This is a genomic window from Vibrio sp. RE86 (genome assembly GCF_013114545.1).
Lineage (GTDB): Bacteria > Pseudomonadota > Gammaproteobacteria > Enterobacterales > Vibrionaceae > Vibrio.
In genome coordinates this window covers 1-56,136 of record NZ_VTXI01000027.1, presented here as the reverse complement: position 1 = coordinate 56,136, position 56,136 = coordinate 1, and the positions used below count along the sequence as shown (strand labels likewise).

57 protein-coding genes and 1 riboswitch are annotated in these 56,136 nt (G+C 44.9%); of the genes, 18 read left to right on the top strand and 39 right to left on the bottom strand.

The window, feature by feature from the left end; all coding sequences use genetic code 11:
• The first annotated feature begins 473 nt into the window (after nucleotides 1-473).
• Nucleotides 474-917 carry an RNA-binding protein gene (locus F0231_RS19210; RefSeq protein ID WP_171761306.1) on the top strand — a complete coding sequence of 148 codons (444 nt, stop codon included), beginning with the start codon at nucleotides 474-476 and terminating at the stop codon, nucleotides 915-917.
• On the opposite strand, the gene murI is transcribed toward F0231_RS19210, so the two are convergent.
• From murI to F0231_RS19195, 3 genes are read right to left on the bottom strand one after another with little or no spacing between them, the layout of a single operon-like run.
• Complete coding sequence (gene murI, locus F0231_RS19205; RefSeq protein WP_171761305.1) at nucleotides 889-1,683, bottom strand: glutamate racemase; 795 nt, start codon at nucleotides 1,681-1,683, stop codon at nucleotides 889-891. The genes F0231_RS19210 and murI overlap by 29 nt on opposite strands.
• Before the next feature lie 47 nt (nucleotides 1,684-1,730).
• Nucleotides 1,731-2,402 carry an ATPase gene (locus F0231_RS19200; RefSeq protein WP_171761304.1) on the bottom strand — a complete coding sequence of 224 codons (672 nt, stop codon included), beginning with the start codon at nucleotides 2,400-2,402 and terminating at the stop codon, nucleotides 1,731-1,733.
• Nucleotides 2,403-2,452: 50 nt separating this feature from the next.
• Entirely contained in the window at nucleotides 2,453-4,315 is a 1,863-nt protein-coding gene (locus tag F0231_RS19195; protein ID WP_171761303.1) for a TonB-dependent receptor, read from the bottom strand.
• A gap of 54 nt (nucleotides 4,316-4,369) precedes the next feature.
• A riboswitch (cobalamin riboswitch) is annotated at nucleotides 4,370-4,573 on the bottom strand.
• A 199-nt stretch (nucleotides 4,574-4,772) separates the two neighbouring features.
• On the opposite strand from F0231_RS19195, the gene trmA reads away from it, so the two are divergent.
• Nucleotides 4,773-5,882: a tRNA (uridine(54)-C5)-methyltransferase TrmA gene (trmA, locus tag F0231_RS19190; RefSeq protein ID WP_171761302.1), complete on the top strand. Its 1,110-nt coding sequence runs from the start codon at nucleotides 4,773-4,775 to the stop codon at nucleotides 5,880-5,882.
• Between the two features lie 65 nt (nucleotides 5,883-5,947).
• Here trmA and F0231_RS19185 read toward each other — a convergent pair whose 3' ends face one another.
• Together F0231_RS19185 and fabR are read right to left on the bottom strand one after the other, a co-directional pair.
• A complete protein-coding gene (locus F0231_RS19185) occupies nucleotides 5,948-6,337 on the bottom strand; it encodes a YijD family membrane protein (RefSeq protein WP_171761301.1) in 390 nt (129 codons plus the stop codon).
• Nucleotides 6,337-6,978, bottom strand: a complete 642-nt coding sequence (gene fabR, locus F0231_RS19180) for an HTH-type transcriptional repressor FabR (protein ID WP_171761300.1) — start codon at nucleotides 6,976-6,978, stop codon at nucleotides 6,337-6,339. The genes F0231_RS19185 and fabR overlap by 1 nt, the downstream gene beginning before the upstream one ends.
• Before the next feature lie 257 nt (nucleotides 6,979-7,235).
• Here fabR and sthA point away from each other — a divergent pair, with 257 nt between their 5' ends.
• Nucleotides 7,236-8,666: a Si-specific NAD(P)(+) transhydrogenase gene (sthA, locus tag F0231_RS19175; protein WP_367613488.1), complete on the top strand. Its 1,431-nt coding sequence runs from the start codon at nucleotides 7,236-7,238 to the stop codon at nucleotides 8,664-8,666.
• 69 nt (nucleotides 8,667-8,735) lie between these two features.
• Here sthA and fghA read toward each other — a convergent pair whose 3' ends face one another.
• The 6 genes from fghA to F0231_RS19145 form a co-directional block, all read right to left on the bottom strand.
• Nucleotides 8,736-9,575 (bottom strand): S-formylglutathione hydrolase, encoded by an 840-nt coding sequence (gene fghA / locus F0231_RS19170; RefSeq protein ID WP_171761298.1) that lies wholly within the window; start codon nucleotides 9,573-9,575, stop codon nucleotides 8,736-8,738.
• 175 nt (nucleotides 9,576-9,750) lie between these two features.
• The gene (locus F0231_RS19165; RefSeq protein ID WP_171761297.1) at nucleotides 9,751-10,899 is read right to left on the bottom strand and encodes an S-(hydroxymethyl)glutathione dehydrogenase/class III alcohol dehydrogenase; all 1,149 of its coding nucleotides are present in this window, start codon (nucleotides 10,897-10,899) and stop codon (nucleotides 9,751-9,753) included.
• A gap of 218 nt (nucleotides 10,900-11,117) precedes the next feature.
• Complete coding sequence (gene dinF, locus F0231_RS19160) at nucleotides 11,118-12,422, bottom strand: MATE family efflux transporter DinF (protein ID WP_171761308.1); 1,305 nt, start codon at nucleotides 12,420-12,422, stop codon at nucleotides 11,118-11,120.
• 74 nt (nucleotides 12,423-12,496) lie between these two features.
• Nucleotides 12,497-13,309 (bottom strand): class I SAM-dependent methyltransferase, encoded by an 813-nt coding sequence (locus tag F0231_RS19155; protein WP_171761296.1) that lies wholly within the window; start codon nucleotides 13,307-13,309, stop codon nucleotides 12,497-12,499.
• An 88-nt stretch (nucleotides 13,310-13,397) separates the two neighbouring features.
• Nucleotides 13,398-14,018, bottom strand: coding sequence for a transcriptional repressor LexA (gene lexA / locus F0231_RS19150; protein ID WP_171761295.1), 621 nt, complete (start codon nucleotides 14,016-14,018; stop codon nucleotides 13,398-13,400).
• A gap of 86 nt (nucleotides 14,019-14,104) precedes the next feature.
• Complete coding sequence (locus F0231_RS19145; protein ID WP_171761294.1) at nucleotides 14,105-14,467, bottom strand: diacylglycerol kinase; 363 nt, start codon at nucleotides 14,465-14,467, stop codon at nucleotides 14,105-14,107.
• Nucleotides 14,468-14,670: 203 nt separating this feature from the next.
• Here F0231_RS19145 and plsB point away from each other — a divergent pair, with 203 nt between their 5' ends.
• Nucleotides 14,671-17,112 (top strand): glycerol-3-phosphate 1-O-acyltransferase PlsB, encoded by a 2,442-nt coding sequence (gene plsB, locus F0231_RS19140; RefSeq protein ID WP_171761293.1) that lies wholly within the window; start codon nucleotides 14,671-14,673, stop codon nucleotides 17,110-17,112.
• 43 nt (nucleotides 17,113-17,155) lie between these two features.
• Here the strand turns inward: plsB and ubiA are convergent, their stop codons facing one another.
• Both ubiA and F0231_RS19130 read right to left on the bottom strand, forming a co-directional pair.
• Nucleotides 17,156-18,010 (bottom strand): 4-hydroxybenzoate octaprenyltransferase, encoded by an 855-nt coding sequence (gene ubiA / locus F0231_RS19135; RefSeq protein WP_171761292.1) that lies wholly within the window; start codon nucleotides 18,008-18,010, stop codon nucleotides 17,156-17,158.
• Nucleotides 18,010-18,549, bottom strand: coding sequence for a chorismate lyase (locus F0231_RS19130; protein ID WP_171761291.1), 540 nt, complete (start codon nucleotides 18,547-18,549; stop codon nucleotides 18,010-18,012). The genes ubiA and F0231_RS19130 overlap by 1 nt, the downstream gene beginning before the upstream one ends.
• 165 nt (nucleotides 18,550-18,714) lie before the next feature.
• Here F0231_RS19130 and F0231_RS19125 point away from each other — a divergent pair, with 165 nt between their 5' ends.
• Nucleotides 18,715-19,122, top strand: a complete 408-nt coding sequence (locus F0231_RS19125; protein ID WP_171761290.1) for a flagellar basal body-associated protein FliL — start codon at nucleotides 18,715-18,717, stop codon at nucleotides 19,120-19,122.
• A gap of 52 nt (nucleotides 19,123-19,174) precedes the next feature.
• Here F0231_RS19125 and glpG read toward each other — a convergent pair whose 3' ends face one another.
• From glpG to ftsY, 6 genes are all read right to left on the bottom strand, one after another.
• Nucleotides 19,175-20,008, bottom strand: coding sequence for a rhomboid family intramembrane serine protease GlpG (gene glpG, locus F0231_RS19120; RefSeq protein WP_171761289.1), 834 nt, complete (start codon nucleotides 20,006-20,008; stop codon nucleotides 19,175-19,177).
• Between the two features lie 4 nt (nucleotides 20,009-20,012).
• Nucleotides 20,013-20,339, bottom strand: coding sequence for a thiosulfate sulfurtransferase GlpE (gene glpE / locus F0231_RS19115; RefSeq protein WP_171761288.1), 327 nt, complete (start codon nucleotides 20,337-20,339; stop codon nucleotides 20,013-20,015).
• A 411-nt stretch (nucleotides 20,340-20,750) separates the two neighbouring features.
• Nucleotides 20,751-21,608 (bottom strand): RNA polymerase sigma factor RpoH, encoded by an 858-nt coding sequence (gene rpoH, locus F0231_RS19110; protein WP_171761287.1) that lies wholly within the window; start codon nucleotides 21,606-21,608, stop codon nucleotides 20,751-20,753.
• A 184-nt stretch (nucleotides 21,609-21,792) separates the two neighbouring features.
• Nucleotides 21,793-22,761 carry a permease-like cell division protein FtsX gene (gene ftsX, locus F0231_RS19105; RefSeq protein ID WP_171761286.1) on the bottom strand — a complete coding sequence of 323 codons (969 nt, stop codon included), beginning with the start codon at nucleotides 22,759-22,761 and terminating at the stop codon, nucleotides 21,793-21,795.
• Nucleotides 22,751-23,425, bottom strand: coding sequence for a cell division ATP-binding protein FtsE (gene ftsE / locus F0231_RS19100; protein WP_171761285.1), 675 nt, complete (start codon nucleotides 23,423-23,425; stop codon nucleotides 22,751-22,753). The genes ftsX and ftsE overlap by 11 nt, the downstream gene beginning before the upstream one ends.
• Nucleotides 23,426-23,515: 90 nt before the next feature.
• Nucleotides 23,516-24,706, bottom strand: a complete 1,191-nt coding sequence (gene ftsY / locus F0231_RS19095; RefSeq protein WP_171761284.1) for a signal recognition particle-docking protein FtsY — start codon at nucleotides 24,704-24,706, stop codon at nucleotides 23,516-23,518.
• 208 nt (nucleotides 24,707-24,914) lie between these two features.
• On the opposite strand from ftsY, the gene rsmD reads away from it, so the two are divergent.
• A complete protein-coding gene (rsmD, locus tag F0231_RS19090; protein ID WP_171761283.1) occupies nucleotides 24,915-25,514 on the top strand; it encodes a 16S rRNA (guanine(966)-N(2))-methyltransferase RsmD in 600 nt (199 codons plus the stop codon).
• Between the two features lie 13 nt (nucleotides 25,515-25,527).
• Nucleotides 25,528-25,797 carry a DUF1145 domain-containing protein gene (locus F0231_RS19085; protein ID WP_171761282.1) on the top strand — a complete coding sequence of 90 codons (270 nt, stop codon included), beginning with the start codon at nucleotides 25,528-25,530 and terminating at the stop codon, nucleotides 25,795-25,797.
• Nucleotides 25,798-25,844: 47 nt separating this feature from the next.
• On the opposite strand, the gene F0231_RS19080 is transcribed toward F0231_RS19085, so the two are convergent.
• The 4 genes from F0231_RS19080 to F0231_RS19065 all read right to left on the bottom strand — a co-directional run bounded on the left by F0231_RS19080 (nucleotide 25,845) and on the right by F0231_RS19065 (nucleotide 28,777).
• On the bottom strand, nucleotides 25,845-26,429 hold the full coding sequence (locus F0231_RS19080; RefSeq protein WP_171761281.1) for a YhgN family NAAT transporter: 585 nt from the start codon (nucleotides 26,427-26,429) through the stop codon (nucleotides 25,845-25,847).
• 132 nt (nucleotides 26,430-26,561) lie between these two features.
• A complete protein-coding gene (locus F0231_RS19075) occupies nucleotides 26,562-26,798 on the bottom strand; it encodes a YecH family metal-binding protein (RefSeq protein WP_171761280.1) in 237 nt (78 codons plus the stop codon).
• A 62-nt stretch (nucleotides 26,799-26,860) separates the two neighbouring features.
• Nucleotides 26,861-27,484 (bottom strand): lysoplasmalogenase, encoded by a 624-nt coding sequence (locus F0231_RS19070; RefSeq protein WP_171761279.1) that lies wholly within the window; start codon nucleotides 27,482-27,484, stop codon nucleotides 26,861-26,863.
• Nucleotides 27,485-28,411: 927 nt separating this feature from the next.
• Nucleotides 28,412-28,777, bottom strand: a complete 366-nt coding sequence (locus F0231_RS19065) for a DUF4145 domain-containing protein (RefSeq protein ID WP_171761278.1) — start codon at nucleotides 28,775-28,777, stop codon at nucleotides 28,412-28,414.
• 267 nt (nucleotides 28,778-29,044) lie between these two features.
• Here F0231_RS19065 and F0231_RS19060 point away from each other — a divergent pair, with 267 nt between their 5' ends.
• Entirely contained in the window at nucleotides 29,045-29,374 is a 330-nt protein-coding gene (locus F0231_RS19060) for a DUF2500 domain-containing protein (protein ID WP_171761277.1), read from the top strand.
• Here the strand turns inward: F0231_RS19060 and F0231_RS19055 are convergent.
• The 7 genes from F0231_RS19055 to rhtB form a co-directional block, all read right to left on the bottom strand.
• On the bottom strand, nucleotides 29,371-30,384 hold the full coding sequence (locus tag F0231_RS19055; protein ID WP_171761276.1) for an acyltransferase: 1,014 nt from the start codon (nucleotides 30,382-30,384) through the stop codon (nucleotides 29,371-29,373). The genes F0231_RS19060 and F0231_RS19055 overlap by 4 nt on opposite strands.
• Before the next feature lie 98 nt (nucleotides 30,385-30,482).
• Nucleotides 30,483-31,703, bottom strand: coding sequence for an organoarsenical effux MFS transporter ArsJ (gene arsJ / locus F0231_RS19050; RefSeq protein WP_171761275.1), 1,221 nt, complete (start codon nucleotides 31,701-31,703; stop codon nucleotides 30,483-30,485).
• Between the two features lie 253 nt (nucleotides 31,704-31,956).
• Complete coding sequence (locus tag F0231_RS19045) at nucleotides 31,957-32,448, bottom strand: cyclin-dependent kinase inhibitor 3 family protein (protein WP_171761274.1); 492 nt, start codon at nucleotides 32,446-32,448, stop codon at nucleotides 31,957-31,959.
• Nucleotides 32,449-32,461: 13 nt separating this feature from the next.
• Complete coding sequence (locus F0231_RS19040) at nucleotides 32,462-33,463, bottom strand: ArsJ-associated glyceraldehyde-3-phosphate dehydrogenase (protein WP_171761273.1); 1,002 nt, start codon at nucleotides 33,461-33,463, stop codon at nucleotides 32,462-32,464.
• A gap of 41 nt (nucleotides 33,464-33,504) precedes the next feature.
• Nucleotides 33,505-33,846, bottom strand: a complete 342-nt coding sequence (locus tag F0231_RS19035; protein WP_171761272.1) for a helix-turn-helix transcriptional regulator — start codon at nucleotides 33,844-33,846, stop codon at nucleotides 33,505-33,507.
• A 105-nt stretch (nucleotides 33,847-33,951) separates the two neighbouring features.
• Nucleotides 33,952-35,190, bottom strand: a complete 1,239-nt coding sequence (locus F0231_RS19030) for an EAL and HDOD domain-containing protein (protein ID WP_216612342.1) — start codon at nucleotides 35,188-35,190, stop codon at nucleotides 33,952-33,954.
• Between the two features lie 18 nt (nucleotides 35,191-35,208).
• Nucleotides 35,209-35,826, bottom strand: coding sequence for a homoserine/homoserine lactone efflux protein (rhtB, locus tag F0231_RS19025; protein WP_171761271.1), 618 nt, complete (start codon nucleotides 35,824-35,826; stop codon nucleotides 35,209-35,211).
• Nucleotides 35,827-35,912: 86 nt separating this feature from the next.
• Between rhtB and F0231_RS19020 the strand changes: the two genes are divergently transcribed.
• The gene (locus F0231_RS19020) at nucleotides 35,913-36,899 is read left to right on the top strand and encodes an alpha/beta fold hydrolase (protein WP_171761270.1); all 987 of its coding nucleotides are present in this window, start codon (nucleotides 35,913-35,915) and stop codon (nucleotides 36,897-36,899) included.
• A gap of 126 nt (nucleotides 36,900-37,025) precedes the next feature.
• Nucleotides 37,026-37,847: a Cof-type HAD-IIB family hydrolase gene (locus F0231_RS19015; protein ID WP_171761269.1), complete on the top strand. Its 822-nt coding sequence runs from the start codon at nucleotides 37,026-37,028 to the stop codon at nucleotides 37,845-37,847.
• Between the two features lie 49 nt (nucleotides 37,848-37,896).
• Here the strand turns inward: F0231_RS19015 and F0231_RS19010 are convergent, their stop codons facing one another.
• Entirely contained in the window at nucleotides 37,897-38,367 is a 471-nt protein-coding gene (locus tag F0231_RS19010; RefSeq protein ID WP_171761268.1) for an EVE domain-containing protein, read from the bottom strand.
• Between the two features lie 38 nt (nucleotides 38,368-38,405).
• On the opposite strand from F0231_RS19010, the gene F0231_RS19005 reads away from it, so the two are divergent.
• Both F0231_RS19005 and F0231_RS19000 read left to right on the top strand, forming a co-directional pair.
• A complete protein-coding gene (locus F0231_RS19005; RefSeq protein ID WP_171761267.1) occupies nucleotides 38,406-39,938 on the top strand; it encodes a COG3650 family protein in 1,533 nt (510 codons plus the stop codon).
• A complete protein-coding gene (locus F0231_RS19000; RefSeq protein WP_171761266.1) occupies nucleotides 39,935-40,540 on the top strand; it encodes a DTW domain-containing protein in 606 nt (201 codons plus the stop codon). Before F0231_RS19005 ends, F0231_RS19000 begins: the two co-directional genes overlap by 4 nt.
• Here the strand turns inward: F0231_RS19000 and F0231_RS18995 are convergent.
• The 7 genes from F0231_RS18995 to F0231_RS18965 all read right to left on the bottom strand — a co-directional run bounded on the left by F0231_RS18995 (nucleotide 40,537) and on the right by F0231_RS18965 (nucleotide 47,929).
• The gene (locus F0231_RS18995; RefSeq protein ID WP_171761265.1) at nucleotides 40,537-43,002 is read right to left on the bottom strand and encodes an EAL domain-containing protein; all 2,466 of its coding nucleotides are present in this window, start codon (nucleotides 43,000-43,002) and stop codon (nucleotides 40,537-40,539) included. The genes F0231_RS19000 and F0231_RS18995 overlap by 4 nt on opposite strands.
• 97 nt (nucleotides 43,003-43,099) lie before the next feature.
• On the bottom strand, nucleotides 43,100-43,822 hold the full coding sequence (yigB, locus tag F0231_RS18990) for a 5-amino-6-(5-phospho-D-ribitylamino)uracil phosphatase YigB (protein ID WP_171761264.1): 723 nt from the start codon (nucleotides 43,820-43,822) through the stop codon (nucleotides 43,100-43,102).
• A complete protein-coding gene (gene xerC, locus F0231_RS18985) occupies nucleotides 43,822-44,751 on the bottom strand; it encodes a tyrosine recombinase XerC (RefSeq protein ID WP_171761263.1) in 930 nt (309 codons plus the stop codon). The genes yigB and xerC overlap by 1 nt, the downstream gene beginning before the upstream one ends.
• On the bottom strand, nucleotides 44,723-45,427 hold the full coding sequence (locus F0231_RS18980; RefSeq protein ID WP_171761262.1) for a DUF484 family protein: 705 nt from the start codon (nucleotides 45,425-45,427) through the stop codon (nucleotides 44,723-44,725). Before F0231_RS18980 ends, xerC begins: the two co-directional genes overlap by 29 nt.
• Nucleotides 45,428-45,589: 162 nt before the next feature.
• The gene (gene dapF / locus F0231_RS18975) at nucleotides 45,590-46,420 is read right to left on the bottom strand and encodes a diaminopimelate epimerase (protein WP_171761261.1); all 831 of its coding nucleotides are present in this window, start codon (nucleotides 46,418-46,420) and stop codon (nucleotides 45,590-45,592) included.
• Between the two features lie 10 nt (nucleotides 46,421-46,430).
• Nucleotides 46,431-47,684 carry a diaminopimelate decarboxylase gene (gene lysA, locus F0231_RS18970; protein WP_171761260.1) on the bottom strand — a complete coding sequence of 418 codons (1,254 nt, stop codon included), beginning with the start codon at nucleotides 47,682-47,684 and terminating at the stop codon, nucleotides 46,431-46,433.
• 29 nt (nucleotides 47,685-47,713) lie between these two features.
• Nucleotides 47,714-47,929, bottom strand: coding sequence for a lipoprotein (locus F0231_RS18965; RefSeq protein WP_171761259.1), 216 nt, complete (start codon nucleotides 47,927-47,929; stop codon nucleotides 47,714-47,716).
• Here F0231_RS18965 and cyaY point away from each other — a divergent pair.
• Nucleotides 47,909-48,223, top strand: a complete 315-nt coding sequence (gene cyaY / locus F0231_RS18960; protein WP_171761258.1) for an iron donor protein CyaY — start codon at nucleotides 47,909-47,911, stop codon at nucleotides 48,221-48,223. The two genes, F0231_RS18965 and cyaY, sit on opposite strands and share 21 nt — an antisense overlap.
• A 59-nt stretch (nucleotides 48,224-48,282) precedes the next feature.
• Here the strand turns inward: cyaY and F0231_RS18955 are convergent, their stop codons facing one another.
• Nucleotides 48,283-50,811 carry a class I adenylate cyclase gene (locus tag F0231_RS18955; protein WP_171761257.1) on the bottom strand — a complete coding sequence of 843 codons (2,529 nt, stop codon included), beginning with the start codon at nucleotides 50,809-50,811 and terminating at the stop codon, nucleotides 48,283-48,285.
• Between the two features lie 335 nt (nucleotides 50,812-51,146).
• Here F0231_RS18955 and hemC point away from each other — a divergent pair, with 335 nt between their 5' ends.
• The 5 genes from hemC to F0231_RS18930 all read left to right on the top strand — a co-directional run bounded on the left by hemC (nucleotide 51,147) and on the right by F0231_RS18930 (nucleotide 55,703).
• On the top strand, nucleotides 51,147-52,085 hold the full coding sequence (hemC, locus tag F0231_RS18950; protein ID WP_171761256.1) for a hydroxymethylbilane synthase: 939 nt from the start codon (nucleotides 51,147-51,149) through the stop codon (nucleotides 52,083-52,085).
• Nucleotides 52,086-52,091: 6 nt separating this feature from the next.
• Nucleotides 52,092-52,835, top strand: coding sequence for a uroporphyrinogen-III synthase (locus F0231_RS18945; protein WP_171761255.1), 744 nt, complete (start codon nucleotides 52,092-52,094; stop codon nucleotides 52,833-52,835).
• A gap of 2 nt (nucleotides 52,836-52,837) precedes the next feature.
• Nucleotides 52,838-54,049: a uroporphyrinogen-III C-methyltransferase gene (locus F0231_RS18940; protein WP_171761254.1), complete on the top strand. Its 1,212-nt coding sequence runs from the start codon at nucleotides 52,838-52,840 to the stop codon at nucleotides 54,047-54,049.
• Nucleotides 54,049-55,236: a heme biosynthesis protein HemY gene (locus F0231_RS18935; protein WP_171761253.1), complete on the top strand. Its 1,188-nt coding sequence runs from the start codon at nucleotides 54,049-54,051 to the stop codon at nucleotides 55,234-55,236. Before F0231_RS18940 ends, F0231_RS18935 begins: the two co-directional genes overlap by 1 nt.
• 134 nt (nucleotides 55,237-55,370) lie before the next feature.
• Nucleotides 55,371-55,703: a cytochrome c gene (locus F0231_RS18930; RefSeq protein ID WP_171761252.1), complete on the top strand. Its 333-nt coding sequence runs from the start codon at nucleotides 55,371-55,373 to the stop codon at nucleotides 55,701-55,703.
• The last annotated feature ends 433 nt before the right edge of the window (nucleotides 55,704-56,136 follow it).

Sequence of the window (56,136 nt, the reverse complement as noted above, 5' to 3'; positions counted from 1 at the left end):
CACTTCGTTTCATTGAAACCTAATTTGAAACCGAAGTTTCTAATTGGATTATCATCAACGAGTGCCCACACAGATTGATAGGTTTATATTTTTAAAGAGCTTTTTCTAACTTTCGTTGCGCTTTGCGCTTCGTCGTTAGGGGTGCGTATCTTACGCTTCCCGATTCGAGAGTCAAGCGTTTTTTTCAAACTTTCTTTTCTCTCTTCTCAACTCGGTGTGTGATGTTTGTCTCACTCCGTGTCGGTGAGGCGGCATTATAGGGAGGTCTGAGATGAAGACAAGCGTTTTTTTGAATTTATTTTTTGTTTGCTCAAAAAGAAATCAAATCACTTAGAATAGAATAAAATTTCAACATTTGAGTCATGTCACATCAATACGTTGGAAAAACAACAACCATATACGTAAGATCCCTGTGTCTATTTTGTTAACAGTAGATCTACATTTTTCTTCAAACCTAAAAGTTGTATTCAAATATGAGTTCAAACAAATCAACCTTAATGATTGTCGCCTTAGCCGTTTTAGGTGGAATCATCTTTTCGCAGGTCAATGTCTCTCCTGCAATTAGCTTTGTGCTGGGTGTTTTGGCTTCCGCTTTTATTCTTAAACTTTCAAACACCAATATTGAGCAAGACCAACAAAACGATCCTTCAACTAAGACACTGTATGTAGGTAATCTTCCATACAAAGCGAATGAGTCACATGTAAAAGAGTTATTTGCTAAACACGGCGAGGTATTTGCTGTGCGTCTAATGAAAGATAAGCGCACAGGTAAGAGGAGAGGTTTTGGCTTTGTCGTAATGGCAGCAACTGATGCTCAAACTGCTATTGATGCTCTTAATGAGCAAGACTATATGCAGCGAACGCTAAAAGTACGTATTGCTAATGATCCTAAATCTCAAGCGGATAGTGTTGAATAACGCTAAAGCCTAATTCATATACCGCTTCATTCAACGCTCCCTCTTCCCAAGGGGGAGCTGTTGAGAAAATCTGTCGCTTTCCTCGTGTTTCTTTCCCGCCAGCTGTCTCTAGTAGATCTTCTACTCTGCGTGCGATCGCTTCTCCCGAATCAACGAGCAAGACCTTATCTGATAAAACGGCTTGAATTTCTTCTTTTATCAAAGGGAAATGTGTACACCCTAGAACGGCGACGTCTACCTTACTTTCAATCGTCGATAAGATCTGCTTTAGCTCGACCAAATCAACGCACTTACCTCTAAGCTTCTCTTCTGCCATATCTACTAGGCGAGTTGAACCGAGCAGTTCTACGGGTTTACTTTGCGAGAAGTCTCGGATTAGGTCGTGAGTATAAGGACGAGTAACGGTAGCAGGAGTGGCAATCAGCCCTACCGCTTTGTTAGCTAGATTGGAGGCTGGTTTTATAGCTGGAACAACCCCAACAACAGGAATCGCTAATCTCGCACGCAGCGTTGGCAAAACAATAGTGCTTGCTGTGTTGCAGGCAATAACAACGATATCAATATTGTGAGTATCGACGAAACCGGTTACTAAACGCTCTACTCGTTTAATGAGGGTATCATGCTCAAGCTCACCGTATGGGTATGCTTCATTGTCGAATATATAGAGGTACTCTAGATGAGGAAGTTTTCGCTCTATCTCTTTATATACAGATAGACCACCTACACCAGAGTCAAAGATTAGGATTTTTGCTTGTTGCTGGGACACTAGAGTCACTCGTCAAAATTCGAACCCAACAATGATACTCTCTGCGACTAATTTGGCAATCTTCTCGCGATGTAACGTTGATGGCAAAAGCGACTCCCTTGCTCTACCTCTTTTAACTCAAGCTCAATGCTGCCTTTGTAGCTGCGAGTTTTCGTCACAAGTGTATGAAACTCACCGTCCTCACCGCATGGATCAACGCCTGTAGGTAAGCTATCTAAAAAGGCTTGGTTGTACCATTGTCCACAATAGCTCGCAGCGAGTTGGGTACCATCCGTTGTGACCACCAGCGTTTGAATGCCTCTGTTAAGGATCTCTTGCGCTAACTTGTCGCTGTCCTCACCTAACAGTGGAAATACACACTCCCAGCCTGCTGGTTCGATATAGCTACGGCGATACTCTTCAATACCATTGCAGTACATGTCTCCAAATGCGACCGCATCTACTTCTAAGCCACTCTCTCTTAGGGCGTTAATAATCCGAGATTGATAAATGTCATTAGGTGGAAATTCTTGCGGCATTTCAATCTTGATAATGGGCAAGCCCAGCAATTCAGCTTGCAGATCAATTAAAGAAATTGGTGTCGCTTGAAACGGTACTTCATCTTTCACATAGGTGGTGTAAAGACCAACAACATTGTATTGCTCACTATCCATCAATCGTTCTAGAGTCAACGTCGAGTCTTTCCCACTCGACCAGCTAATAATGACGTTCTTTTTCATATTGGTTATCTATAGGTAAGAAAAAACCGCCCTTGGGCGGTTTAAGGTGATTAGAATTGGTAGTTTGCAGAGACAAAGAATTCTCTACCAGGGACAGCGTAGCCGGTATACATTTCATATTCTTTATCAAATGCATTGCTTAGCTTGCCTTTAACTTCAAATTTTTCCGTCACTGAATACTGAGCGGTGAAGTTCCAAAGACTATAACTTGCTAAGCGGGTTGAACCATTGAATCGTTCTCCTTGATAAAGATACTGAGAGCCTAAGACCCAATTGCCAATATCTACAAACGCATTCCATTTAGCCCCCTGCTTAGCTCGGTAGCTCAATTGCTGTTCTTGGCCATTCGACTTATCCACTGGATCTTTCCAATCTAGATAAAACTGATGGCTTACAATTGACGTATCTAAGTGCAAACCAAGTTCTAACCCCTTGATTTCGGCTTGACCAATATTTGTCATGCCCGAACCCTGCCACATTAGCATATTGTCAATTTGATTTAGGTACCCCGTTAAAGACCAATCAAATAGATCATGGTAGCCAGATAGTGTTAACTCTGTATTCTGGGAATCTTCCGCTTTCAAGTCTGGAGCTTCATAGCCAGGGTAATACAAATCAAGGAAGGTAGGCGCTCTAAAAGCAGTTCCATGACTCGCTTTTACTTCATAATTATCTAAGAATTCATAAGCCAATGCAGTTTGCCAAGTCGTTGTATTTCCATATTGGCTGTTCTCATCATTACGAACACTAGCTTCTAACGTCACTTCATCCAAGTCATACTGACCAATTAAGCTCACGCCATAATTCTCACGAGGGTTTTCATCAGGAGAGTAGAAACTAGAACCTGTATAACCTTCATCTAACTTCTCTCTGCGATAGTCGATACCACCACCAACACTCAGCTGTTCGTTTACTGTGTAGGAGTTTAGCCAGCTCAGGTTCGTTTGATTGATAAAAACGTAGCTACCACTTTTCTTATCTTCACCTAGATTGAAATCATAGTTATCTTGAGTGGCATACGTCACATCTATAGTGGATGTAAGGTTGTCCTTATCATAAGACAACTTAGTGTTAACAGAACGAAACTCTACTCGACCTACTTTCTCTTGGTGAACAGCAGGAAACGTTATGCCATTCCACGAAGATTCTTCCGAACTACCGTCGTATTCACCTTCATTGTCATAAGCAATCACGCTAACAAACGCGTTCAATGTGTCGGATAATTGGTTCTGATAGCCAATGTTCAGATTGTAGGCTTCAAAACCATGCTCATCACCATCATTCAAACCAGCAATAGGTTTAACATTGAACCCATCATTCTTTTCATACCCAACAACAGCTTTAATGTGCTGGTTATCATCAATTCGGTGAAGTGTGGATAGGGAAGTAACATAGTGATTATTAGAACCATAGCCCCCAAAAACTTTCGTTACTTCATCATTTGCGTTAGCTCTTGTAATAATATTAATTACGCCAGAAATAGCTTCTGAGCCATACACTGAAGCTCTAGCACCACGAATATACTCAATTCTTTCAATTGAATTTACAGGCAAAGAATTAAAATCAACGCCACCCATCATTGCTCTAGGCAAGCGTGTACCATCAACTAAAACTAAAACTTGAGAAGAGCTACCACCTCGTACAAAGAACGAAGCGTTCTGGCCTCGACCACCGTACTGAGCGACTTCTACACTTGGTAAAGTACGGAATACTTCAAGTAGACTATTAGCTTGAAGTTTTTCGATGTCTTCTTTCGTTACTACAACGGTCTGAGCTAGAACTGCACCATCAACTTGCTCAAATCGGTTAGCAGTCACCACCATTGTCTCATCAGCGGAGGCTTCTTGGGCGTATGAAAGAGAGGCGTGCGGAAGTAGCGATGCCACAGCTATCGCTAGAATAGATCGGTTCATTTTTATAATCCTAAATCGCGTAAGTCCTACTGAGCATGAAGCGCATTGCTTCCAGTGTTTAGCTCAGTTGCTGGCAGGTCTTCGGACTTAAGAGCTTGGGTTAACCATCTACTTACTCGACTTCCCACACAATGCTATGTGCAGTGTCATTTTGAGCGTTCGTTCTCTTTTACCGCTGCGCGTCAGTTCTGGAGTTACACCAGATTCCCTTTTCAGCCATCTATACATCTAGACAGCACCAGCTTGGCGATGATGGTATTAAGCAATGGTGAATTTGTCTAGCCTATATTGTGGATTTATATCATTTAGATGCATTTCATTGAGTCCACAATTGCTACTTTACACACTATCTTTAACACATATCCGGTCAAGACTGGACATAGCGCTGAGATTGAATAAAATCTGCGCTCTTAAATTAAATACACCTTCTACAGGTACAAGACCAAAGGTAATAATCATGGCGACTCTTGATGTAAACCCGCAACGCTACCAAGAACAATTGACCGAGAAGGTTGATCGTCTTAATGAGATGTTCGCATCTTACAATGTACCTGAGTTAGAAGTGTTCGAGTCTCCAGAGCAACACTACCGCATGCGTGCTGAGTTCCGTGTTTGGCATGAAGGCGATGACATGTATTACATCATGTTCAATCAAGAGACTCGTGAGAAATACCGCGTTGACCAGTTCCCAGCAGCGAGTCGCCTGATTAACGACTTGATGCCACTGCTTATCGACGCAATGAAAAACAACGACTCTTTACGTCGTAAACTGTTCCAAGTTGATTTTCTATCGACACTAAGTGGTGAAATTCTAGTATCTCTGCTTTATCACCGTCAGCTAGATGATGAGTGGATTGAAAATGCAAAAGCACTTAAGCAAAGCCTGAATGATGAAGGTTTTAACCTTAATATCATTGGTCGCGCACGTAAGATGAAGATTGTTCTGGATCGCGATTACGTGATTGAGAAGTTAGACGTTAACGGTAAGCCATACATCTACCAGCAAGTAGAAAACAGTTTTACGCAACCTAACGGCAAAGTGGCCACTAAGATGCTTGAGTGGGCTATTGACTGTACTCAAGAGAGCACGGGTGACTTACTTGAGCTTTACTGTGGTAACGGTAACTTCTCTCTTGCTCTGGCACAAAACTTTGACCGAGTACTAGCAACGGAGCTCGCAAAGCCATCGGTTGTGTCAGCACAATACAATATTGCGGCGAACAACATTGATAACGTTCAGATCCTACGTCTGTCTGCTGAAGAGTTTACTGAGGCCATCGAAGGTAAGCGTGAATTCCGTCGCCTGCAAGATGCTGGCGTGGATCTTAAGAGCTACAACTGCAACACGATTTTTGTTGATCCACCGCGTTCAGGAATGGATATTGACACCTGTAAGATGGTGCAAGGTTACGAGCGTATTATGTACATCTCGTGTAATCCTGAGACATTAAAAGAGAACTTAGATATCTTGTGCGAAACTCACAAAGTGACACGCTTCGCGCTGTTCGATCAATTCCCTTATACTCACCATATGGAAGCCGGTGTTTTGCTAGAGCGTAAAGCCTAATAAATCACACGCATTAAAAAACGAGCCAAGTGGCTCGTTTTTTGTATTTGGACGATGGAATCAAATTATGATTCTGCTTTCGCTTCCGTCTTTGGTGTCAGAAAGCCCAGCTTTTTCGCTACCCATAACAATAGGCCTAGCGTGATAAAGATGGCTAACATATTTGAACCCGCTTCAGGGTGTTGAGCTTTAACAAAAGCAGAGTGACCAAACGCACCTACAAAGAAGCAAGCAAGGCCAACCAATGGGATGTCCTCAGATACTGGGTTGTTTAGGTACTCTTGGTAAAGAGCTTGTACTGACAGGACAAGAGCAATCAGTGGAAAAATTGAGAAAGACACTTCACTCATAGTAAGCCATGAAAGCACAGCGTCACCACACATACCGGCAATCAAAGCAAGTACCAGTGTTTTTTTCTCAGAACCACGATTAACTTGGTTTGTTTCATTCGACATTAATCTATCCCACCTTTTAATCGGTTACGTTCACGTTCTTTGCGATACCAGAATGCCCCTTTGGCAATCATTCGCAATTGCATAATTAGACGGTCGGCGAGTTCATCTCGCTCAGGTCTTTCTAAGTCCAGTGCTTCTGCACCAGAACTAAAAACTAATGTGACTGACGCTTCGGCTTGAGTAAACGCCTCATCACGTGTCATTCCTGTACTGATCAAGTACTCGGTCATTTCCGCAACGAAATGCTGCATTTCACGGGCAACGGCAGTTCGAAACTCAAAAGAGGTTCCCGAGCGCTCACGCAATAACAGACGAAACACGTTGGGGCTGCTCTCGATAAACTCCATAAAGGTTTCCACCGAAGTACGAATAACACTGCCCTCTTTTACAATTCGTTGTCTTGCTTGGCGCATCAATTGACGTAGCAGTAAGCCGCCTTCGTCGACCATGGTCAAACCTAGCTCATCCATATCTTTGAAATGACGATAAAATGAAGTAGGAGCAATACCAGCTTCACGTGCGACCTCTCGTAAACTCAAGTTAGAGAAGCTTCGGTCGGCACTCAGTTGGCTGAACGCAGCGTCAATCAAAGAACGACGGGTTTTTTCTTTCTGCTGTGCTCGTATTCCCATGGATTTCATAGTTGTTTTTCTATTTCGTACTGCGATTGTCTTTAATATACAACGATTGACCTAAGGAGATAACCTTAAATCTCTCGCTTTGACGATCGAGTGGCAATTAAACCGAGTTAGAGTGAGATTTCAATCTTTGACCTCTCAATTAGAGACATACAACATACCATTTAACGCTTTTGCGTAATTCTACGTGATCCCACCGACTCTCTAGGGGTGGTTTGGGTGTCTGCACCCATGGAATCGGTTAAAATCTCGCTAAAGCAATGTTAATACTCTATAACAAGGAAGAAACTATGGTGGAGAGTAACCACTTTGATGTCATCGTGATTGGTAGTGGCCCTGGCGGTGAAGGGGCAGCGATGGGATTAACCAAAGCAGGGCTAAATGTCGCCATTGTGGAGAAAGAGAGTAGTGTCGGAGGAGGTTGTACGCACTGGGGAACTATCCCATCTAAAGCACTCCGCCATGCCGTCAGCCGAATCATTGAATTCAACAACAACCCACTCTTCTGCCATAACAACACTAGTCTACATTCCACCTTTTCTAATATCCTTGGCCATGCTAAGTCAGTCATTGATAAGCAAACTCGCCTGCGCCAAGGCTTTTATGATCGCAACCAGTGTTCCCTGATCTTTGGTACAGCGCGTTTTATCGATAAGTACACAATCGCTGTCATGCAAAGTGATGGTACCGAAGAAATGTACAGTGCCGACCGTTTCGTGATTGCGACAGGCTCTCGCCCATACCAACCAGAAGGTGTCGACTTCACGCACGAGCGTATCTATGACAGTGACTCTATTTTGAACCTGAAACACGACCCTCGTCATATCATCATCTATGGTGCAGGTGTGATTGGTTGTGAGTACGCTTCTATCTTCCGCGGTCTTGGAGTTAAAACCGATCTTATTAATACTCGTGATCGCTTGCTCGCTTTCCTCGATAACGAAGTTTCTGATGCTCTCTCTTACCACTTCTGGAACAGTGGTGTCGTGATTCGTAATGATGAAACGTTTGAGAAGATTGAAGGTACTGAAGATGGGGTCATTGTTCACCTAGAGTCAGGTAAGAAGATGCGCGCTGACTGTATTCTTTATGCTAATGGCCGAACTGGTAACACAGATAAATTGAATCTATCAGCGGTTGGTCTTGAAGCCGATTCTCGCGGTCAGCTAAAAGTGGATGGTAACTACCAGACGGAAGTTGAGCATGTTTACGCTGTTGGTGATGTGATTGGCTACCCTAGCCTTGCAAGTGCCGCCTATGACCAAGGCCGCTTTGTTGCTCAAGCGATTAACAAAGGTCAAGCCGAAGGCAACCTAATCGAAGACATTCCGACGGGCATCTACACCATTCCAGAAATCAGTTCTGTGGGTAAAACCGAACAAGAGCTTACGGCAGCTAAAGTCCCATATGAGGTAGGTCGCTCTTCATTTAAACATCTTGCTCGTGCACAAATTGCAGGCAAAGATATCGGCAGCTTGAAGATTCTCTTCCACCGTGAGACCAAAGAAATTCTCGGTATACACTGCTTCGGTGAACGTGCAGCGGAAATCATTCACATCGGTCAGGCGATCATGGAGCAAAAAGGTGAAGCGAATACCATCGAGTATTTCGTTAACACCACTTTCAACTACCCAACTATGGCGGAAGCTTACCGTGTGGCTGCATTAAACGGCCTAAACCGTCTGTTTTAAGCTTTCCTAGAATGAAAAAAGCCGCGCTGCTCGATAGAGGCGCGGCTTTTTATTGTTTAACGTACAGCTTTACTGATTCAAGTAAGCCGCATGAAAGTCTAAGTGATCATTGATAAAGCTTGAGATGAAGTAGTAGCTGTGGTCGTAGCCAGGTTGAATACGGATTTCAACATCTGAATCATGCTCTTTGGCAGCTGCTTGTAGCATTTCTGGTTTCAGTTGCTCGACTAAGAAGCCATCAGCATCACCTTGGTCAACCAAAATAGGCAGCTTCGCTTGTGCTTGTTTAAGCAGTTCACTCGCGTCGTACTGCTTCCACGTTTCAAAATCATTACCCAAGTAAGCGTTAAATGCTTTTTGCCCCCAAGGACATTGCATTGGGTTGCTGATCGGACTGAATGCTGAAATTGAACGGAAATGCTGAGCATTCTTAAGGCCAATCGTTAAGGCTCCATGACCGCCCATGCTATGACCAGAGATAGACTTAATGCTTGATACAGGGAAATTAGCTTCGATAAGCGCAGGCAGCTCTTCTGTCACGTAGTCATACATATGATAGTGACGTGACCAAGGTTCTTGCGTCGCATTTAGGTAAAAACCAGCACCTTGGCCAAGATCGTAACTTTCATCATCAGCGACATTTTCACCGCGTGGGCTGGTATCTGGCGCGACAATCGCAATGCCCAGTTCAGCGGCTCGGCGAAAGGCGCCCGCTTTTTGCATGAAGTTTTCATCTGTGCAGGTTAAGCCCGATAGCCAGTAGAGCACAGGCGCTGGATTAGCTTTGGAAGCATTCGGCGGCAAGAAAATAGCAAAGCGCATGTTGCAGTTAAGTGTTGAAGAGTCGTGGCTATATTGCTTATGCCAACCACCAGCAACCTTGGCTTGGCTAATATTTTCGATAGTCATGATAGTGCTCCATAAGGCTGACGGTTAAATACAAAACATTCACTTTGGTTAAAGCACGGCGAGAGCCTTACTCTAAACAAAATGAATATCACCACCTCCCGGGCGAAAGGTGGTGAACAAGATTCTGCAAAGTAGACACTAGTCTCTGGTAAAGGCTGTCCAAAGACTCAGGTGATTATCTGTCCATGTGTAGAACAGTACGGATAGATTCACCTTTGTGCATTAGGTCGAATGCATCGTTTACTTCATCAAGGCTCATTGTATGAGTGATGAACTCCTGAAGACCAAACTCACCTGCCATGTAACGGTTTACGATTTCTGGCAGTTCAGAGCGGCCTTTAACGCCACCGAAAGCGCTGCCACGCCATACACGACCTGTTACTAGTTGGAATGGACGAGTTGAGATCTCTTGACCTGCACCCGCTACACCGATGATGACTGATTCACCCCAACCTTTGTGACAACACTCAAGTGCTTGACGCATCACGTTTACGTTACCGATACATTCGAATGAGTAGTCAACACCACCGTCTGTCATCTCAACGATAACGTCTTGGATTGGCTTATCGAATTTTTGAGGATTGATAACATCAGTCGCACCAAGCTGTTTTGCTAGGTCAAATTTGCTCTCATTGATATCAACGCCGATGATGCGGCTTGCACCAGCCATACGAGCGCCGATGATTGCAGATAGACCGATCCCACCTAGGCCAAATACCGCAACAGTATCGCCTTTTTCAACTTTCGCTGTGTTAAGAACCGCGCCCATCCCCGTTGTTACACCACAACCAAGCAGACAGACTTCTTCAAGTGGCGCTTCTTTGCTTACTTTCGCTAGTGAGATTTCTGGAAGAACCGTGTACTCAGAGAAAGTCGAACAGCCCATGTAGTGATAAATTGGCTCACCGTTGATAGAGAAGCGGCTTGTGCCATCTGGCATTAGACCCTTACCCTGAGTTTCACGAACGGCCTGACAAAGGTTGGTTTTACCTGACTTACAGAACTTACATTCGCCACACTCTGCTGTGTAAAGTGGAATAACGTGGTCGCCAACTTCAACGCTTGTTACGCCTTCACCAACCATTTCAACAATGCCGCCACCTTCATGGCCTAGGATTGATGGGAAGATGCCCTCTGGATCATCACCAGATAGCGTGAACGCGTCAGTGTGACAAACACCGGTCGCAACAATACGTACTAATACTTCGCCAGCTTTTGGCAGTTCAACATCAACAGTTTCACGCTTCAGTGGTTCGCCCGCAGCCCATGCAACCATCGCTTTAGATTGAATATGTGTTTGACCTGGCTTGAGTTCAAGAGTCATGGATATTTCCTTAATTCTCAGTGTAGGGAGTGACGTCATAAGCGTAGCTGAGGATTTCTCATGCCGCTGCGTCGTTTTGTTGGTGGCTATTTTAGATATTTTCCAAATAATGATAATCCCAGTAATTTGAAAATCATTTTTACTCATTTGTAATAATCAATATCACCGACAAAAAAGCCGAATCACGATGATTCGGCTTTTACGACTGCTTCACCCTACTAAGAGAGAAACGCATCTCTTCTCCATTGGCTGAATAATATAATCGCTAGCGTCGCTCCTCGCATTCCCATAAAGCCCAACATGGCAAACCAAAGCGCATGATTGCCCCAGCTACTTGCTAGATAGAAGAAAGCAAAGAAAGCACAGGTGGATACGAACATGCTGTTTCGCATCTCCTTGCCTTTTGTCGCTCCGATAAAAATACCATCCAACAAAAAGCACCACATCGAAACCAATGGCATAGCGACCAACCACGGTAAATACTCTAAGGCGATGGAATGAACTCGCTCTATATCAGTGATCAAACTGATCAGGCTTGATCCCAACAAACTAAAAATGAAGGTCAATCCCAAGCAAATAACAAGGCTCCAAAAGAAGGTACCGATCAGAGATTGGTTAAGCTGCGCTCTATCTTTAGCGCCTATAGCTTTCCCCACCATCGCCTCCATTGCATAAGCAAAGCCGTCCATACCGTAGGAAATCATCATCAAAAAGCTCATCAACACCGCATTAGCTGCCACGATTTCATCGCCAAAACTGGCACCTTGAAACGTCATGAAAGTAAATGTCGCCTGCAAACATAAAGAGCGTAGGAAGATGTCACGATTAAGTTTGACGAATCGACTCAGTCCATTGGTGGTGTCTTTAATTAAACCGATTAACGGCGGTAGATTTTCTTGGCTCCACTTACGCCATACACACCACAGACCGAAGCTCATCCCTGTATAGTCAGCAATAACAGAAGCGAGAGCCGCACCTTCGACTTTCCAGCCAAAACCTATGACAAACAAGACATCTAAGGCGATATTGGTGACATTGGCGATGATGACCATCCACATCGGAGCCTTGGCATTTTGGGTACCAAGCAGCCAACCAAGTAAAACGAAGTTAGCAAGTGCAGCTGGTGCACTCCAAGCACGGATTGAGAAATACTGCTGCCCGTAATGTTTGACTTGTTCACTGGCGTCACTAAAACTAAATACCCAATCAGCGATAAACGAATGGAATAGCAAAAACAAGGCTGCAAAGCCAAATGCCATCGCCATACCTTGGGTAAACACTAATCCTAGTTGGTGCTTGCCTTGTGCCCCATAAGCTTGAGCCGCTAATCCTGTCGTCGACATACGTAAAAAGCCAAGCAGCCAAAATGTCACGCTGATCATCGTACTGCCAAGCGCAACACCACCCAAATACCAAGCATGATCTAAGTGACCAATAACGGCAGCATCCACCAATCCAAGCAAAGGGACAGTGATATTAGAAAGGACCATAGGGATCGCGAGCAGCAGGACTTGCTTGTGCATATCGCGATTGGAAAGAGTTTGGATTATCTGCACGTTGTCACTCAGTGAAAAGTTGAGTGACAAGTGTACAGAGATCACCAGCGAAGCTGAACTACTACTGGTGTTAAACGCTGTTTGAGGAAGTTAATTTTGGTGAGCCAACGTTGCCACATTTTCCAACGTCCACAATTTTGCTCAAGGGGATGATAAGTTTTTGCCCAGCGCGCCCAAGGTAAGTAACCAAGCATGCTATCACCCGGTGCGGCATAACCGTGGCCATACTCACCCGACCCCATTTTTTGCCCAAGTTTAGAGGCACTTAGATCCCCCGCTAGTACCACACAAGCTCTTGCACTATCAAAATGACAGCCCAAAGCTTGGATAAATTTAGCGACTTGTTGCTGGGTGCAATCTAGCAATGCGTGTTCACATACAATCATTACTGGGGCTTTTTCAGGGATAGGTAACAACTCTAACCAACTAAGATCATCGACGCTGCCACAAACATGGTGATAACGCTCACTGTTATGGAACAGTTTCTGGCGCCACAGAAGGTTTTCAGTGATATCGAGTTCTAGCCAGTGGCAACGACCATTGTCTACGCGATAGAAGCGGGTATCGAGGCCAGCACCAACATTCACTATCCAACCATCAGGGTTGCGCTTGATAAATGCAGACACTTGTTGGTCACACAGTTGAGTGAGGGTGGCATGAAGCAGTTGTTTTTGATCGATATCCCCAGAAAAACATTCTGGAGCGAGTTGACACTGTTGGCAGGCACGCGCCGCAATAGGATCATAGACAAGTCCGTCGTCTACTAGGCTTTCTCGACTACGAAGCCATAATGGTTGCAACAGATTAGTAGGGATTTGATAGCGATGTTTTGCTGATGTCTGTTTGGTGGCCATTGTCATCTTCCTTCCGTAGCCAGAAAGAAGATGATAATGAATATCACTTACAAAATCAATAAGTGAGAATAAATCTCAAGTAGAGAGATTACATCCAGTCCGTATTACGGATGATACCGACAGCAAGACCTTCAATCGATAGGTGCTGACTGGTCAAATCAACCTTAATTGGCGCAAACTCTTCGTTTTCAGCATGCAGTAACACCGTCGAGCCTTTACGCTCCAAACGCTTAACCGTCACATCTTCATCAACACGTGCCACAACGACTTGGCCGTCACGAACGTCTTGAGTTTTGTGTACCGCCAAAAGGTCGCCATCCATGATACCGATGTCTTTCATACTCTCGCCATTAACACGCAGCAAGAAGTCCGCTTGAGGCTTGAACATACCCGGGTCAACTTGGTAATGCGTCTCTACATGCTCTTGAGCCAAGATCGGTTCACCAGCAGCTACTTGACCAATCAGTGGAAGGCCTTCTTCATCATTCGCAGCATCTTCTAGCAAGATACGGATACCACGAGAGGCACCAGGAATAATCTCGATCGCTTCTTTACGAGCAAGCGCTTTTAAATGTTCTTCAGCAGCATTAGCTGAACGGAAGCCGAGTTCACGAGCAATTTCTGCACGAGTTGGCGGCATACCAGTATGATCAATTTTATTTTTGATCAGGTCGAAAACTTGTTGTTGGCGGGGCGTTAACGGCTTCATGAGTCACCTGTCTTTTTATACAGTTAACTGTGAGTATATCCAGTAATTGGTTAAATGAAAAGCCAATTGATTGTTTTTTAGCGAGTTTAAAAAATCAGGATTTCTAACCATGTATAACCCGTTAGCAGCATGGTCACCATTACCGCTGCAGAGCCAATATCTTTTGCTCTTCCTGCCAGTTCATGATGCTCTGTGCCGACTCGATCGACGACCGCTTCAATCGCACTGTTAAAGAGCTCTGCCACCAATACCAGTACCACACTGCCAATCAGCAATACGCGATTTAGTTGACCGTCAGCAAAAATGAGGGCGATTGGAATCATGATTGAAGCCAGTAGTACCTCTTCTCGAAAAGCGGGTTCGTTTTTAAACGCAGCTTTTAGCCCTTGGCATGAGTAGCGAGTCGCGTTTTTGATGCGTTTTAATCCATGAGTAGTCTTGGGTTGCAAGTTGGTTTCTCTATTCTATTTATCGTATAACTCATCTAAGAGTAAAAATTGCTGCTTTCATAAGCAATAATAAGTAAAAGGTTCGACCAGTTTCTGTTATCCTTGCCGGCTATAAAAATACCCGCCTAAGTGCACTACGGCATCTATAGTTAGACTGTCTGTCATGCGCTTATGCACAACATCTATTCGAGGCTAAGAACCTTATGTCTTCTGGACGAATGTTATCGCGTTCTCTGCTAAAACTGCCAATGTCAGTATTAGTGAAAGGGACCACTATTCCTTCAAACCCAATTGAAGATCATAGCATTGATACAAACAAGCCCATTGTCTACGCCCTACCATATCGCTCTGATGTGGATTTGCTTGCACTACAATCTCAAGTAGTCAAACTAGGACTGCCTGATCCTCTTGAACCTGTAGAGATAAACGGTAAGTCATTCAACCGTTATGTCTTTACTTCTGTGCGCGATACTGTTGTCGGTAATGATGCCGATGTACCAAGCGATTCCGTCACTCTATTCTCGGACTTGCTAGAATTGCACCAGTTTGATTCTGAACTGGATGTGCAAATTATCCCAACGACTGTACTTTGGGGTCGAAAGCCAGGTAAAGAGTCTTCACACAAGCCTTACCTTCAATCGCTCAATGGGCCGCAAAAAGCCAAAGCAATGCTGCTAGCAGGGCGTGACTGTCTGATTCGTATCAGCCCAGTGGTTTCACTTCGCTACATGGCGGATTCACACGGCACTGATCAATCTATCGCTCATAAGTTAGCGCGCGTGGCTCGTATCCACTTTTCACGTCAAAAGTTAGCGGCTTCTGGTCCTAACTTGCCAAATCGACAAGCTCTGTTTAACCGCTTAATGAAATCGAAAGCGATTGAGAAAGCAATTGAAGATGAAGCGAAAGCGAAAAACATCTCGATAGAGAAAGCGCGCAAAGAAGCGCATGCCATGATGGATGAGATTGCGGCTGACTTCTCTTACTCACTGATCAAAAACGGTGAGCGAGCGCTTGGTTGGCTATGGAATCGCATCTATCAAGGTTTGAATATCACCAACGCAGCGACCGTTCGTAAGCTCGCGCAAGATGGCCATGAGATTGTTTATGTCCCTTGTCACCGTAGCCACATGGATTACCTACTGCTGTCATATGTACTTTATCGTGAAGGTATGGTGCCACCGCACATTGCAGCGGGTATTAACCTGAACTTCTTCCCTGCTGGCCCTATTTTCCGCCGAGGTGGTGCGTTCTTTATTCGCCGTAGCTTTAAAGGCAATAAACTTTACTCAACCATCTTCCGTGAGTATCTGGCTGAACTCTTCTCTAAAGGGTATTCGGTTGAATACTTCAGTGAAGGTGGACGCTCGCGTACAGGCCGACTATTGCAAGCGAAAACGGGCATGTTGGCGATGACAATCCAAGCGATGCTCCGTGGCCTAAACCGTCCAGTGACGTTGGTGCCTGTTTATATCGGTTATGAGCACGTAATGGAAGTGGGTACTTACGCGAAAGAGCTGCGCGGTAAACGTAAAGAGAAAGAGAATGCGAGTCTCGTGTTACGTACTATCCGTAAGCTGCGCAATTTCGGCCAAGGCTATGTTAACTTTGGTGAGCCTATTCCGCTTAACCAATATCTGAATGACAAAGCTCCGGAATGGACGAAAGACATCGATCCTATGGGCTCAAGCAAACCTCAATGGTTGAACCCAGTGGTGAACGACCTTGCCACTAAGATGATGACTCACATCAATGACGCTGCCGCGACTAACGCCTTAACACTTTGTGCGACGGCGCTGCTTGCTTCTCGTCAACGCGCACTGTCTCACGATAGCTTGATTAATCAAATCGACTGCTACTTATCTATTTTGAAGAATGTACCTTACTCTTCAACTTACACAGTGCCTGAGGATGATGCTGAATCACTCGTTAAGCATGCTCAGTCTCTTGATAAGTTTATGATCGAAACCGACAGCATGGGCGATATTGTCTCTCTCGATCGCAATCAGTCGATCTTGATGACTTACTACCGCAACAACATTATTCACTTGTTGGCACTGCCATCTCTAATTGCTCAGATGCTTGTGCGCCATCAAAGTCTATCGCTAGAGCAAATTCAGAAAAACGTCGCATTGATTTATCCGTTCCTAAAGCAAGAACTGTTTTTGAGCGTCGATGAAGACAAGCTGGATGCTCTAACTAAGTCGTATGTTGATGAGCTAGTAAGCCAAGGCCTTTTAAACCTGTCTGAAGATAAGCAAGTCGCGATTAATCCAGCCAACAGCCAAGTTTTGGTACTGCTAGGCCGTACCATCACAGAAACACTTCAACGTTACTCAATTGCACTGAACCTGCTCGTGGCTAATCCTGAGTTTGGTAAAGCTGACCTTGAGCAAAAGAGCCAAGACATTGCTCAACGTTTAGGCCGCCTACACGGCATTAACGCCCCAGAGTTCTTTGATAAAGGGGTGTTCTCTGCTCTGTTTACGACGCTGAAACAGCAAGCTTACTTAGACAACGATGGAAACTGCGATAATGCGAAGAGTGAGCAGCTAGCTAGCCTTCTCTATTCGATGCTTTATCCAGAAGTTCGCTTAACCATTGAAGAGAGTATTCACCAAACGACCGAAGTGACTGAGTCATAAGGTTTTGGTAAGAATAGAAAGGGCATCCAATGGATGCCCTTTTTTATAGGAATGCGATAAACAAGCCGATGGTCACCACCATGCCGACATAGTTATTGTTTAAAAATGCTCTGAAACATAAGTCGCGATCACGGTGGCGAATCAAATGCTGCTGGAAGACAAACAAAGCACCGGCCACTAACAGACTCCAGTAATAGCTCGCCCCTAACTGATACCAAGTACCCACATACATCAGCATCGCCAGTGTGACTAACTGAAGCGCTCCAATCACCATCTTGTCAAAGCGCCCAAATAAAATCGCGGTCGACTTGATACCTATTTTTAAGTCGTCGTCTCTATCGACCATCGCGTATTGCGTGTCATAGGCAATCGTCCAAAGCGCATTAATAACAAAGATAAACCACACCATCATTGGCACTTCATTCGCTTGTGCAGCCCATGCCATTGGGATTGCCCAACTGAATGCTAAGCCAAGAAAGAGCTGAGGCAAATGGGTGTAGCGCTTCATAAATGGGTAGATAAACGCCAGTACGATACCGACGAAAGAGAGCTGAATGGTTAACGTATTCATGCTCAATACCAGCACAAATGAGCTGATCGCTAACACCAAAAAGAGCGCAATTGCCTCTTTCGATGAAACACGCCCAGATGGAAGTGGACGTTGCTTGGTGCGTTTAACATGGCCGTCCACTTTACGATCAGCGAAATCATTAATCACACATCCAGCAGCCCGCATGAAGATCACCCCTAATATAAAGACAATCAGCACTTTCAAATCAGGGATGCCTTGCGCTGAAATGATCAGAGCCCATAACGTAGGCCAAAGCAGGAGTAACGTTCCAATAGGCTTATCCATGCGCATTAATTGCCAGAAAGCCACCGCTTTATCCGACGTCATTAAACACTCTCCTTGGTATAAATAGGGGCCGTAGGCAGAAACAACTCTGCCACCAACATAGGTTTTTGATTCATCCACAAGCGTGAGCGACGAGCAAGTAACGTCGTGCCATCTAACTCAACCACACCAACTTGCAACGCATCACGCTTAACATCATTGGCGCTAAACACCGTCAAGCCTAATGGAATGTCACCCTGTTGAGTCAAGTCGTACTGTTGATTTTCCATCGATGATTGCGGGATCAGGGTACGGCCTAATACCCACTCCTGACCGTCACCTTTTAGAACAACCTTACGCAGCAAACACTCCTCGTTTGCCAACAGCGAGACTTCCTGTTCATTAAGCTTTTCAGCTTTGACGATTTTGTTATGCAGCAAGTCTACGCTCAACGATTGGCAGTAAGACTCTAATAAACGTGATAATGAGCCCTGTTCTAATAACCACTGTTTTGCACTTTGTGTTGGAAAGCTAAAATTATCAGGATGTTGCCAATTAACTTGACGTAATGCTGATAAATAAAGCGCAGTCGATTGATTCATACTAGTATTCAATAAGTAGCCATATCGTCGTACAATAAAGCTTCGATCTCTGATGTTAACCACTGCTCAGAGTGATTAACGCATTTTTATTACAAATAGATGCTCTATTGTAACAAGACTCAGGCGATTCGAGTATCGTGATTGGAAGAAAGAAAAGTTATAAATATGATTAAACGTTACCTAGCCCAAATATTTTGCGCTTTAAGTCTACTCGTTAGCTTGCCAAGTTTTGCAGAAGAGGAAGCTGCAACCAAACTGGCGTATTTCACACTTGAGCCAGATTTAACCACCAACTTCTATACCAAGGGGAACAGCCTTGGTTACATACAAGTCCGTATAGACATTATGGTTGCCAGTGAAGCAGATTTGAGTGTGATTGAATTGCACCAACCATTGATTAGAGACGCTGTGATTGAGCTATTGGGGAAACAGTCTGAAGACACCATTACCTCATTGGCAGGGCGTGAGGATTTGCGTAAGACTCTAGTCAGTCAGCTCAATGAAACCCTGCTGCCTGAAACTGGAAAAACGATTATCGCCGATCTGCTGTTCACGAAATACTTGTATCAGTAACCGAGTCTAGTTAAAACGAAAAAGCGGCGTATATCGCCGCTTTTTGTATTAATTATTTTGCATTGGCCCGACTAGCATCTAGCAAGCCAATGGCAACACCAGATAATAACCCGACCAAGTGAGCGGTATTCGCAATCGCCATAAAGGGCTGCATAAATCCAAGCACTAGCCACACAAGCATAAACCCAATGATAGGTTTCGGTATGTTCAGCCCTAGTTGCGGCGCTTTGTAGCCAATCATCCATAGGTAGCCGACTAACGCATAAACCACCCCAGATAAGCCACCAAAGTTGGCGCCCTCAACCCAGTACTGCCCTGCACCTGACAGTGCAGCCGATACAACAAACAATTGAAGAAGTTTCCCAGTACCAAGCCTCTGCTCGATATCGCCACCTAGCTGCCACCACCAGAGTAAATTAAATGCGATGTGCATGACAGAAAAGTGCAGTAGTGCATGGCTTACCCAGCGCCATAACTGCCATTCTTGTCCAGTAAAGGCGGGGAAATGAAGCATTGAAAAGACAGCGTTGCCCGCTCCAAGCTGTTGCATGATAAAAATCACCGAACAAGCCAGCATAACCAGCAAAGTTACAGGCCCAGCTTTGGCTTTAATCATCGCAAGCATGCTGGGGGAGTTATAACGAAACTGACTTTTTCGAGATTCCGCCATGTCCCACGATGCCGCTTGATATTTGCTGTTGGAAGGATCAGATAAGAAATGATTCAGTTCCGCTTCCACTTCTACCAATAACTGGCTGTCGGTCAGCCACAAAGCAAATTGCCCTTCTCCCTCAGGCATCATTTGAACATCAATATGACGTGAGGCCATGTAATCAATAAAGGCCTGAGCCATTCTTGGATTATTGAGAGAGATGAGTCTGTGCATACGCTTACCCTAAATTAGACTGTGTCGGTAGTTGAGCTCTTTGCCACGCTTCAAAGCCACCATCAACACTATACACCTGCTCAAAGCCTTGGTTAATCAAATACTGGGCAGCGCCTTGGCTGCTGATCCCGTGGTAGCACATAACCAGGACAGGTTGCTCAAACTCAACTTCATCCATAAAAGAGACGATTGAGTCATTAGTTAGGTGAAAAGCCTCTTCTGCGTGAGCAACTGCAAAGGATTGAGGATCACGGATGTCTACCATGCGCGCTTCTCCTTCTTGAAGTAGGTTGTGTGCACCTTCGACATCAATATGCTTGAACTGGTCCATTTTCTTTCTCTTCGTACCGATATTATTTGCCGCCATTGTAACCTATCCAGTGCTCAACAAGTACACGGGCTCTGTAAGGTTATCCACCAGAGATCATATTTTCATCAACTGTGGATAAAACTGTGGATTGCGTTGATAAAGTGTTTTATTAATACTGGATCCACTATATATAGTGATGATCCTTATTTGATTGTGTGTAAAGAAGAAAGTATCCCCATCAAACATGGCCGCTTGAAGCCTTTATTCACCCTGCTTTCTGACAGATAGCAAAGAAATTTACCACAGAGTTACCCACAGGCAATCGCTTGCTGTTCGATCAACGTATTAGATACAAAACACACTTTATGATCGGCAATAAAAAAGCCGAGATCATATGACCTCGGCTTTAAAGATTCTGATTAACTAAAGGGCTTAAAACTCACCGACCGCCGCTTTCAGTTTTTTCATTGCGTTCTTTTCAAGCTGACGAATACGTTCAGCCGATACGCTGTAGGTTTCTGCCAATTCTTGCAACGTTGACTTGTTGTCATCTAACCAACGAGAACGAACAATGTGTTGGCTACGCTCATCTAGGCTCTTAAGTGCTAGACCTAAACGATTGTTAGTGTGCGCTTCCCAGTTTGCTGCTTCAACGTTGTCTGCAACATCGGATGATTTATCTTCTAGATAAACCATTGGCGCTGTATATGAAGTACCAGCATCATCATCGTCAGTTGGCATCTCGAACGTTGCGTCTTGCGCTGCTAAACGAGATTCCATTTCACGAACTTCAGAAGGCTCAACACCTAGCTCTCTTGCCACTGTTTCAACTTCACCATTGTTGAACCAGCCTAAACGCTTTTTCGATTTACGTAAGTTGAAGAACAGTTTGCGTTGCGCTTTGGTGGTTGCAATCTTAACGATACGCCAGTTACGAAGCACATATTCATGGATCTCAGCTTTGATCCAGTGAACTGCGAATGACACCAAGCGAACACCCACTTCAGGGTTAAAGCGCTTAACCGCCTTCATCAGACCAATATTACCTTCTTGAACAAGGTCAGCCATTGGCAGGCCATAACCTGAATAACCGCGAGCTACGTGCACAACAAAACGCAGGTGCGAAAGGATTAACCCTTTTGCTGCCTCGATTTCACCGTCGTAATGCAGTCTCTCTGCTAAATCACGCTCCTCTTCAGGAGTTAGCATTGGGTAGCTGTTGGCTGATCGAATGTAGCTATCTAAGCTATCTTGAGTCACAGCTGCCATTGGGTATGCTTGATTTGTCATTCAGTTCCTCATCAATCTCTGATCTGGAGTTATTTTTAACCCATCAATCTTGAACCTAAAGTGAACAGGTTTCAAGCAGGGGGAAAGTTATTATGCATAAACAAACTGTCTACACAAGACAAAAGTACACGGTAGCGTGTACTTTTTTCAATATTATGACAGCAGCAAAATAAACAGGTTCAATTTAAACGGGCTCAATTTCTTTCAAATGGCGCTGCGCTGACACTCTAGCAGCAAGACAACCAAGGAAAGTGCCTAGCATGACAAGTAGTAGGGATTCATCCCAACTCAGCCCGACCAACCTAAAGCGGCTATCATACAGTAAGGCCAATTGCTCAACACTGTTATTAAGCAAAACTGTGATTACCGCAGTCAAAACCCACGCTATGATGGCGCCAAGTAAGCCAAACCACATCCCTGAATAGAGGTAAGGGCGAAGAATGTAGCTATTGGTTGCACCAATCAGCTTCATCGTTTGAATTTCTTCTTTATTGGCTAATACGTTAAAACGCAGTGTATTGCCCACAATTAGAAAGACTGAACCCAACATCAACACAGATAGCGTGACGACAATACCCGCTACTAGATTCTTGATCGCATCCAGACGAGTTAGCCAATCTTCATCCAAACGAACATCGGTAATCCCCTCTTCCGTTGCAACGCGATCAGCTAACCTCTTAATCGCTTCTTTATCGTCACTACTTGGGGTAATCACTAATACACCAGGCAGCGCGTAATCATCCAGCATAGTGATCGCACGTTCAAAGCCGGAGTATTGGCTGAGATCATCAAGACCTTGCTGCGGGGAAACATATTCCACGCTGCTAATATCAAGAGAACTTTCCAGTTGGTCTTTGAGCACCATAACGCGCGCTTCAGGGGTCTGCTCTTTTATGTAAGCACTCACTTGCGATGGGCTGGTTACATTTCTTGAGGCTTCAGAAATATTCTTACCAAGAAGATAAAGTGCCGAAGGCATAGCCAATGCCATTGAGATAACCGCCAATGTCAGCATATTGCCCAGTGGACGAAGCCAGAACTCTCGAAGTGAAGCTTTTGCTTGCTTGAAATGAACAGTAATAAAGCTATCACGCTTAACGCGATTTTTAGTGCGTGATGTATTGGTTTTCTTGTTACGAGTATTAGCGGCCATAATCTTCAACCTCACTCAAAAAACCTTGGTTTAGTTCTAGATGACGGTACTGTGGGCGAGTGTTCACTAACCCCAAGTCGTGCGTTGCTAAAAGAATCGTTACCCCCGCTCGGTTGAACTCTTCAAACAACTTTAGAACTCGGTTAGATAAATCAGGATCTAAGTTACCTGTCGGCTCATCCGCTAACAGCAAGGTCGGTCGATTCACGACTGCACGAGCAATACCCACTCGTTGCTGCTCACCGCCCGACAGTTGGCTTGGCAAACATTTGGCTTTGTCTAGCAGCTCAGTTTTGTCTAGCGCAGCCGAGACACGACGCTTAATCTCATTTTCAGAAATGGATTCAATACGCATCGGCAGTGCCACGTTATCAAACACACTGCGGTCCATCAGTAAGCGATGGTCTTGAAACACTATGCCAATGTTTCGGCGCAAGAATGGGATGTCTTTGCTGGGAATTCGTGTGATGTCGTGATCATTAAAGCTAATCTTACCGTCGGTAGGACGCTCTATGGCACAAATCAACTTGAGCAACGTACTCTTACCGGCACCAGAATGACCGCCAAGAAAAGCCATCTCACCACGACGAAGGTGAAAATCGACCTTTTGCAAAGCTTGTCGACCACCACGGTAAGCTTTACTCACTTGCTGAAATTTTATCACCCGAAATCCCTCTTACGAACGTCTTAACAGTAGTTGTCGCCAAAAAGCCGCAGAGGTTTCACAACACTGCGGCTTTTAGTCTTATGGGTATTAGTCTTCTCGGCTAAATAGAGCGTCGATAAACTCTTGTGTTTCAAATGGACGCAGGTCATCAATGCCTTCACCCACACCAATATAGCGAATTGGAATTTGGAACTGATCCGCTAGCGCGAAGATCACACCACCTTTAGCTGTACCGTCTAACTTGGTTAGTGTAATACCCGTTAACGGTGCAACATCACTAAACAGTTTAGCTTGGCTAATGGCATTTTGACCGGTACCGGCATCAAGCGTCAGCATGATTTCATGCGGCGCAGAACCATCGACTTTCTGCATCACGCGGACAATCTTGCGCAGCTCTTCCATTAGGTTCGCTTTGTTTTGTAAGCGACCCGCTGTATCAGCAATAACAACATCCACACCTTTTGCTTTCGCCGATTCAATCGCATCATAAATAACCGATGCACTGTCAGCACCAGTATGCTGAGCCACAACCGGAACATTGTTACGTTCACCCCAAACTTGCAGCTGCTCTACAGCTGCAGCGCGGAAAGTATCACCCGCAGCAAGCATCACTTTCTTACCTTCAGCTTGGAACTGTTTGGCAAGTTTACCAATCGTGGTTGTTTTACCGACACCATTTACGCCAACCATTAAGATCACGTAAGGTGTTTTTGTCGTATCCACTTCAAGCGGCTTTTCTACCGTTGATAAGATCTCGGCCATCTCTTCTTTTAGTAGACCATACAAAGCTTCACCATCTTTCAGATCTTGGCGAGACGCTTTCTCTGTCAGGTTATTAATGATTTTTAATGTGGTATCCATGCCCACATCGGCAATCAGTAACTGTTCTTCAAGCTCTTCAAACAGCTCATCATCAATTTCTTTGCCTTTGAACAAACCAAAGAAACCTGCGCCAATATTCGCTTTTGTGCGTGCCAAGCTACGCTTTAAGCGAGCGAAGAAGCTTTCGGTTGGCTTCTCTTGCTCTGCCACTCTTGGCTGCTGAGGCTCCACCACCTCTTGAGGCGTTTCTTCGATTACTTCTGCTTCTGCTTCTGCTTCTGCTTCTGCTTCTGCAGGTTGAGCTTTAACTTCTTCGACGGTCTCTTCAACAACTTCAGTGTCTTGTTGCTGTGTACCAGTCTCAATCTGTTCTTTTTCTTCTACGGATTGTTTTGCTTGTTCTTCATCGCCAAAACCAAGCCAAGAGAGTAATCCGCGCTTCTTTTTTTCCGTCATCTGGGGCTATCCTAGATCGTCTTAATTTAATCAGACTCTTTTCTGTGGGTATTATCCCGACTCAGAAAAGATAAATGACAACAAAGTGAAAAGTTTTCACTACTAGAGTGATGGTATACACTTTGGCATCAACAAATTTGGGCTGTACTCAGGGCTTAACTGCTGAGCGACTGGGTATAGTATCACTTTATTAGCGGTCAAAAAATCTATGGTAAGACGTCGCCAGCAAAACACATCACAAAAAAAGCCATCAACAGGCTTTGTTCGTATTATTAGCGGCTTATGGAGAGGAAGAAAACTGCCTGTTCATGATGCCGAAGGTCTTAGACCAACCACTGACCGTGTCAAAGAGACGCTGTTTAACTGGCTTGCGCAAGATGTGCCACGTGCAAAATGCCTAGACTTGTTTGCAGGTTCAGGTGGTTTGGGCTTTGAAGCGGCTTCTCGCCAAGCTGAAATGGTCACTTTGCTTGAGCTAAACCCACAAGCCTTCAAACAGCTGCAAACCAATATCGCCTCACTTAAAGGCGATAACTTACAAGCCATCAACACTGATGCGCTGAGTTACTTAAAGCAGCCGGGAACACCTCATCACGTTGTCTTTATCGATCCTCCTTTTCGTAAAGGTCTGCTCGATGAAGCCGTTGAGCTCTTGGAAAGCAATGGGTGGCTCGCTGATGACGCTATGATTTATATTGAAACAGAAAAAGAGTTGGCTTTAGGCTCCATTCCAGCACACTGGCACCTGCATAGAGAGAAGACCGCGGGTCAAGTCTGTTACCGACTGTTTGAGCGACAACAACATTAATAAGGAAGTCGTAATGAAAGCATTACTTTTACTGGCAAAAGCAGCGATTGGCTTCGTTTGGTTTATTTTGCTGTTTAACATCTTTATGCCGTTCCCAGGCAATGCCGCCATCGCACTTTACATCATGGCAGCTTTTCTCTTTTTCATGCATGGCTTACAGATGCTTATTTTCATCGGCGCTTTTGGTGACAAGATTGATATGAGCAAATGGGAAAAGTGGTCGATACTCATATTTGGTATCTTCGCCCTACTCGATATTCGTCGTAAGTACATGATGAAATAAACAAAAACGCCGCTCTACTGTAGAGCGGCGTTTTTTATTGATTCTACTTACATCAAATAGCTCTTAACCCCATCAAGGAACATTTGGGTCGAAATCATTATCAGCAATAAGCCCATCAATCTTTCAACCGCTTTAAGGCCGCGTTCACCCAAGATTCGGTGGAAGAAGTTATAGAACATCAAAATAAAGAATGTCGCGCCCCATGCCAGCATCACAGCACCTGAAAGCTCTAATAGATTGTCTGGGTGCTGACTCGAGAGTAGCAAAATCGCTGCAATCACAGATGGGCCTGCAATCATTGGAATTGCCATTGGTACAAAGAAAGGTTCTTCGCCTGCTGCTAGGCCAACAATGCTACCGCCACTTGGGAAAATCATCTTAATCGCGATGATAAACAGGATGATACCTCCCGAGATACTCAAGGTTTCAGGCTGAACATGAAGGAAGTTAAGAATGTTCTTACCCGCAAATAAGAACAACAGCAAAATGCCCAGAGCAAAACAGAGCTCGCGAATCAAAACGATACGTCGACGCTTTGGATCTAGGTGCTTCAAGATCGATAGGACGATAGGTAGATTGCCAAGCGGATCCATGATCAGAAAGAGCATGGTCGCGGCAGAAAGAATGTCCATGTATAAAGCCTCCAGAAACGTTATATATCGAGCGCAGAAAAAAGTCGGCGAAGTATAACAATCTCATCCTACGATTTGGAGGCGTTAAGAAAATTAATCTCTACGAGAACGCAAGTGGCATCGCTATATCAATTAATGGCTGCAAACACGCTCGGCATTAACACGCCAAATACCCTCTTCCACAATCACTTTTTCACGCTCAAGAAAAAACGCTAACAAGCTATCAAGCGTGAAACCGTCACACTTACAAGTACGAAAGCGTGCACCATCACCAAACGTATCGTTCACCGCACTGCCCAATTCTTCTTTAGACATTGGACGCTCTCTCAATAAGTTTAGAACCTTATGGGCATGAATTTCAGTCGACATAAAATATCCTCTCAAAGACCTATGAAGAGAGGATATCGAACAACAAGAAATTTTCTTTGATTTTAGATAACCAGAGAGGCCGTAATAAAACTATGCGCTAGCAGATAACTGCCAGAGATAAGGTAACGCCCTTTGCAGATCGGGTAACGGTAGTCATGAATCGCTAACAAAATAGCGGATAAGGTCAGAGTCATCGTCCCGACAAAACCCAACGCACTCGCGATGCCACCGTTAAGTAGCCAAACTTCACCAGCCGCCCAATTTAGTTGTAGCAGGACCATCCCCATCATCACGACAGGAAAGATAAGTCGATCAATTTTAGGCAGAAGCAAGAAAAAGCCAACAACGCCAATACCGAGTAACATCGCAGGTAGCCACCAGACGATATCCCCAGACAGTTCGCACCAAAAAGCGGCGCTGTAGCTCAGTTGTGCAGCAATAAAACCAGCAAAGCAAAGCTTGAGGTGTTTCTTAGCAATATAAAGCCCATCAGCGACCATAGAGATCACCAAGCCTACTGTGACCCACCATATCGCCATGTCTGCTTTTGGCGTTTGGCTCCACAGCATGACCACTAGCATGACTAGGGACATCGTTTTAAACACGACAGCTTGTTTTACATGATTACTTTCATTCGCGGAAATACTGATATACCCAGATAAGGCAACCGATAGCCAGCTCCACATTCGAACACCTCAATAAAAATTGAGCTGCTAGTGTAGGCAGCAAGTAAAAGATGTCTACTGTAAGGAGGCAAAACTTGGATCTTGATATGACTTATTAGATCTCACAATGGAAGTTGCTAACCAAAGGGACCGACAGGACGCATCAGCAATAGAATGATAAACAAGTGATTAACTAGACTTTACCCTCCGTGGTAATAACCAACAGGAAAAATCCAATAAAACAAGAATATCCCACCATCAATAATGAACAAAGTCATAATTAAAACAATAACTTACGATCAAACAAAGAATGAATAAAAATAGACCAATTTAAATTTAACCTATAAATTTCATATAACCTTAGCAAGCATCGCTCAAAAACCTCCTCTTTCATTGGCATTCGATAAAATAAGGAAAGCAAAATAAAGATCTAAAGCCACAGTGAGCCACCTAAACATCAAAAACCAAACAAATCATTATTTAACAAAATAAAAACACACACAAAATTCAAACAAAACAATGACTTGAAATGAAATCACACCAAAATAAGATTAACAAACAGTCAATCCTAATTTTATAAGAACAAGAAAAGCTGTTCATTAAAGGTCATTTTAATGTCAGAAAACCTGTACTTTTAGAGCTTAGAGAACAAATAGCTTGATCAAGTTAGTAAAATACTGCTATTCTAATACCCATAAGATAAAACATCATATTAAAGGAGCAGTGCTATGATTTCTTCTTCACAAAAACAAGGACTTGTAATGATCGCAGTAGTCGTAGGCTTAATGACACTGCCGATGATGTACTAAGTCAAAATCGAAAAACAAAAAGGGACGCAGCTGCGTCCCTTTTTGTTTTAAAGCCTACCAATTGTGATTTTTGATTTAAAAATCAACCGTATGTCTAATTATGACACAGGTATTCAAAGCGCTAGTTTTAACGCTTTGACTAAAGGTGCTTAGACAACACGTCCCAATGCGCATAATAGAACAGAAGCGCTGCAAGAGTAATCAAGGTCATTAAGGTGATGGCTGCACGCCAAATAAAGCGATTACTTCTCGGGGTTAGCTCTTTTTCACACTCATCACATGTGGTCAAAAAATCTTTTCGGCTATCTAGCTTGTAATCATCCTCATGGACAATCTTATTACGAATGGTCGCGATGTATCTCAGCTTACCGATCACATCATGAGGCAAGCGTTCCTCACAACTGGTAATCAGTTGGTGTAATCCTTTCCCATCAGCATGATACTGGGTGCGGAGAAGCTTCTCGATACGACGGGTTCGCACAACCACTTTCTCAATATCTGACATAGTTTCCCTCCATCGCTAGTTAGTTTAGCGGTATTTGGCCCTACTTCTATCTACTCTCCCACTTTTTCTCTAAGTTGCAAGTAAATTTGTGCAGAAGAATCAATAGTTAAACTCAAGCTCTCATAATTATCGAAGCGCCATTTATCGTGATATGACTCGAAGAAATATCCGTTACTGTGCGTTTTATTTTTACAGCAAGACTCATACCCAGAATCACAAATAGAATCAGGCTAAAATAAAAAGACAATTGAGAAGAGAACTTCAAGCATGCCTGTATCCCTATTTATCGCCATTGTGATTTGTTGCCTTGCCAGTGGTTGGGCTTTTGTCCATTTCTACCGAAAACACATCCAAGGAGAGAACGCACCAGAGCAAACCGCTGATGTCACCATCTTAGATAAGCAATCAATCGATGTGGAAGATGTGCAGCCAGGACAAGAGGATCAGGAGTATTGGATTTATGTGCAGAAAGGACGACTTGGCCCAAAACGCGAGTTCCAAGTCGGAATCCATTACTTTCACGCTTTAAACCCTGGAGATCAAGGTACCCTAACCTACCAAGGTGATAAGTTCTTACACTTTGCGATGAAGCGCTAAGGCAACAGCCAGCGTGTTTTGGCCGATTTGGCCAGTAAACTACTCAGCATAAGTGCCCCACCGCCGCTTAGAACAATCCACACAGGAATAACCCAAGCAGGATGCCCCTGATACCAACCAAATTCTTTCATCGGCCATAAAAAGATAGGGTGCAAGATATAGATCCCTAGACTGTGCTGGCTGATAAAACCCACTACTTTATTGGCCTGAGACGATAGCCCTTCACCGAAATAACGACACAGCATAAAGATCATACTCGCCGCAAAAATCACGTTCAGGGTTTTGTATGAGAGCCAGCGCCCTACTGTATATTGCTCGGCTGCAACGCTATTAGTGATCACCATGTACGCCGTGATAAACAGAGCCACCCCGCCAAGCAGTGCAAATAAAGACACCATGCCTTTGGTTAAAGGCACGCGCTGATACAGTAAGTAACCTAAAGGTAAGTACCCACTATAGAGCCAAAGCTCATTGCTCCATGGGCCATCTATCTTCATCAAGTACAGAAGTGAAGTGAGTAACCACACAGCCACAAACGCATAAAGTGCGCTTGGCCCTGATTGCTTGACCACAAACTGAAACAATGGAATTACAAAATAGAGTGGGATGAAGTAATAGAAGAAACCTAGGTGGTAATAGGTCGCATGACTTGGGCTTTCCGCAAGAACTTCAGAGGTGATTGAATAATCATACCCTGTCGCAGTCAGGCCGGAGAGTAGTGCATAGAAAAGAGACCAGATCAGAAAAGGGACAAGCACCTTACCTAGGCGGCGTTTGACGTAATACTTGGCATCAAACGGCCTTGTATCACTCAGCATTAGTGCGCCAGTAATCAAGATAAAGACGGGAACTGCCCAGCGTGTAACGCTATTCACCCCAACTGCTGTTGCCCATTCACCAAAAGGGATAACACCCAGTTCATGTCGATAAGGCGCCAATACATGAATCGCTATAACAGCCACTGCGGCAACACAACGAAGCAAATCGAAAAATAGAACTCTTTCTCTCATACTGACACCTTTATTCAATAACCTATTGAATATAGCAATAAAAAAGCTGACCGAGTGTTAAACTTGGTCAGCTTTTAGTCAATAATAGAAAGAGTCACTTACGCTGTGGCAGCTTGTTTCACCTTCGGCAACTTAATCGAGATCAGCGTTGTTAGAGCCAAGAAAGCAAATGATACCCACAAGCAAGCCGCCAAGCCTGCCATCTGGAACACCCATCCAGACAAAATCGTACCAATCAAGCGACCCATCGCATTGGCCATATAGTAGAAGCCGACATCCAACGACACGCCATCACCCTTGGCATAACTTACGATTAAGTAAGAGTGCAGTGATGAGTTCACGGCAAAGATAGCACCAAACAGCATTAGACCGCCGATGATGACAAGCTCTGGCTGCCAACCAATTTGGACTGCGTAAGCGATACCTGCAGTCACTAATGCTAGACCACCAGCCCACAACAACGCAGCATGACCATCAGGAACTTTACCCTGCGCCTTACCAGTGATCTTAGGTGCAATACCCTGCACAAAACCGTAAGCGATAGTCCAAGCGGCTAGGAAGCCACCCACCATTGAGTGATCCCATCCAAATACGCTTCCTAAATAGATAGGAAGAGCAATCACAAACCATACATCACGAGCACCAAACAGGAACATACGCGCTGCAGATAAGATGTTGATGGATTCAGACTTCGAGAACAGCTGACTAAATTTAGGCTTGGTTTTCGCCTTACCCATGTCCGCTTCAAGGCTCAGTAAGCTGCCGATGAAGACCAATGTTAGTACACCCGCCATCGCTAACACGGCATATTTGAAACCAATTAGAGACAGTAACAGACCACCGACGAAGAAACCTGCGCCCTTAAGTGCATTTTTAGAGCCGGTAAGAATCGCAATCCACTTATAAAGAGCGCCTTGCTGCTCGTCAGGCACCAGAGTCTTGATTGAGCTTTTCGCACTCATCTTATTCAGGTCTTTCGCAATACCCGACAAAGCCTGTGCCGCCATCACCCAAGGAATAGTCAGCATCGCACTTGGTACCGCAAGCATTGCCAATGCAACAATCTGCATCCCAAGCCCGAGGTTCATGGTTTTATTCAGGCCAAGACGCGCTCCTAGCCAGCCACCTACTAAGTTAGTCACCACACCGAAGAATTCATAGAAAAGGAACAGCGAGGCGATCTCTAGTGAACTGTAACCAAGACCATAAAAGTGCAGTACCACCAGCATACGCAACGCACCGTCAGTGATGGTGAAGTTCCAGTAGTTGAATGTCACCAACATATATTGGCGGACGCTTTTACTTAGGTTTGAGAACATATCAAATCTCTGGGTTCTATAAGGTATCGAGATGCAAACTAAAAGAGCTTTTGGCATCCCTAGCTACAAACGAGCGAGTGTCCAAAAGCTCTGATTCCTTACTTCCTCTTAACTCGTAATCGAAATAATTGGAGCTGCAGCTAGGCAACAAGCATGTTCAGCCCTATGAGCATAGATCTTCTATGTGATTAGGGCGCCCGGCGTTCCGGTGAACTTGCGCAATTAACAACGCTGCAGATTCAAGTATGAAGAGCTACGCAGAAGCAACACCGTTGATGTAATCAACCTGAACTGGCTTAGTAAAAGCACCTGGACGAAGTGCTTGAACTTCTTGGATGATCTTGTCTAAATCCCAGCCTTTCTCTAGCAGTAAATGCGCAGCGAATAGACCTGTACGACCTGACCCGCCCATGCAATGCATTGCGACGTTTGCGCCGTTATCTACAATCTTATGTAGTTCTGGGCTTGCTGCTTGCCATTTCGCTGTAAACTCCGCACCTGGAGCACGGTCGTCTTCGATTTCGATCTGGAACCACTGCATACCTAATGCACGAGTTTTTTCGCCAAGTGCCGCAACGTCTTTGCTTGCAAGCTCTGCATCATCAAGAGCAGTCACGATAGCTTCAACACCTTGCGCTTTAAGCTGCGCGAGTGATGAATCTAGATCCGCTTCTTTTGTGCCTGGGCACGGCGTTAGGATAAGTGCACCTTTCTCAAGGTCTAGTTGCCAAGTTGGATGTGTCATCGTCGTATTCCCCTTATACCAAACCTACTTTACGAACTAGCTCAGCTGTACGTGTCGCGTAACCCATTTCGTTGTCGTACCAAGCGTAGATCTTAACCATACGCTTACCCACCAGCATAGTAGACAGTGCATCAACGATTGTAGAGCGTTGGTCACCTTTGTAGTCGATAGACACAAGTGGACGCTCTTCAAAACCAAGAATGCCTTTTAGCTCGTTCTCAGATGCTTCTTTCAGTAGTGCGTTGACTTCTTCTGCTGTCGTGTCTTGTTTTACTTCGAAGATGATGTCAGTAAGAGACGCGTTTGCTAGCGGTACACGTACTGCGTGGCCGTTGATGCGGTTTTCTAGCTCAGGGAAGATCTCAACAATCGCCTTAGCAGAGCCTGTTGTTGTTGGGATTAGGCTCATACCACAAGCACGTGCACGACGTAGGTCTTTGTGCGGCGCGTCTAGGATAGTTTGCGTGTTAGTTAGGTCATGAATTGTCGTGAATGACGCGTTCTCGATACCAAGCTTCTCGTTGATCACTTTCACTACTGGAGCGATACAGTTAGTGGTACAAGATGCTGCTGTCACGATCTTGTGTACCGCAGGGTCAAAGATTTCATCGTTAACGCCCACCACGATGTTCGCTACGCCGTCTTCTTTAACAGGGGCAGAAACCACAACACGTTTCACGCCTTGCTCTAGGTATTTGTTTAGGAAAGAAGTCTTACGGTGAACGCCTGTTGCTTCAATCACAACATCACAGCCAGACCAGTCGATAGCGTCAATATCACGCTCTTGCGTTGTTTTAATACGCTGACCGTTGATGATCATCTCATCACCTTCAGCTTTTACTTCATGGTGCCAGCGACCTTGAACTGAATCGAACTCTAGAAGGTGTGCAAGTGTTGTTGTATCACCTGCAACATCGTTAATCTGTACAAACTCTAGCTCTTCCCAATCAAAAGCTGCGCGAAGTGCTAGACGGCCGATACGGCCAAAACCATTAATACCTACTTTAACTGTCATTTTCATTTCTCTCAGTTAGTGGTGAATCTAAAAATATTCGATTAAACGCAGCATTGAGGGCGCGAAGTCATCGCTTCTAGGCGCTCAATGTCTTGCTGATATTCGGTTTTCAAACAGTTCGATGCGATAAGGTCGTCAATTAACTTTAGCATCCAACCTGGTAAATCTTTGGACAAGCGGTAGAACACCCATTGCCCCTGACGTACGTCCGTTAGGATCCCGTTTGAGCGCAACTGCGCTAAGTGACGAGAGACTTTTGGCTGACTCTCTTGCAGTGCTTCAGTTAGCTCACCGACAGATAGACACTCCTGACGTACAATCAGCATTAAACAGCGTACTCGAGTTTCATCGGACAATAATTTAAAGAATTGGTGAGGAAGCATACTTACATTCTCATATATGGATATACAGATATATTAAATCAAATAACATATACGTCAATCCATATATGTGCATTGTCATAAAAGTTTAATAGAAGAGAGTTGCGATCAGATGATGGTGTTGAGCTCTTGGCTCCAGCGCTGCGCTTGAGAAATACGCGGCAAGACGTCATCCACAGATAAGTTCAAGTTCTTACATGTGCTCACCACACCTTGCCAATCTGCGTTTTCAAAGCACTCTTCAAGCTGAAGAAGCTGGCCATAAGGGCCTTCTCGCTTAAGCAGGGCGACTTTAATTGATGGGCAAAGTGGCAACTGATCCACCAGCTGCTCCAGTGATACATCAAGCAGCGCATCGAGTAATGAAAATAGACCGATTAAAAACGCCTGGTCTCGGTATTCACTAAATGGATTATCACGAGCCATCAGTAGAAAAAACTGAGCACGCTGTAAAGAGAGAGTGTAGAGCTCTTTGGGTTTGCTGGCAGACACAAACGAGGCAACGGCTAGCGAGACAAACATCTTCAATTTGTCTTGGCCCAAATAAACTAAGGCTTGGCGAAACGACGAAATCGGCACTTCTAACCTATCCGACATGGTGTTTACAAAGCGCAGCAGCTTGTAGGACAAAGCAACATCCTTTGCCACAATCACTTCTACTTTCTCAAAGTCTACCTCTGGTCGGCATACCTCTTTGAACAGCTCCATTGCGATTAACTGCTCTGGGCTCAAGTAACGCTGACGCACCACTTCAGGTTTACTGAAGAAGTAGCCCTGAAAGAAGCTAAAGCCCGCTGCACGCGTGGCCAAGTATTCGGCTTCCGTTTCAACACGTTCGGCCAAGAACTTACGCTTACTGCTTTTTGATTTAAGTGTTTTCACCATCTCGCACGCTTGCTCTACACCCACCGCCATAATGTCAATTTTGACGATATGGACAAAGGGTAAAAAGCGCTCCCACTCGGGTGAATAGATGAAGTCATCCAGTGCAATCAAATAACCACTCGCATAAAGCTGTTTGATTGCCGCCAGTAGCTCATCATTTGGGGTGCAGGTTTCTAGCACCTCGACCACAATGCGCTCTTTCGGCAATGAAAGAGGCAACATTCTGACAAGGCTTTCGTGAGGAAAATTAATGAAGCATCTCGAAGAGGCTAAGCCTGGATTGGTACCAACCGATAGGAAGTTCTCGACAATCAGACGATACGTCGCTCGGTTGGAATCAATATAGGCAGGGTAAGCGTTCTTTTCGCCGTCACGAAACAGCAACTCATAACCAAGGGTTTGTCGCTTCGCATTCAAGATAGGTTGGCGAGCAACGTAGGTCTCTTTGATTCGTTGTGGCATCGTGTTGGTCTAAATCTCTTAAGCTTTTGCAGCAGCAAGCAAAGCACCACAACCCATGAACATGGAGCCGAAGACTTTGTTTATTTTAGACATGATCTTATCTGAACGGATAAAACGCCCCATTTGTGCCGCCAAACTGGTGTAGCCCAGCATTACAATCGAATCAATCACGACTGTCGTTGCACCTAGTACCAATAACTGTGTGACTTGATCTTTAGCGGGATCGATAAACTGCGGAAATAACGCCACAAGGAATACAATAGACTTAGGGTTAGTTAAGTTAATCAATATAGCGTTACGCATGAGATTCGCACTTGATAACTGCACCTCAGTTTCAGCGGTAGCAAGACTCGAGTGATCACGCCATTTCTGAATACCCAGCCAAACAAGATAGGCAGCACCGACCCATTTAATCACACTAAACGCGAACGCAGACTGCGCGACTAAGGCACCAATACCCGCGCCCACCAGCATGATATGGATAGCCAGTCCGACTTGCAGACCAGCTATCGCGGCAAGAGAGCGTCGCGTGCCGTAACTCAAACCATTACTGATTGAATTGACGGTACCAGAGCCAGGTGCAAGGCTAAAAACTATCGCAGTTACCACATAAGCGAGCCAAACATGCATATCCATAACTATTTCCTCTCGACTAAAACTCACTAGCCACACATAATCTATTTTGTCGCACAACTGAAACGATAATCAGGCTCTACTACACCATGAATGATTCCAGCTACCACATTACTCATCCTTATACTCAAGAGTCCGATTTTGAGCAAGCGATCAATGGTAATATTGCTAACTTATGGCGTTCTCGCGAAGAGGGCTATCTAAAGTCCTTTGACAAGACAACGTTGTACTGGATGAAGCTCACCTCACCAGAGCATAACAAAGCTGTGGTTGTGGTGAATGGTAGAATAGAATGCTGCTCGAAATACCAAGAGCTGTTTTACGACCTGTTTCAACAAGGGTATGACGTTTACTCATTTGATCATCGTGGCCAAGGGCTTTCAGAACGCCTAATTGACGACACTGAAATGGGATATGTCGGCGAGTTTGAAGACTACGTAAAAGACCTAGACATAGTAGTGCGACACTTCGACCTAGGCACATACAAAAAGTGCTACCTTTTAGGCCACTCAATGGGTGGCAATATCACCACTCGCTACCTACAAACCCATGATTCCATATTTGATGCAGCCTCTCTTAGTGCACCAATGTATGGAGTGAACCTTCCTTGGCACTTAAAACCCATTGCAACTCTACTTGGTCAAGTGTTAACAGCTGTCTACCCAAAACCAACGTTTGCACCGGGGCAAGCGGCCTACACTGCTAAACCTTTTGAAGGAAATTTTCTAAGCCAAAGTGAAGTTCGTTACCGTTGGTTTCGTGATTGGTATGAAGAGCACCCGGAACTTAAAATTGGTGGTGCTAGCACGCGTTGGGTATGGCAAGGCTTGATGGCTTGTAAGCAATGCCACTTAATGACACGCCACCTCAAAACCCCATTGTTGGTCATGCAAGCTGGCGACGATCAAATTGTGTCAAATCAGGCTCAAGTCCTGTTTATGAAGAAGCTTGCGAAAACCCATAGCCAATGCGCATTTAAAATTATTCACGGCGCCAAACACGAATTGCTGTTTGAACAAGACGAGTACCGCAATCAAGCACTCGAAACCACCTTCGACTTTTTCAATCAGTACTAGGGGCTGTTGACCTAAATAAAATAGGAAATTTAAGAGGGTGATCTTTACCCTCTTTTTCCCCTTTCTGTTCCAGTAAACTACACTCTCTATCCGAATGGCTAATACCGCTGTACATACGAGGGTGATATGACCGACACACGCAAAGAGACTCCTTTTCACATTGTAGCTTCTGACCTTGATGGCACTTTACTGGCGCCAAACCACCAGCTGAGTGATTTTTCAAAACAGACATTGAAAACCCTACACGAAAAAGGCTTTACGTTTATTTTTGCAACGGGTCGTCACCATGTCGATGTGGCAGGCATACGCGAAGTGGCTGGCATTCCTGCGTATATGATCACCTCAAATGGTGCACGAGTTCATGACCAAAATGATCAACTGATGTACAGCAAGAACGTTCCTGAAGAGTTGGTTCAGCCAGTGATCGATGTGATCCGCCAAGATCCAGAGATTTTTATCCACATGTACCAGAATGACGATTGGTTACTAGATAGAGAAGATAAAACGCTAGCTGAATTTCATGAAGATTTTAGCTACAAACGTTTCAAAGCGGATGCCGCTCCTGTCGAGGGCATCGCCAAAGTGTTCTTCACTCATCCAGAGCATGATCACGAACACCTTGCTGAGTTTGAACGACAACTTAAAGAGAAGTTCGGTGACAAACTCAATGTCGCTTTCTCAACGCCTTGGTGTCTAGAAGTGATGGCCGCTGAAGTATCAAAAGGTCATGCGTTAGAAGCAGTTGCCAAATCAATGAAGCTCGGTCTTGAGAACTGTATCGCTTTTGGTGATGGTATGAATGATGCTGAAATGCTAGCAATGGCGGGTAAAGGCCTTGTTATGGGCACCTCTCACCATAAAGTAAAAGAGGCACTACCAAACAATGAGGTGATTGGCAGTAACGCAGAAGATGCCGTGGCGCACTACCTGCAAGATCACTTGCTTTAATCTCATCTCCAATAACAAAACAGGCAGCTTAATCGCTGCCTGTTTTATTTCATCGTTGGCTTGGCAACTTCTCTTTGCCTAAAATCGCCGACCACTCATCCTCACTCACTGGCATAATCGAGAGTCGATTACCTCGTTTGACTAATGGCATGTTCTCCAGTTCAGGCATGGATTTTAGCACTGACAATGGAATCAAACGCTCCGTCTTACGCACGAAATCAATGTCTACCATCATCCAACGCGGGTTGTCTGGTGTCGACTTAGGATCGTAATAGTCGCTTTGTGGATCAAAAGCAAAATGATCTGGGTATGACTCTTTAATCACCTTAGCAATACCTGCCACACCCACTTTCTTACAAGATGAATGATAGATCAGTACTAAGTCGCCCTCTTTCACCTCATCTCGCATCATGTTTCGTGCTTGGTAGTTACGAACGCCTTCCCAGCACGACGTCTTTTGTGTGCGAAGCGTGTCAATAGAGAAGGTGTCAGGTTCAGTTTTAAATAACCAATATGCCATAATAAGATCCGCCAGTTTCTGAATAGGGAAGATATAGCATGAAGGCGCTTCGAAACCCAGTCGCTCTGATAACATTACTTACATTACAAGCGTGTTCAGCATCCGCTCCAACCACAAATCAACCCGTCACTGATGCTCCGCTTGCTAGCCTTGATAAACCAAGCAGCGTGAATCCGCAAACTTTCATCCTACGTGGTGAAATTGTATTGGGTCATGAAGTGCGCTCGATTACGCCATGTGGTAGCCAACAACAATACTGGCTTGACCTACCTGATGATCGCTTCCAACAAGCGATGGCATTGGTTCGTTCTCCTTATGCGCCTCTTTATGGTGAAGTGGTTGGTCACCTAGAAACAGGGCAAGCCGATGGATTCGTTGCCGATTATGCGGCGCGCTTTGTGGTCGACTCCATCAATCTCATCACCGCAGAAAACCCGAAACGCTGCGACCAACCGAGCAAGCCTACCCGTGCATTTGGCACCGAACCATTCTGGTCAGTCAGTTTTGACAATGACCAACTTGTATTTCAAAAAATGGGCGAAGAAAAGCAAGAACTGACACTCAATAGCAGCCGTATCGAATCCGATAGGCGTCGATACCAGTTTGATGGTGGTTCACTTGAGCTTAATCAGCGCAGCTGTGTTGATGGCATGAGCGATTCTTTATACGGTTGGAGTGCAACTTTGCTGCTCAACGGACAAGACTACCAAGGGTGTGCCACACTATCGAATCAAGATGCGACCCAAGAGTGGGCAGGGTTTTATCAAGCTACATCAACGTCATCGAGTAACTTTACCGTCTCATTGCAGATGAACCCAGACCACAGTGCGACAACGACTTACCAATACGACAATGGTGATTCTGATTCTGTTGAACGTGGCTACTGGCAACAACTCAGCCCAAACCAAGTGCAAGTGGTCATGACTCACCACCAGCAACAGCCTCTACTCTCGGAGCGTCTGTTCACTCAGGATGGTTACCAACTCAATGCCACCAAAGAAAAAGTAGGCAATATCGTTTATCCCATTGCTGACGCTGGTTTAACTCTGTTTAAATCTCAATATGTCGAGCAAGCTCAAGAGCAAGCAAGAACGCTTAATCCAAATTCGATACCTTCAACAGCCGAATTCAACCCTAAAGTCGATAAGGCACTGCGTCACTACTTTAAGATCAACAAAAGCGACCCAACTGGCACTCGCTACCGCTGGTTAACCTACGACCTCAATGGTGATGGTCAAGAGGAACTGATCACTCAACTGGATTGGTGTGGCTCAGGTGGGTGTACACTACTGATTTTTGAAAATCATCAACAAGAGTGGCGCTTCAACAGCCGCATAACCTTGGTAAATACTCCGATCAATCTAGGGATCAGCGAGCAACAAGGTTGGCAAGATCTGGTGCTGTTTGTGAGCGGCGGCGGCGCGGTCCCGAATCAGCATATCTTGCGCTACGATGGCGTTAGCTACCCGTTGAACCCAAGCACTGCCCCTGTTGCCAACTACGATGAGATTAGCCAAGTTCAGCTCTTTTCTGATGGTTTAACACCACACCAAGAAGGCATTCGTCTGTGAGTGAGTCTTTACAACCTTGCCCTCGTTGTCAGCTAAAACACCAATGCCTATGTGACACCCTGCCTTTACTGGATGTCCCAACTCACATTGCGTTATTGATGCACGAAAATGAGCTATCACGGGAGACTAATACCGGTCAATGGCTGCTCAAAAGCATTCACTCAAGCAGTTCACATGTTTGGCAACGTAAAGCGCCCTGCCCAGAGCTGCTTGCACTGCTAAAAAGCGAGCTCTACCAGCCCTTTCTACTTTTTCCAAGTGAAGAGAGCCAGCCTGTTGAAACGGCTTACCAAAATGCGCAAAGCAGCGATAAAACGCCGCTGTTCATCATTTTGGATGGCACCTGGCAGGAAGCGAAAAAGATGCTGCGTAAAAGTGATTGGTTGGCAGAGATTCCTCATGCACATATTTCGCCAACTGAGGCATCACGCTATCAGCTACGACGAAATCAACAAGCAGGGCATCTATGTACTTTGGAGGTCGGTTGTGAAGTGCTCTTTGCGATTGGCGAGCAGCGAAAAGCCCAGCAATTGCTAGGCTTTTTTGAAAGGTACATGCAGGCGTTTAAAGCAGACAAAAGTGGCCACGCACTAAAAGGTTAAAATAGGCGTGTTGGCTCTGCGAGGTAAAAACCTTGTAAGTAGTCAACACCCAAGTCTTCAGCAATTCGGCACACCTCTTTATTGTGAACAAACTCGGCAATCGTCTTAGCGTTTAACACTTGGCACAACTTCACCAGCTGACCGGTGATTTGACGCTGCTTAGCATCTTGGTCAATGGTTTTTATCAGACTGCCATCAAGCTTGATGATATCAGGCTCCAGTCGAATAATTTCATCGATGTTTGAGTAGCCCGAGCCGAAATCATCCACCAGCAACCTCACACCCATTTTCTTGAAATGACCGCAAATCTCTGCCATGCGATCAAAGTCTTTGATCTGCTCAGACTCCAGTACCTCAATCCCTAAACGGTAAGGATCATTCATTTTGGAGATAGACTCTTCAAGCAAATACAGCGTCTTGTCACTGAGCATATCTTGCGGTGATAAATTGATCGAAAACGACTCTTCACGATTGGCCATATAGTTCATCGTCGAAGAGATCATGTAGCGGCTCAAGCGCGTGTATAAATGCGTTCCTTCGATAATAGGCAAGAAGCGCCCCGGTGAAATGATAGTGCCTTCATCTTCAATTCGAACTAGGCACTCTTGCGATCGTTGCTCTCGCGTATTAGCAGCGAAAATCGGCTGGCTGTAGGTGATGATTCGCTTACGCAAGATCGCTCGACTGACAACGCCCATAAGCTCAATCTTGTCTAGCTGTTGCTCTATCGTCATCGAACAGTCTCGAGCATTGAAGAAGTGCGTATTGCGCTCTTTACCTGTGCGCCTTGCGTCTATCGATTTAAGCAGCAATTCATCACCTTCAATACCAGGAAAGTCTGAAGAACTCGCAATTCCCCCCGTTATCGACACCGAGAGATAATCCACATCAGGCAGACCATAAGGCTCAAAATTAATCCGCTCCATTTGGTCGGCAAAGGCTGAAAACTCTTGTTGGATACGATGACTCGGTACTTCTGCGGAGAAGACAATCGCCCACTCTGCCGTGCCGATGTAGTAAAGGTGCTTAACAAACTCATTACCACGACGCTGAGAAAGACGCTCAACAAAATGATCACTCAAGTCACGGATCAGTTCATCGGCCACCTGATAGCCATACTTCTCGTTCACCTGATGGAAATTAGACAACTTTATGGTGATGACATGCTCACACTCTTTGAGAGTCTTTAAACGCTCTTGTAAAGCCACACGGTTTTTCAGCCCAGTGTGTTTATCAAGGCGATAACTCTCAAGTAATCTTTCGGTTTGTTTGGCAAGTTTTTTCTCCATACCTAGCCGAGAGTTATTGAGCTCATCAATCGAGTAGCGAATAAGATTAAAAAGAGGCGAGATAGGAACGCTATCATCCTCCTCAACACTAATCGGTGTCCTAAGTTCTGGTGACTCACTTAACGCCAGGTAAGTCATACTGTGGTGGAGCGTCTCTTGCTCCTGGCCACGATACAGCTCTCCCATACAGTAGCTGCCCGTTGCATTATCAAAGCAATCAAATAGCTTTATTTCACTCACCCCTTCGAGAAACTCTAGCCGAGACTCACAGTTATAAATAAACACGGATTCAGGGTTACTACGCGCCAGTTGGCTTACATCGTGACGGACTTGCTCCAAGGTTAAAGAAGGGTGGTTGTAGCAAATTCGAACTTCGTCACCTAAATGTACAGGGTTATCCAATCGGATACTGCCATCTGGGTAGATCTCTCGCAGACTGCTCACTTGCCCACTGCCATTTTTAAGCGGGAAACTGTACATCTGTTCTAACGCAATCGGCCTATCAGCCGACAATCGCTGCTGATAGATAGAATAAGTCGGTTGATAATCGAGACTTTTTAAAATGCTTCCTTGAGTTTCAGTAACCCTCAACGTGCCACCAATCGGCGTCCATTCTGAAAATGCATTGCGGTAAACCGTCAAATCTTTACCGCTTAACACAGTAAGCACCGCATGGTCTTGATAAGTTTTATCACCAAGGAGCACCCACTCCCTTCGGCCTACTACGGTTGCCGCTAATCCACCACTGATTGGGATGTCGAGCGCTTGTCCCAAGAGTTGATACAAGCCATTGGTATAAGGCGCGAAGCTAATGATAGCTTTAGCCTCAGGACCAACCTGTAGGTCCTGTTGAACGCTCTCAATATTCTGAGATGAAATACCATCAAGCAAAACCGAACAAGTTGTTATCGCGGTAGATTCAAAGCTTGAAACCGAGACTAGCGTCCCTTCATGGTGGATTTGGCCTTCAAAAATAGCATGGCGTGTACTCTGACCAAGGATATGCGCATTGGGAAGACACTCTAATAGTAGCTTCGCGTAATCTGTTACTGCCTTTTCAGGTTCGGTCGAAAGAATCTGAATAAGGTGGGATGGTGCATTTTTATCTGGAAGATCCAGTAAAAAATCGTGCAGTTGCTGAGGGTGAGTAACCAGAGCAGAGTAGGTGCGCATGTTATTAGCCTGAGACGAGGAAAATACAATCTAATAATTTCCCATACCGTAAACGATGTGCACCCATATGAAAAGAGTTGATTTAGTATGGTGTTATTTACTTCTCACTCAATACCAATAAATCATGCAAACGATTTACTTCAACATCGGGTAACAAGCGCGCCTTTTTACACTGATAGATATCCATACCCTGATCGTTAAACCAACACGCTTGCAAGCCACTAAGCTTTGCACCTTGAACATCAGAAATTAGGTGATCCCCTACATGAAGAACGTTTTCAGCGGGAATATCAAGAAATGACACCGCTTTATCAAACATCTGACCATGCGGCTTAGCAAAACCATCAGGCCCAGCTTTCAGAACCAACTGAAAGTATTGCGACAAGCCAATCTTCTCAACATCCACATTACCATTGGTAATCGCAACCAAAGGCATACGCTTAGAAAGTTCCGCCATCACTTTATGTGCTTGCTCTGGAACGGTGAAGTCACTGCGTAAACGTAAGACTTCTGCAATCGCATCCTTCGCGGCCTGTTTTGCTTCTTCAGGCTGGTAGCCTAATATCAGCAAACCTTGCTCAATCTGGGTGTAACGCCATAGCGTCACATCATTGGTCAACCAACTGTCTTCTCGCGCAAGGCGAAGTTTGAGTTCATGCCACCAGCTTAGTGGCTTAGTCGCGGAAACTGGGTGGTGCGTATGGAGCCATTTGACCATTTGCATCTCAACTTGACGGATAATCGGTCGATTATCATAAAGCGTATCGTCTAGGTCGAAGGTCATCGCTTTGATTGGTGCTAACTGACGAAAGTAGCGCATTATTCACGGCCTCGCTTTTTCGCTCTTGGGTGAGCCTGATCGTACACTTCCGCTAAGTGCTGAAAGTCTAAGTGAGTATAAATTTGAGTGGTCGAAATATTCTCGTGCCCAAGTAACTCTTGTACCGCACGCAGATTGTTGCTGGATTCAAGCATATGTGTCGCGAAAGAGTGACGAAGTTTATGCGGGCTAACATGGCTTGCCGTACCTTGCTTCTGACCCCATTCAGCCATACGCTTTTGCACATTACGGTGAGAAATTCGGCTACCTAACTTAGAAACAAACAACGCAGGTTCGCCTGCTTGTGCCAAACCACCTCGCAATTTAAGCCATTTACCAACCCACTCTGCCGCCATCCCGGCAAACGGGACTTTACGCTCTTTATCACCTTTACCGACAACTCGAATTTCACCCGATGAAAGGCTGACATCTTTGACGTTAATACTCACCAATTCAGCTAAACGCAAACCAGCACCGTACATCAATTCCATCATGGCACGATCGCGCACTGACAATGGGTCATCTTCGTTCACTTCAAGCAGTTGCCCCACCTCATCAACATCGAGGTTTTTAGGCAGTGGACGTTGTTTACGTGGAGCTGATACCCCTTTAGCAGGGTTGGCACTCAGCTCACCACGCAACATTAAAAAATCAAAGAAACTGCGCAAAGAAGAGAGCCGCGTTGCCAAACTGCTTGCTTTCATTCCCTCACGCATACCTTTACTCGCTAGCTGGCGCACCCATCCAGCATCCACTTGCTGCCACTCTTTTAGGCCGAGTTGAGCAAGGTGATGCGCCATGGTTTCCAGTTGCTGTTTGTAGTTACGCTGAGTATGTAAGCTCAGCCCCTTTTCACTTCTCAAATATTCATAGAAGCGTTCAAGAGGCTGCTGTAGTCCGCTAGGCAGTGGTGCTACTGATTCGCTCATGGTGTTCATTCTGCCAAGGAAGGGAGTCGATAAGGTGAGATAACACTAACGCCAAGTGTCGAAGGAATAAGGTATCCATGTGCGGTTGAAAATGTCCACCATCGCTGCTCGAAAAGACCAAGATACCTTGCAATGATTGCTTATGCAGAGGCAAAACAACGTATGACCCCATCTCAGGCGCTCGTGACTTATCACCAAACAACAGCTCGCGATCCACTTTACGCATGCGGCCTAGATAAGCACTCTTACCATTGAGGTGGTTGGTAGAAAAGCGCTGGTAATTCTCTTTGTTCAGTGAGTAGTAGCTCGATTCACTGTCAAGTAGACGGACGTAAGCAACCAAACCCAGCGCTTTCGCCTTCTCTTCAATCGCTTTCACCACAGACAGTAACGTGTCACAGCCTAAGATTTGCTCTTGCAGATCCATAAATTCATGGAACGTCTGGTCATTACTCTTCGCCAGTGACATTAACGTTGTGATCTCTTCTTCCAACTCTTCAATGCGTTGGCGTTGACGATTCATTTGGACATGAACCAATGAAACCGCACCTTGCTCTTGGTGAGGCAGTGCCAAACGCTCAACTAAGTCGCGACGTTCAATAAAAAAGTCAGGATTATCACGCAGGTATTCCGCTACAACTTCGGCTGTGAGCGCATCTGCTTCGATATGAGACACGTTATTTCCTTTTGTTATTCTCTACCCAAATAGTTGGGGTTTCAGCTAGGCGACAAGTCGACTCTCCCCTATCAGCATAGGTGTTCTATGTGATTAGGGTGGCCGGCCTTCTGGAGGATTGCCGCAGTCAACAACGCTGAGACTTCAAATGTGCAGGGTATATTAACAGGTTAGTTGACCATCAAATACATGAGTAGCCGGCCCTGTCATATAAAGTGGCTTGCCAGGACCTTGCCATTGAATATTCAACGATCCACCAGGCAGGTTCACTTTGACTTGCTCATCGAGTAGGCCTTGAACAATGCCCACCGCAACAGCACCACATGCACCACTACCACAAGCTTGAGTTTCACCCGCACCACGTTCATAGACGCGTAAGTTCACTTCACCACGATCAAGCACCTGCATAAAGCCTGCGTTAACTCGTTCAGGGAAACGTTCATGAGATTCTAACAATGGCCCTAATATGTCGACATCAGCCGTCGCGACATCATCGACAACGGTCACTACATGAGGGTTGCCCATGCTGACCGCACCACAGAAAAGGGTTTTATCTTCGGCGCGCAAAATATACGTTTTTTCAGGCTGCTTTGCTTTGAACGGAATCTTATTTGGTTCAAATTCAGGTACACCCATGTTCACCGTTACTTGATCATCTTCTTCGATGTTCAAGACCATTTTGCCTTTTTTCGTACTGACACCAATGCTGTATTTATTGGTTAGCCCTTTCATTCGCACAAAACGGGCAAAACAGCGCGCACCGTTGCCACACTGTTCAACTTCACTGCCATCGGCATTAAAAATACGGTAGTGGAAATCGGTTTCAGGATCGTAAGGTGCTTCAACCACCAACAACTGGTCAAAACCGATGCCAGTGTGACGATCCGCCAAACGGCGGATCAAGTCTGGGGAAAAGAATATGTTTTGAGTAATGCAGTCAACGACCATAAAGTCATTACCCAAACCGTGCATTTTAGAAAAATGGAAATGCATAGGACTTCAATTACTCCGGAAGTACGTTTTCAAGTGCCCACAAGCTAGAAAGCTCTTCTCGCTGGCGCACTAAATGGGCTTGTTCACCATCAACCATCACTTCTGCCGCACGAACACGAGTGTTGTAGTTCGAAGACATCACGAAGCCATAAGCACCTGCTGAGCGAACCGCCAGAAGATCATTCTCTTCAAGCACTAGCGCACGGTCTTTGCCAAGGAAGTCACCCGTCTCACAAATAGGGCCAACCAAGTCGTAAGTCACTGCTTCGCCTTCACGTGGTACAACAGGAACAATATCTTGCCATGCTTGGTAAAGCGCAGGACGCATCAAGTCATTCATCGCTGCATCAATAATGGCGAAGTTCTTGTGCTCAGTGTGTTTTAGGAACTCTACTTGAGTCACCAGAATACCGGCGTTTGCTGCAATCGCACGGCCAGGTTCGAAGATAAGCTCAAGATCTTTATGATTTTCTAAACGGCCAAGCAGTGCTTTCGCATAGTCAGAAGGCTGTGGAGGTAATTCATCGCGATAAACCACACCCAGACCACCACCAACATCAAGGTGCTCAATGTTCACGCCTTGTGTTTTTAGGTCATCAATCAAAGCAAGGAGACGATCTGTCGCGTCGATAAATGGTTCGATGTCCGTCAACTGAGAACCAATATGGCAGTCGATACCTTTAATATCGAGATGCTCTAGGCTTTGTGCAAATTTGTACACAGCTGGCGCTCGATCAAAGGCAATACCAAATTTGTTATCGCGCAGACCAGTAGAAATATAAGGGTGCGTGTTGGCATCAACATCAGGGTTAATTCGCAGTGAGATCGGCGCTTTGACACCAAGTTCACCGGCAACTTTGTTCAGTCGCTCTAGCTCTGGTTCAGATTCAACATTAAAGCACTTAATACCAAGCTCTAGGGCGCGCTTCATTTCAGCAGCGGTTTTACCCACACCAGAGAAAACGACTTTCGCAGCATCACCACCTGCGGCAATCACTCGTTCAAGTTCACCACCAGAAACAATATCAAAGCCTGAGCCCAAGCGAGCCAGTGCATTCAATACGCCTATATTGGAGTTCGCCTTCACGGCATAACAAACTAGATGAGGGTGTTCACCAACCGACTTATCAAACGCATTCCAATGGCGTTCTAAGGTTGCACGAGAGTATACGTAAAGCGGAGTACCAAATTGCTGAGCGAGCTGTGTTACTGCGACATCTTCAGCCCAAAGCTGGCCATCGTCCTGATAGTTGAAATAATCCAAAGTTCTTTCCCTTATATTCTGATTCTATTTTATTGCGAAGGTTGCTCGTTCTGCTGAGCATCTTCAGGCATGTAAAGAGGTCCAGTTTGACCACAGCCAGCTAAGCCAAGAAGCGAAAAGATAAATAGTGCTAAGATTGATTTTTTCATCGGTTGTATCGTGATTATTCTTTCAATGCCCCCTATAATCGCACCACACTCAAGAAAAGCAATAGGATAGATTGGATGAACGATACTGAATTTCATCAGTTAGTAGATGTTCAAATGCAAATCATCGAGGAAATGATTGATGATTCAGGAGCGGACATCGACTACGAAACCTCTGGCAACGTTATGACGTTAGAGTTTGAAGACCGTAGTCAAATCATTATCAACCGCCAAGAGCCAATGAAAGAGATCTGGCTAGCATCGAAGTCAGGCGGCTTTCACTTCTCGCTCATCAATGATCAATGGACGTGCTCTAAGACTCAAATGGAGCTAATCGCAATGGTTAAGCAAGAGTGTGAAAAGCATTGTGATGAAGAGATTGAGTGGGAATAAACACCACATAGATTGATACAAAAAAGAGCACCTATCATGGTGCTCTTTTGTATTGTTTGTTAAGCGTTGACTATCTTATTTGGCCTGGCGTAACTCGCTCCATCATTACGGTATGGAACGATATAAGGCTCATCATCTTCTGGACGAACAATTTGATAGTACTGAGGCAGGTTGAAGTTAATCAACTTCGATGACAATGGGTTTTCATCTTTCACAGAAGTATAAAAGCTGTTTACAGAAGCAATCATCTCATCTTTTTCACCTTTAAATTGGTGATAGACCTCGACGCGATTTGATTCATCAAGAACATAGATATTGAATCCTTGTTCACTGTCCTCAAAGAAGAACTGAATCAGACCTTCACTCGCAAAACCATCGACAATTTCTGGCAACTGGTAGTCCTGCTCTTTATCAAGCATCAGAAGCGGTGAGCCTTTAAGCTTATTGGTCGAGATGCTGCGATAGAAATCGACCGAGTTCTCTAGCATCTGAACCGAAACGCCACGGCGCTCGAAGAACAGACCATACGTTTGCTGTGCAATACGCAAAGCTTTAAAGCGACGACGTTTTTCTTGCTCAACCGGCTTTAAGCGCAAATCAATACACTCTGCCAGCAGCTGGTAAACCATATTACGCATCACACCGCGTAAGTTTTTGCTATAGCAGAACACATCCACTGACTCTGGCGGAATCGCATCTTGGTGCATTTTACCCAATACAGTTTTCAGCGCGTCTAACATCGCTGTCTCGCCTTTAAAGTGCAAAGTACGCACTTCGTGCCATGAGTTGCGATAAACCAAATCCACACTACCTACTAAGCACTTCTGCTCAGGACCAAAACTGAAAATATCAGTACTTTTGGGATCCAGTTTCAGCGACTTACCACTCAGCTCTGACGTTGGGTCATTTTCAAAGTTGATGAACATCGCCAGTTGGCTGATCTCACAAGGGCTCGCCAAGGCTTGCATCGAAGGACGACGCTTACGCAGTGAGAAGGTATTACGCAGATCGCTTACCATTTGGTAGAACTTATCGATATCCAAATGTGCATCACGAATTACCGAGTGAAGGCGAGTCGACTCAGTAATCAAACCGTTAAAGAAAGACCACGCGACCAACTTACTTAAATACTCATTGTGCTCTAATGGGGCTTGCCCAAGAATACGGTGTGGAGTTAGTGGCTGCTTATAGAGATACCAACCTGATTTGTTCGTACGACCCGGACGAACCTCAATAAAGGTCAAATCCGACTCATGCAAATCTGGTGAAATCTGCGGGTTCAGCAATGTCACTTTACCAGGCAGCACCTCAAACGCGGCATAAAGCTTACGCGCAAGAATGCTGATGTCTTGTGGGCTGATAGCCGACGTAATGTCATTGCGACGCGCGAATTGAATAAGATTACGGTAGCTTTGCATCAAAGCATCAAGTAATGCATGGTGCACTACTTTCACTTGCTCGACTTTCCAGTTACGACGGTCATCAAGTTCAGCCACCACTGAATCTGGCCAGCCCCACTTTTTCACCATATCGTTCATCGCTTCACGACGCCAAGCAACTGAGCCAGCACTTGGTTCACGAGAAAGCTTTTCATGAGTCTTAAGGTAGAAACAGCGACGTACTAGATCTAAACGCGTGGTATCACCAATTCGCTCTAGATAACGCGTTACCTTCTCTAACATCAGGTAATACGCATCCATCCCATACAGATCAGGCTCATGTGCAAAGAAACGGCGTTTAGTGTCTAAGCTAAGAAGTTGAGTGTTCGGGTACTCCCACGAATAGGCTTCCAATAGAATCGCTTTCAGTACCGATTTGTATGGCGAGTCGATACTCTTGTAAAGCTGCCATAAATTCGAACCAAAATACTCTTCTGCAGGAATACGATTCAACTGGCCAAAGTCGATCCACTTTGAACAGTCAATGTATCCTTTACTGCAAAGGTCGGTCACATATTCGTCGTAGCACTCTTCCATTTCTGGTGGAACGATTTGCCACAAAAGACGCTGCCCCGCCAAGCGAACAGCACTGCGATAGAACTCATCAAGGAGAAGAAGGTGTTGAGAAGAGCCACAGTTATCACCTGTCATCTCTTCTGAGTGGTTTGAGCGAAAACGCTCCTCATCCATTAAGAAGAAGTTCGCTTCCACCCCCTGAGTTTGCGCCCAGTCGGTAATCAGCAAACATTTGTTGGTGAGGCTTTCTCGCTCATTGCCACCCATTGTCGGCGACACACACACCCAAATATCGAGATCGCTTGAGGTGCTTTGGCCGATTGAGGAAGTACTCCCCATGGTATAGAGGCCTAGAATAGACGGAGTCTCTGAAGTATTTAAAGGCTGACCAATGGTTAATTGGGTATCTTCGACAAACTGCTGCTGAACATCATTCAGATCAAAATCACAAATACCAAAAGGTACCTGCGCATCATAATAGCCAGGCATAACTGGATGATTAAAGTGAAGCAGAGTTGGAATAAGATGAAATACACGCTGACTCGCCAAATCCATAAGCGCCAGCGCACGTTCAATACGTTGCTGGTTGAGGTTATCAAGTCTTTTAGTTAGCGTCTTGGTGTAAGCCTGCAAGAGAGCTTCCTTGGTTCATATCCTAGATAGCGCTTTGAATACTAATTGTTCTAAAGCACCAACAAAACGTGATCAATCTAACACTTTTATCTGATTTGGTAAAGAAATGTACGATCGATTCGACACAATTTTGCCCACCTGAAATTGTCGCTCTTAGTGTGGTACGTAACTCTTATTAATAATAATAGCCTATTTTACAAACGAGAGATCAATCACACTCTTTTAATGATTTTATGCTACTCAACATCAAAGATGAGTTCGATTGGATAACCAATAATGCTTTTTTAACCGACAGTGGTAGGATTAGCTCATTATTTAGTTTTCAGTAGAACGTTATGACTCAAACAACTCCTATTCGTATTGCAACGCGCAAAAGCCCCCTCGCTCTTTGGCAAGCTCACTTCGTCAAAGACGCACTTAAAGCCGCACACCCTGGTTTAGAAGTTGAACTGGTTACTATGGTGACAAAGGGCGATATCATCCTAGATACACCATTAGCAAAAGTCGGCGGTAAAGGCTTATTCGTTAAGGAACTTGAAGTCGCTATGCTAGAAGGTCGTGCAGACCTTGCTGTTCACTCAATGAAAGACGTACCAGTAGATTTCCCTGAAGGTCTAGGCTTGGTGACCATTTGTGAACGAGAAGACCCTCGCGATGCCTTTGTGTCTAACACCTACAACAATATTGATGAGCTGCCACACGGTGCGGTCGTCGGCACTTGTAGCCTACGTCGTCAATGTCAGTTAAAAGAGTACCGACCTGACCTAGTTATTAAGGAACTTCGTGGCAACGTCGGAACACGTCTTGGTAAGCTAGATGACGGTCAATACGATGCGATTATCCTTGCAGCTGCAGGACTTAAACGTTTAGAACTAGAGGAACGCATCAAGAGCTTTATCGAGCCGGAACAATCACTGCCAGCGGTTGGTCAAGGTGCTGTCGGCATTGAGTGCCGTCTAGATGATGAACGCTTGATAAAACTGCTTGAGCCACTAAACCACAAAGAAACCGCCGACCGTGTCCTATGTGAGCGCGCAATGAACCTGACGCTAGAGGGCGGTTGTCAGGTACCAATCGGTAGCTACTCTCTGATCGATGGTGACAACATTTGGCTACGAGCTTTAGTTGGTGAACCTGACGGTTCTAAAATTGTCCGTGGTGAAATCCGTGGTTCTCGCAGCGACGCCGAGAAACTGGGCGTTGAGTTGGCCAACCAACTGCTTGATAATGGCGCGAAAAAGATTCTAACTAAGCTCTACGCTGATCACGAGTAACTCAGCATGGCAGTACTGGTCACTAGGCCGGGAAAGCAAGGCCTTTCATTATGCCAGCAACTTTCAGAGATCGGAGTAACGAGTTACCACCATCCTCTGATTGAAATCCAATCTGGAGAGCAACTCTCTGGGTTGGAGCATGACCTCTCCTCATTCGATATTATTATTGCAGTCAGCCAACATGCTGTCAGTCAAACTCAACGTTATCTTACTCAAACGTGTCAAACTTGGCCGTCAAATCCTGTCTATCTTGCCGTCGGTCAAAAAACTGCATATGTTTTAAGCAAAGCTACTCAACAAAAAGTACACTACCCAGAGATTGGCGACAGTGAGCACCTCCTTGAACTCAAACAACTTCAAGACGTCTCTAAAAAGAGAATACTGATTTTGCGTGGTAATGGCGGTAGAGAACTTATCTTCGATACGCTATTAAATCGCAATGCGAAGGTGGAATATCGAGAAGTGTACAAACGAGAAAACCTAGCTTTCCGCTCAGATTTTCTTGTGCCTTTCTGGCAAGATAAACAAATAACCCAATTAGTCATAACCAGTTCAGGTCAGCTCAGCTATTTTATTTCGCAGTTAAGTGAAGCTCAAAAGGACTGGTTACTTACGCTCCATCTTTATGTACCTAGCGAGCGTATTGCACAAGAAGCACGAGATATCGGTTTTGAGGTTGTCACCAATACCGTCAGTGCCTCAAACCACGTTTTATTGGCTGCTCTCCAGTCAAGTTCAACAGGACAATAGTAATGACAAGTAAAAATAACAAAGACAACATTGCCCCTGACCAAGAGAAACAGAAGGCAGAAGACGTAACAACCAAAGATGAACAAACTCAGACAGTAGAGAAAGAATCAGACGGGGCGCTTAAAACAGAAGAAAAAGAGCCTGCAGTAAAGCCCAATGAAAAAGCACCAGAGTTTGAAGAGAAACAAGGTAAGCGCGGTGTCAAACTAGGCGCAGTAGCCATTATTATCTCATTCCTTGTCGGTGGCGGACTCACGCTAAAAATGGAACAACAAAGTTCTGAGTATCAAGCCCAAATTAATGCGCTTCAAGCGCAACTAAAACAGACACAAACACAAGTCAAATCTGAGCTTGAATCTACGCAACAACAAGCGATCGCCAAAGCGACTGAAGTAACTCACCGTGCTGAAACCGTCTTAGCCCAGCAGCAAAAGAGCATTGAAAGCCTGCAGGTCGCAATGGCCGATGTAAAAGGTCGTCGACCAAATGATTGGCTACTAGCGGAAGCTGACTATTTGGTGAAACTGGCAGGCCGTAAACTGTTTCTAGAACATGACGCAGCTAGCGCAACCAAACTAATGGAAAGTGCAGACCAGCGTATCGCCGCTCTCAATGACCCAAGTTTAGTACCTCTGCGTAAGTCGATGGCAAACGACATTACCAAACTAAAGAGCGTGCCGCTGATCGATCGTGAAGGCTTAGTACTACGAATCACCGCACTGCAGCAACAAGTTGATAAGCTTCCGCTTGCGAACGCGCTATTGCCAGAAGCAGAACAGGTTGAAAAGCAAGTCGTGTCTCAAGATGTGAATGACTGGCAGAATAACTTAATGACCTCTCTTAAAGATTTTTCAGAGAACTTCATCACTTTCCGAACTCGCGATGGCAATGTCATTCCGTTACTGTCGCCACAACAGCATTTCTATTTGAAAGAGAACATTAAAGCGAAACTCGAAACAGCGATCAAAGCGGTCTATGTAGAGCAGCAAGATATCTATAGCACAGCTTTAAGGACAGCTGATAAATGGGCGGTCACCTTCTTCAACCAAGATTCCAACGAAGTGAAAGAATTCCACAAAGCTCTCGATCTGCTTAGTAAGCAAAATGTACAAGTTGACTACCCAGTTAAGCTTGAGACCCAACAAGAGCTCGCTGATGTGATTCGAGATCGCCTTCGCCGTGAGGTTACAACCTTAGTAACGGAGGAGAAATAATGTTCCGACTGATTTTCCTATTCGTTGTTTTGGGACTCGGCTTATTTGCAGGAACCCAATACGCTGGCCAACAAGGTTATGTACTGATCTCAGTTGCTAACAAAACGATTGAGATGAGTGTAACGACACTAGTTATCTTTGTTATTGCTGCACTAGCGGCTTTGTTTGGCCTTGAGTACCTAATTAAAAGAGCGCTTTATGCTAGTTCGGCGACATGGAACTGGTTTAGCGTACGTAAAATGCGCCGTTCTCGTCGTTACACCAACGAAGGTATCATTAAGCTGCTTGAGGGAGACTTCAAGCTAGCAGAGAAGAAAGTAACTCGATGGGCAAACCACCACGATATGCCTTTGCTATGTTATCTCGTCGCCTCTGAAGCTGCTCAAGGACAAGGGAATGCCGAACAAAGAGATCGCTACCTAGAACTTGCTGGGCAACAAGACAACGCACAACTCGCGGTAGAATTAACTCGCGCTAAGCAACAGATCCGAGAAGCAGAATACAACTCAGCCTTTGATACTCTGTCGACTCTAAAAAGCAGTTACCCAAATAACGCTATTGTATTAAATCTCTTAAAGCAGGTTTATATCGAACTTCAGCTATGGCAACCACTTCTCGATTTGCTGCCTAAACTCACCAAACATAAAATCGTTAGCAAAGAGGAAGTTGAGCCATTAACGCAACGAGCTCAATGCGGTCTGCTACGTGGTGTTGCGGCACAAAAAGGCAGTGAAGGTCTTATCGCACATTGGAATGCTTTACCACGTAAAGAGAAAGCTAATACACATCTCATCGAATGTTTTGCAAAACAGCTGATCGCTCGCCAATCAGACAATGAAGCATTCACTTTGATAAAGGAAACCTTAAAAAAACATCCTAACTCAGAACTGTATGCGCTTTTACCAGAACTGAAGCTGGCGGATAGCCACCCTGCGGTCACCTTCTTAGAAGGCGTACTACGCAAAGATGGTAATAATGCCGATGCTCATAGCGCTTTAGCTCAGTTCTATTTACGTGAAGAAAAATGGTCGGATGCTCAAGGGCATTTTGAAAAAGCACTCTCCGTTCGTTCTAACATTTCAGACTATGGCTATCTATCTGATGCTTTAGAGAAGCAGAATTTAACCAAAGCAGCTCACGAAGTATCGAAGAAAGCACTGACATTAGTAAACGAACCAAGCGCTTAAACAAACCTTCCATTCTAAAAGCCACCTTTATTGGTGGCTTTTTTGTGTCTGAAGAAAAGTAACAATTCTGTTCATCTAGCATTAATAGCGCACGGAGTACTATTGCAGCATCAGAAATAAATAGGACTAAGCGTATGAAAGCGGCCGCTCTACTTTCTCTATCTATCGTATCTCTAAGCTTTGCAATACAGGCTAAACCGATTGATATAGATAAAGGAGAAATTAACTACAAAACACTTTGTATGTCTTGTCATGGTGAAAAAGGACATGGTGATGGAGTAGTAGGAAAGACATTGCCTGAAGCACCATCAGACATCAATGCAGGGCTCAATTCCTGGTTTGAAAGCGAAGCTGAACTGATCGATACGGTTTTAAACGGTAATGAAGGAATGCCTGCTTGGGGAGCTGTGCTCACCGAAAATGATGTGAAAGATATCTTCGCCTATATCCAAAAAGTAAACCTATGAGAAATCGAGGCGTATTAGTTGCATGTAGATGTGACTTTGTAGTAACTGATGATAATAAAGCCTGCTGCTAGAACAATGGGCTTTAAGGCTACCAGACTCCAGAAACGCAGAAAGCCTAGTCTTGCGACTAGGCTTTCTAAATAAATGGCTGACGTCTAGGGTTGCAGTCAACGGGCAAACCTTTCGTGGGACTCGTTGGTCGCAGACCAACTTAATATCGCACATACGAAAAAGCCCTAACATTTCTGTTAGGGCTTTGTCTAAAATAAGTGGCGGACGGCCGGGCTTGCGCTCAAGCGGGACTCGTTCCCTGAAAGGGAAATCACTTCGCTTTAAAACGACAAAACCCAGTCCTAAGACTGGGTTTTTAAATAAGTGGCGGAGCGGACGGGACTCGAACCCGCGACCCCCGGCGTGACAGGCCGGTATTCTA

What these genes read in the sequence shown, in the direction of transcription:
- ubiA (WP_171761292.1), bottom strand. Translation starts at nt 18,010, where the DNA reads ATGACGTCGGATAAAGCGGTGGCTTTCTGGCAATTAATGCGCATGGAT.
- fghA (WP_171761298.1), bottom strand. Translation starts at nt 9,575, where the DNA reads ATGACTATCGAAAATATTAGCCAAGCCAAGGTTGCTGGTGGTTGGCAT.
- F0231_RS19085 (WP_171761282.1), top strand. Translation starts at nt 25,528, where the DNA reads ATGAAAGCATTACTTTTACTGGCAAAAGCAGCGATTGGCTTCGTTTGG.
- F0231_RS19035 (WP_171761272.1), bottom strand. Translation starts at nt 33,846, where the DNA reads ATGCTTCCTCACCAATTCTTTAAATTATTGTCCGATGAAACTCGAGTA.
- yigB (WP_171761264.1), bottom strand. Translation starts at nt 43,822, where the DNA reads ATGCGCTACTTTCGTCAGTTAGCACCAATCAAAGCGATGACCTTCGAC.
- lexA (WP_171761295.1), bottom strand. Translation starts at nt 14,018, where the DNA reads ATGAAGCCGTTAACGCCCCGCCAACAACAAGTTTTCGACCTGATCAAA.
- sthA (WP_367613488.1), top strand. Translation starts at nt 7,236, where the DNA reads ATGTTAATACTCTATAACAAGGAAGAAACTATGGTGGAGAGTAACCAC.
- dapF (WP_171761261.1), bottom strand. Translation starts at nt 46,420, where the DNA reads ATGCATTTCCATTTTTCTAAAATGCACGGTTTGGGTAATGACTTTATG.
- trmA (WP_171761302.1), top strand. Translation starts at nt 4,773, where the DNA reads ATGGCGACTCTTGATGTAAACCCGCAACGCTACCAAGAACAATTGACC.
- F0231_RS19005 (WP_171761267.1), top strand. Translation starts at nt 38,406, where the DNA reads ATGAAGGCGCTTCGAAACCCAGTCGCTCTGATAACATTACTTACATTA.
- F0231_RS19055 (WP_171761276.1), bottom strand. Translation starts at nt 30,384, where the DNA reads ATGAGAGAAAGAGTTCTATTTTTCGATTTGCTTCGTTGTGTTGCCGCA.
- fabR (WP_171761300.1), bottom strand. Translation starts at nt 6,978, where the DNA reads ATGAAATCCATGGGAATACGAGCACAGCAGAAAGAAAAAACCCGTCGT.
- F0231_RS19195 (WP_171761303.1), bottom strand. Translation starts at nt 4,315, where the DNA reads ATGAACCGATCTATTCTAGCGATAGCTGTGGCATCGCTACTTCCGCAC.
- F0231_RS19080 (WP_171761281.1), bottom strand. Translation starts at nt 26,429, where the DNA reads ATGGACATTCTTTCTGCCGCGACCATGCTCTTTCTGATCATGGATCCG.
- dinF (WP_171761308.1), bottom strand. Translation starts at nt 12,422, where the DNA reads ATGCACAAGCAAGTCCTGCTGCTCGCGATCCCTATGGTCCTTTCTAAT.
- F0231_RS19020 (WP_171761270.1), top strand. Translation starts at nt 35,913, where the DNA reads ATGAATGATTCCAGCTACCACATTACTCATCCTTATACTCAAGAGTCC.
- xerC (WP_171761263.1), bottom strand. Translation starts at nt 44,751, where the DNA reads ATGAGCGAATCAGTAGCACCACTGCCTAGCGGACTACAGCAGCCTCTT.
- F0231_RS19045 (WP_171761274.1), bottom strand. Translation starts at nt 32,448, where the DNA reads ATGACACATCCAACTTGGCAACTAGACCTTGAGAAAGGTGCACTTATC.
- F0231_RS19125 (WP_171761290.1), top strand. Translation starts at nt 18,715, where the DNA reads ATGATTAAACGTTACCTAGCCCAAATATTTTGCGCTTTAAGTCTACTC.
- F0231_RS19070 (WP_171761279.1), bottom strand. Translation starts at nt 27,484, where the DNA reads ATGTGGAGCTGGCTATCGGTTGCCTTATCTGGGTATATCAGTATTTCC.
- rhtB (WP_171761271.1), bottom strand. Translation starts at nt 35,826, where the DNA reads ATGGATATGCATGTTTGGCTCGCTTATGTGGTAACTGCGATAGTTTTT.
- hemC (WP_171761256.1), top strand. Translation starts at nt 51,147, where the DNA reads ATGACTCAAACAACTCCTATTCGTATTGCAACGCGCAAAAGCCCCCTC.
- F0231_RS18945 (WP_171761255.1), top strand. Translation starts at nt 52,092, where the DNA reads ATGGCAGTACTGGTCACTAGGCCGGGAAAGCAAGGCCTTTCATTATGC.
- F0231_RS19010 (WP_171761268.1), bottom strand. Translation starts at nt 38,367, where the DNA reads ATGGCATATTGGTTATTTAAAACTGAACCTGACACCTTCTCTATTGAC.
- F0231_RS19210 (WP_171761306.1), top strand. Translation starts at nt 474, where the DNA reads ATGAGTTCAAACAAATCAACCTTAATGATTGTCGCCTTAGCCGTTTTA.
- F0231_RS19075 (WP_171761280.1), bottom strand. Translation starts at nt 26,798, where the DNA reads ATGTCGACTGAAATTCATGCCCATAAGGTTCTAAACTTATTGAGAGAG.
- F0231_RS19165 (WP_171761297.1), bottom strand. Translation starts at nt 10,899, where the DNA reads ATGACTCTTGAACTCAAGCCAGGTCAAACACATATTCAATCTAAAGCG.
- plsB (WP_171761293.1), top strand. Translation starts at nt 14,671, where the DNA reads ATGTCTTCTGGACGAATGTTATCGCGTTCTCTGCTAAAACTGCCAATG.
- rpoH (WP_171761287.1), bottom strand. Translation starts at nt 21,608, where the DNA reads ATGACAAATCAAGCATACCCAATGGCAGCTGTGACTCAAGATAGCTTA.
- F0231_RS19040 (WP_171761273.1), bottom strand. Translation starts at nt 33,463, where the DNA reads ATGACAGTTAAAGTAGGTATTAATGGTTTTGGCCGTATCGGCCGTCTA.
- cyaY (WP_171761258.1), top strand. Translation starts at nt 47,909, where the DNA reads ATGAACGATACTGAATTTCATCAGTTAGTAGATGTTCAAATGCAAATC.
- ftsY (WP_171761284.1), bottom strand. Translation starts at nt 24,706, where the DNA reads ATGACGGAAAAAAAGAAGCGCGGATTACTCTCTTGGCTTGGTTTTGGC.
- F0231_RS19155 (WP_171761296.1), bottom strand. Translation starts at nt 13,309, where the DNA reads ATGGCCACCAAACAGACATCAGCAAAACATCGCTATCAAATCCCTACT.
- F0231_RS18930 (WP_171761252.1), top strand. Translation starts at nt 55,371, where the DNA reads ATGAAAGCGGCCGCTCTACTTTCTCTATCTATCGTATCTCTAAGCTTT.
- glpE (WP_171761288.1), bottom strand. Translation starts at nt 20,339, where the DNA reads ATGGACCAGTTCAAGCATATTGATGTCGAAGGTGCACACAACCTACTT.
- arsJ (WP_171761275.1), bottom strand. Translation starts at nt 31,703, where the DNA reads ATGTTCTCAAACCTAAGTAAAAGCGTCCGCCAATATATGTTGGTGACA.
- F0231_RS19185 (WP_171761301.1), bottom strand. Translation starts at nt 6,337, where the DNA reads ATGTCGAATGAAACAAACCAAGTTAATCGTGGTTCTGAGAAAAAAACA.
- F0231_RS18995 (WP_171761265.1), bottom strand. Translation starts at nt 43,002, where the DNA reads ATGCGCACCTACTCTGCTCTGGTTACTCACCCTCAGCAACTGCACGAT.
- F0231_RS19060 (WP_171761277.1), top strand. Translation starts at nt 29,045, where the DNA reads ATGCCTGTATCCCTATTTATCGCCATTGTGATTTGTTGCCTTGCCAGT.
- F0231_RS18940 (WP_171761254.1), top strand. Translation starts at nt 52,838, where the DNA reads ATGACAAGTAAAAATAACAAAGACAACATTGCCCCTGACCAAGAGAAA.
- F0231_RS19065 (WP_171761278.1), bottom strand. Translation starts at nt 28,777, where the DNA reads ATGTCAGATATTGAGAAAGTGGTTGTGCGAACCCGTCGTATCGAGAAG.
- ftsX (WP_171761286.1), bottom strand. Translation starts at nt 22,761, where the DNA reads ATGGCCGCTAATACTCGTAACAAGAAAACCAATACATCACGCACTAAA.
- glpG (WP_171761289.1), bottom strand. Translation starts at nt 20,008, where the DNA reads ATGCACAGACTCATCTCTCTCAATAATCCAAGAATGGCTCAGGCCTTT.
- F0231_RS19030 (WP_216612342.1), bottom strand. Translation starts at nt 35,190, where the DNA reads ATGCCACAACGAATCAAAGAGACCTACGTTGCTCGCCAACCTATCTTG.
- F0231_RS19015 (WP_171761269.1), top strand. Translation starts at nt 37,026, where the DNA reads ATGACCGACACACGCAAAGAGACTCCTTTTCACATTGTAGCTTCTGAC.
- F0231_RS18965 (WP_171761259.1), bottom strand. Translation starts at nt 47,929, where the DNA reads ATGAAATTCAGTATCGTTCATCCAATCTATCCTATTGCTTTTCTTGAG.
- F0231_RS19130 (WP_171761291.1), bottom strand. Translation starts at nt 18,549, where the DNA reads ATGAATCAATCGACTGCGCTTTATTTATCAGCATTACGTCAAGTTAAT.
- F0231_RS19200 (WP_171761304.1), bottom strand. Translation starts at nt 2,402, where the DNA reads ATGAAAAAGAACGTCATTATTAGCTGGTCGAGTGGGAAAGACTCGACG.
- rsmD (WP_171761283.1), top strand. Translation starts at nt 24,915, where the DNA reads ATGGTAAGACGTCGCCAGCAAAACACATCACAAAAAAAGCCATCAACA.
- F0231_RS18935 (WP_171761253.1), top strand. Translation starts at nt 54,049, where the DNA reads ATGTTCCGACTGATTTTCCTATTCGTTGTTTTGGGACTCGGCTTATTT.